Source organism: Aeromicrobium sp. EU05-FHT14F07 (genome assembly GCF_058790455.1).
Map to the genome: position 1 here is coordinate 111,902 of NZ_JBYTCR010000005.1, position 54,121 is coordinate 166,022.

Below are 54,121 nucleotides of genomic sequence, written 5' to 3' on the forward strand. Positions count from 1 at the left end.
ACGGGTCGTCCTACCGTCCGATGCTGGGCGGGCTGGCGTCGGTGCTCGACGGCGCCCGCTCCGTCTCCAGCAAGGACGTGTGGGTGCTGAAGGACGCTCCCGACCAGCCCGACCAGGGTCTGGCCGAGGTGCTGGCGGTGACGTCGTCGAGCAGCGTCACCCCGCTCGTGCCGCGCGTGCTCGAGGACCTCTTCTGGTTCGGCCGGTACGCCGAGCGCGCCGAGGACACGCTGCGCCTCGTGCTCGTCGCCCACGCCCTCGCCGAGGACTTCCAGGCGCGTCCCTACAGCGCCGGCGGCGTGGCCCTGCGGGTGCTGCGCGGTGCGCTGCTGCACCAGGTGCCGGGTCCCTTCGACGCCGCCGACGGAGAGAGCGTGGACGCCGACCTGCGCTCCGTGCTGCTCGACGCCGGGCGGGCTGCGTCGGTCGCCCACTCGTTCGCCGCGCTCCGGGGAGCCGCCGAGGGCGTGCGCGACCAGCTGTCGGTCGACGTGTTCCGCGCGTTCGGCGCCACCGAGCGCGCAGCCGCGCTCCTGAGCACGAACGACCACAGCCTCCAGGTCACCGAGAGCGCCGAGCGCATGCTCACCGGGCTGCTGGCGCTGCACGGCGCGACGGCCAGCATGGTGCACGACGAGGGCTGGGAGACGCTCGAGGCCGGACGCGCGCTCGAGCGCTGCCTGCAGGTCGTCGCCCTCCTGCGACGCTCGGTCACGGTCCGACGCGGCATCGACGTCGACCGGCACCTGCACCAGGGGGTGCTGACCGCCACGGAGAGCGCCATCACCCACCGACGCCGGTACCGCGGGTTCGTCCGCGTCACCAGCCTGGTCGAGCTGCTCCTCGCCGACCCGGCGAACCCGAGGTCGCTGCGCTTCAACCTCGAGACGCTCCGCCGTCACGTCGCGGCCCTGCCCGCCTCGACGGGCGCCAGCCGCCCGGAGCGGCTCCTCGACGACCTCGTCGACGAGGTCGACGGCATCCACGTGGCCGAGCTGGTCCCGATCGAGGGCGAGTCGCGCCCGAACCTCGAGCGCCACCTGGACAGCCTGACCATCCACCTCGTGCGGGTCGCCGAGGCGTTCGCCGGGACCCACCTGGCCACGGCACCGGCCCCTCGGGCGTTCGGGCTCTCCGGACGGGGGACGCGATGAGGCTCGACGTCACCCACCGCACCACCTACACGTACGACGACGACGTGACCGGCAGCTACGGTGTCGCCTACCTGACGCCCCGCGACCTGCCCTGGCAGCGCGTCGTCGCCCACGAGGTCGAGGTCGCGCCGGAGCCGCTCGACCGCTCGAGCGACGTCGACCACTACGGCAACACCGCCACCTACTTCCAGCTCGACACGCCGCACCGCACGCTCGACGTCGTGGCGCACAGCGTGGTGGAGGTCGACGAGCCGGTGCTCGACCCGGTGACGCTGGGCGTGCCGTGGGAGCAGGCGCGTCCGGCCGCCCGACCCGACGTGCCCGACGCCTGGAGCGCGCTCGACCTCGCCCTGGCGTCGCCGTCGGTCGACCAGCCCGCGGCCGCCCACGCCTACGCGGCGCGGTCGCTCACCCCCGGGCGGCCGCTGGGCGAGGCGGTGCTGGAGGTGATGCACCGGGTGCACGCCGACTTCGCCTACGAGCAGGGCGCCACGACGGTGACCTCGACGATCGCCGACGTCCTCGAGGCACGGGCCGGGGTGTGCCAGGACTTCGCCCAGCTCACCCTCTCCTGCCTGCGGTCGCACGGTCTCGCCGTCCGGTACGTGAGCGGCTACCTCGCCACCGAGCCACCGCCCGGGAAGGAGCGCGTCGTCGGTGCCGACGCGACCCACGCCTGGGCGGCCGTGTGGGTGCCGGGAGGCGGCTGGCTCGCCCTCGACCCCACCAACGACCAGCCCGCGAACGAGCGCTACGTGACGGTCGCGTGGGGTCGCGAGTACTCCGACGTGCCCCCCTTGAAGGGCGTGATCTTCACCGAGGCGAAGACGTCGACGCTCGCGGTCGCGGTCGACGTCGTGCCGGTCTGAGAGATCCCCTCCGGATGGGGATGCGGGCCCGCGAAAGCGCGGGAGGATAGGCACGTGAAGGCCTTCTCCTGCCGCGTGTGCGGCAACGCCCTGTACTTCGAGAACTCCCTGTGCGTCTCCTGCGGGACGGCACTCGGGTACTCCCGCGCCGAGCACGAGATCGTGCCGGTCGACGAGGACGGTCGCTACGTCGACCGCGAGGGTCTGATCTGGCACGTGTGCGCCAACCTCAACCTGTCGGGCTGCACCTGGCTGGCGACGGTCGAGGGCGGCCAGTGCTTCAGCTGCGACCTCACCCGCACCCGTCCGGCCGACGACGACCTCGAGGGCCTGTCGCAGTACCCCGTGGCCGAGGCGGCCAAGCGTCGTCTCGTCGTCGAGCTCGACGCGCGCGGCCTGCCGATCACGACACGCGACGAGGACCCCGAGCAGGGCCTGTGCTTCGACATGCTCTCGAGCGTGGAGGAGAACGTCGTCATCGGTCACGCCGACGGCGTCATCACCATCGACCTCGCCGAGGGCGACGACGCGCACCGCGTGAAGGTCCAGTCCGAGCTCGACGAGCCGTACCGCACCATGCTAGGCCACCTGCGCCACGAGGTGGGGCACTACTTCGAGTCGGTGCTGGTGCGCGGCGACGAGCGCATGGGCGCCTGCCGGGAGCTGTTCGGCGACGAGTCGAAGGACTACCAGGCCGAGATCGACCGGCACTACAGCGAGGGCCCGCCGGAGGACTGGCAGGAGTCCTACATCAGCACCTACGCCACGATGCACCCGTTCGAGGACTTCGCGGAGACCTTCGCGCACTGGATGCACATCAGCGACACCGTGGAGACCGCCCGTGCCTACGGCCTCACCACCGTCGACCCGAGCGCGTTCACGCTGTTCAGCGACCTCGTGACCGGTGTCTGGATCCCGCTCTCGACGGCCCTCAACCAGATCAACCGCGCGATGGGCGCCGACGACCTCTACCCGTTCGTCATCCCGCCGCCGGTGCTCGACAAGCTCGACTTCGTCGCCGCCCTGGCGCGCGACCCACACCCCGTCCCCGCGTGAGTCGGCCCGGCCCGACCCGCGCGTTTCGACAGCGCTGGGGTCGGGCTGGGAGGATGGTGCGGTGAGCGAGCCCATCAAGACCCTGCCGCTCGTCCTCGAGCCCCCGCGCGGTCGCGGGAAGCCCCCGCGTCACCTCGCGGACTTCTCCGCCGACGAGCGCAAGGCCGCGGCCGAGGAGCTCGGCCTGCCCGCCTTCCGGGTGAAGCAGGTCGCGCACCACTACTTCGCGCGCCTGCAGCGCGACCCCGCGGGCATGACGGACCTTCCGGCCGCCCAGCGCGACGCGATCGCCGAGGCCCTGCTGCCGCCGCTGCTGTCGACCGTCAAGGTGCAGGAGGCCGACCAGGGGACGACGCTCAAGACGCTGTGGCGGCTGTTCGACGGCGCGCTCGTGGAGTCGGTGCTCATGCGCTACTCCGAGCGCGCGACGGTGTGCGTGTCGAGCCAGGCCGGCTGCGGCATGGCGTGCCCGTTCTGCGCCACCGGCCAGGGCGGTCTGCAGCGCAACATGAGCACGGCCGAGATCGTCGACCAGGTCGTCGACGCGGCTGCCGCCATGGCGCACGGACGCGTCGCGGGTGGTCCGGGTCGGCTGTCCAACGTCGTGTTCATGGGCATGGGCGAGCCGCTCGCGAACTACAAGGCGGTGGTGGGCGCCGTGCGTCGCATGACCTCGCCCGCGCCCGACGGTCTCGGCATGTCGGCCCGCAACATCACGGTGAGCACCGTCGGGCTCGCGCCGCGCATGCGTCAGCTGGCCGACGAGGGCGTGCCGGTCACGCTCGCGCTGTCGCTGCACGCCCCCGACGACGAGCTGCGTGACGAGCTCGTGCCGATCAACACGCGGCACAGCGTCGAGGAGGCCGTCTCGGCCGCGAAGCACTTCTTCGACGTCACGGGTCGGCGGGTCTCCATCGAGTACGCGATGATGCGCGACATCAACGACCAGGCCTGGCGTGCCGACCTGCTGGCCGAGCTGCTGCTCGCGCACGGCGAGGGTCGCGGCTGGGTGCACGTCAACCTCATCCCGCTCAACGAGGTGCCCGGGTCCCGCTTCACGCGCTCCCGCGACGAGGACATGGACGAGTTCGTCCGCCGGCTCGTCGCGCGCGGTATCAGCACCACCATCCGGGACACCCGCGGCGACGAGATCGACGCCGCCTGCGGCCAGCTGGCCGCGTCCGACGCGTGAGCAGACCCGCACTGCTCGCGACCGACCTCGACGGCACCCTCCTGCGCAGCGACGGCACCCTGTCGGACCGCACGCGTGCCGCCGTCGCCGCGGCCGAGGAGGCCGGCGTGGAGGTCGTGTTCGTGACCGCCAGACCGCCGCGGTGGCTCGACGAGCTCGCCGACGCGGTGGGCGGTCACGGTGTCGCCCTGTGTGGCAACGGGGCCTTCGTGCTCGACGTCAGTCGGCGCGAGGTCGTGGAGTCCCACCCGTTCGCGCCGGCCGACCTGCGGATCCTGCTGGCCGACCTGCGGGCGGCCGTGCCGGGCATCGGCTTCGCCGTCGAGTGCGCGGACGGCATGCGACGCGACGAGCACTTCCTCGACGCGCACCGGGACGACGCCGTGGGCCACGACCTCGAGGCCGTCGGTGCCGGCAAGCTGCTGGCCCGTGCCCCTGACGTCGAGCAAGACGAATTCCTGGCGCGGGTGTCCGAGGTGGTGGGGGACCGCGCTGAGCTGGGCTTCTCCGGCGCCGTCGGCCTGGCCGAGCTGACGCCGCGCGGCGTCACGAAGGCGTCGGGCCTGCAGACGTGGTGCACCGCGCGCGGCATCGCGGCCCGCGACGTGTGGGCGTGCGGCGACATGCCCAACGACCTGCCGATGCTCACCTGGGCCGGTCGCGCGCTCGCCGTGGCCAACGCGCATCCCGACGTCCTCGCCATCGCCGACGAGGTCATCGGATCCAACGACGACGACGGGGTCGCGCAGGTGCTGGAGCGGTTGACCGTCGTCTGACCGGACCCGATCCCGGGCCGGAGGTTGGTGTCGGAGGGCGTCCCTAGGTTGGAGACATGGACGGGAACGGCAACGCGGGTGCGCTTCAGGGGCTGACGTCCCTGGCGCGTGAGCGGGCGCGGGCGGAGGCGGCTGAGCTGGTCGCGATGCTGCGGTTCCGCGATGCCGAACTGGTGCGCATCGCCGGTATCGAGTCGCCGATGGTGCGGCTCGTGGAGCGTTCGGCGATCGCGCTGGAGATCGGTCAGGCGATGGGGCTGTCTGAGGGTCAGGTGACCGCGCGTCTGGCCGCCGCCGACAGGCTGCGCGAACGGACCCCGTACACCTGGCGGGCCTTCCGCGACGGTCGTCTCGACTGGGCGCGGGCCCGCGAGGTGTCATCGACGTCGCTGCTGTTGATGCACGAGTCGTCCCACCGACGCCTCGACGAGGCGGTCGTCGGGTACGCGGCGACGCACACCGTGGCGGAGCTGCGCGCGTGGTTGAGGCGGTTCGTCGCCCGGGTCGAGGCCGAGGAGGCAGCCCAGCGGGCCGAGGCCGCCCGCCGCCAGCGCGACGTGCAGGTCACCCACGTCGACGACGCCATGGCCTGGGTCAACGCGTTCGTCCCCTCCCACCAGGCCGCCGCCATCGACGCGCGCCTGCGCCGCACCCCACGCCCCGACGGCGAGACCGCACCCGCGGGCAGGTCCGCGCCGACGCGTTCGTCGACCTCCTCCTCGCCGACGACCAGCCGTCCGCCGGCCGTGCCCGCACCGACGTCGGCGTGGTCATCGACGCCGAGGTCCTGGCCGGCGCCGAGCCCGGACCGGCCGTCTCCGACGACGGCACCTGGACCGTCCCCGCCGAGTGGGTGCTCGAGCACCTCGACGCCGACGACACCTTCTTTCACCGGCTGCTCGTCGACCCCATCACCAGGGACGTCCTGGCGCACGAGTACGTGGGCCGGTTCGCGCCCGACGTGCTCGCGACCGCCATCAGCTTCCGCGACGGCGTCTGCCAGGCCCCCGGCTGCCTGAGACCAGCCCGCGCTTGCGACCTCGATCATCGAGAACCCCACCCCAGAGGCCCCACCAAGGGACCGAACCTCTGGGCACTGCACCGCCGACACCACGCCATGAAGAGTCACCGCACCCTGCGCTGGATCCTGCCCTCCGGCCGCACCGTCGACGCCGAACCTGCCGTGCACGGCCTGTCGCCCGACGTCGGGTCCGACGTCGAGCACCGCATCGCCCGGCTGCTCAACGACCCTCACTCGGGAGAGTCGACGACCAGCTGGGGAAAGTAGCTCGCGTACCGGGCGCGGTCCCGGGTCAGGAGCCGGTAGCCCGACAGCGCCGCGTGAGCGCCGATGTAGAAGTCCGGCAACGGCGATCGTCGAGCGCCGCCTCGACGGCGGTAGGCCACGAAGGCCTTGCCTGCCAAGAAGCCCGCTCGGTACGGCAGAGGTTCGCGGGCGTAGAGATCCGCAGGGAGGAAGCGGTCGAGGTCCTCGACGCGGTCGAACCCCACCGACACCTCGGCGTAGACGAGGGGATTGATCACCACAGACCCACGATCGAGTGCGGTCGCGAGCGCCCGCGTCGACCAGGCGGCCCAGGTGTCGTCGTCCGTCGCTACGTCGAGCAGCACGTTCGTGTCGACGAGCGTCCTCGTCGGCTCACTCACCGCGGAGCAGCTCCATCAGCTCGTCGGTGCTCAAGTTGGTCGAGGCAGCACCCCGCAGCCGCTCGACCGCTCGCTCGCCGCGCGTGGCGGCAGGCCCACGGTGCACGATCTGCAGCCGACCATCGCGCTCGACCACGTCCACCTCATCACCCTCAGCGAACCCGTGCTTGTGGCGCAGGGCGGCAGGGATCGTCACCTGTCCCTTGGCGTTGAGTCGCATGCCTCAAGGATACGTATCGGACGTGGTACGTGGTAGGGCTGCACAGCCCAGTACGCTGACCGCGTCCGACCCGACGGAGGAGACCCATGCTCGGTGTGAGCCGCGACGGCGACGTCGTCGTCCTGGAGCTGCAGCGCGAGGAGCGCCGCAACGCCCTCAACCTCGACCTGTGCCGCGCGATCGACGAAGCCGCGCGCGACGCAGTCGGCGACGGACCGGCGAACGGGGGAGCGCGGGCCATCGTCATCACGGGTCAGGGCACCGCGTTCTGCTCCGGAGCCGACCTCGGCGGCGTCTACGGCAACGAGTTCCTCGAGGCGCTGTACGGCATGCTGCACGGCCTCACCCGGCTGCCCGTCCCGATCGTCGCCGCCGTCAACGGCCCCGCCATCGGCGCCGGAACCCAGCTGGCCATCGCCTGCGACCTGCGCGTCGCCGACGAGCGCGCGAAGTTCGGCGTCCCCACCGCACGCAACGGCATGGCCGTCGACGCGTGGACGATCCGGACGCTCGCCGACCTGTCGGGTACCGGTCCTGCCCGTCGCATGATGCTGGCCGGTGAGCTCATCGACCGCGCCGAGGCGCTCGGCCACGGGCTCGTCGACAAGGCCGGCACGCTCGACGACGCCCTCGCCTGGGCGCACGAGATCGCCACCCTGGCCCCGCTCACGCTCGCCTACAACAAGCGCGTCCTGAACGACCTCGACGACGACACCGCCATCGAGCAGGGGTTCCGCGACGTCTGGGCCAGCGAGGACGTGCGCGAGGCGGCTGCCGCGCGCACCGAGAAGCGCACGCCCGTCTTCCGGGGGCGCTGATGGCCAGCCTCGGCTTCGACCTGCTCGACCGGCACGTCATCGGCGGCGGCGCGGACGACGCCGCGACCGCCCGACTCACCTACGCCCGGCTGCTCGAGCGCGCCTCGTTCCTCGCGTCGGGGCTCCGGATGCTCGGCGTGCAGCCCGGCGACCGCGTCGGCGTCCAGGTCGAGGGTGACGACCGGGTGGTCACCGTCTGCGCCTGCATCCGGATCGGGGCGGTCCCGGTGAGCGAGGGCGACGTCGTCGTCGCGATCGGCGACGACGGCCCCGAGGTCCGCTCGTCCGAGGGCGTGCACCCGCTCGACCTGGTGCGCCAGGCCGGCGGCGGCGACCCGGCCGCCGCGCTCGCGTCGGACCCCGACGACTACCGCGCCGCCGTCCTCGCGCACGCGGCCGACGTCGTCGAGCCGCTCCTCGCGCGCCGCCCCGTCGGCTAGGAGCCCTCGGGCTCGAGACCCGCCCAGGCCGCCAGACGGTCCCATGCGCGACGCCGCAGTGCCGGGTCGTCCCGCGACCAGGGCAGGTAGCGGGGCGAGCGTCGGCGGCGGTCGCACCAGAACCCGTCGGGACCGGTCACCGACGTCGGCGTCCCGACGAGCCACACCATCGTGTCGGCTCCCTGCTCGGCCGTGCGCAGCACGGGCGAGACGACCTTCGCGAAGCCCGGCAGCGAGTCGGTGATCCCGGGCGTCTCGGCCCAGCCGGGGTGCATCGCGTGGCTCGCCAGGTGCGGGTGGCGCTCCGCGAGCAGCTCGGCGACCACGACCTGCAGCCGCTTCGTGCGCGCGTAGGCGCGGACCCCGTCGTAGTCGTCGTCGCGGTACTGGAGATCCTCGACCAGGGCGGACGTGAGCGGTGCCGTGTACATGCCGCCGGAGGACACCCACACCACGCGGCCGTCGTCGGCCGCCTCGAGCAGCGGGCGGAGGAGCTCGGTCAGCAGCAGCGGACCCAGCACGTGCGTGGCCAGCGTCAGCTCGTGCCCCTGCGCCGACTCCGTGCGCTCCTTCGGCATCACGCCTGCGTCGTGGACGATCGCGTGCAGGGCGCCGAGGTCCGACGTGAGCCGCTGGGCGTAGCGCCGGACGTCGTCGAGGTCGCTGACGTCGCACGCCTCCTCGCGCAGGTCCGCCGACGGCACGGTGCGGCGGATCTCGCGGGCGGCGTCGGCCAGCCGGTCGGCCTTGCGCCCGACCAGGTGCACCGTGGCCCCCAGGGCGGCGATGCCGGTGGCTGCCGCCGCGCCCAGCCCACCGCTGGCGCCGGTGACCACGACGTGCCGTCCGCGCAGGGCGTGAGGCTCCGGGTCGGCGGGCCACCAGCGTCGGCGCAGTGCCGGGCCGATGCTGGAGTAGCCGGGGAGGACCGTCTTGTCGAGGACGGTGTCAGCGAGGCGCGCGAGCGTGGAGGCCATACGCCCACGCTAGGCAGCCGCGCGCCCGCGGGCACGTCGAGCGGCGGTGGCGTGGGCTACAGGAGCCCCGCCTCGTGCATGGTGATGGCGACCTGCACGCGGTTGACCGCCTCGAGCTTGGTGAAGAGGTGCGAGATGTGGGCCTTGACGGTCGCCAGGCTCAGGTGCAGCTCGGCCGCGATCTCGGCGTTCGACGCACCGCGTCCGATCGCCAGCGCCACGTCGCGCTCACGGTCGGTCAACGACGCCACCCGCCGCGTCGCGTCGGCCTCGCGCCCGCCGCCGGAGCCGTCGGTGACCTGTGCGATGAGTCGCCGGGTGATGGCGGGGGAGAGGGCCGGCTCGCCGCTCAGCACGGTGCCGATGGACTCCACGATCTGCGCGGGCGGCGTGTCCTTCAGCAGGAACCCGTGCGCCCCCGCGGCGAGCGCCCGCACGACGTAGTCGTCGGCGTCGAAGGTCGTGAGCACGAGCACGTGCGGAGGCGACGGCAGCGCGGTGATGGCGGCCGTCGCCTCGATGCCGTCCATGACCGGCATGCGCAGGTCCATCAGCACCACGTCGACGTCGTGGGAGCGGACGGCGGCCAGCGCCTCGCGCCCGTCGGACGCCTCGGCCACGACCTCGAGGTCGTCGGCGCCGCCGAGCATGAGCGAGAGGCCGGCCCGGACGAGAGCGTCGTCGTCGACCAGGAGGAGCCGGGTCGGGCGCTGGGAGGTCACGCGGCCCACGGTATCCGCGCCTCCAGGACGTACTGCCGGTCGGCCGACACGCGGTGCGACAGGCTGCCGCGCGCCAGCTCGACGCGCTCACGGAGCCCGACGAGTCCCAGGCCCGACCCGGGCACCGGCGCCGTCGGGGTGCCGAGCGGGAGGGGGTTGACGACCCGCACGTCCACCGACGACTCGCCGACGTCGACGGTCACCTCCACCGGCGTGCCGGCGGCGTGCTTGCGCGCGTTCGTCAGCCCCTCCTGCACGACGCGGTAGACGGTGCGACCGGCCGCGCCCGACACGTCCTCCAGCGCGCCCCGCAGGTCCAGGACCACGCGCATACCGGCGGCGCGCGACTCGCCGACCAGGTCGACCACGTCGCCCGCCGTCGGCTGCGGCAGCTCCGGCGCGGCGTCCCCGGGCCCCTCGCGCAGCACGCCGAGCACGCCGCGCAGCTCCGTCATCGCCTGGTGCGCGGTCTCCTGGATGGTCAGCGCGGTCGCGTGCACCTGCTCCCGCCCGAGGTCCTGACGGTAGGCGAGTGCGCCCGCGTGCATCGTGACGAGCGAGATGCGGTGGGCGAGCACGTCGTGCATCTCCCGGGCGATGCGGGTCCGCTCCGCGCTGCGCGCCTGCGCGACCTTGGCCGCCTGCTCGGCCTCCGCGCTCTCGGCGCGGGAGCGCAGGGTGGCGAGGAGCTCGCGACGTGACCCGACGTACAGGCCCACCGAGACGAGCAGGCCGACCACCACGACGACGACCGCGGCGTCGACCCGAGGATCCTCGCCGGGCAGCGGGTTGATGGCGACGACGAAGGGGATGGTCAGCAGGCAGACCAGCGTCACCGGCACGAGCTCGCGCCAGCGTCGGCGCGTGGCGAGGGAGACCAGGGCGAGGCACGCCGCGCCGCCGGAGCTGAACGACCCGATGCTCACCACGTTCGTGACCAGCGCGACGGTGACCGGGAACCGGCGACGCCAGACCATGGCGAGCACGGTGGAGACCACGCCGACGGCCACGTCGAGGACGAACCACAACGGCGCGTGCTGTAGCTGCCAGACGCCGAGCTCGGTCCACGTGAGCGCCGTGACGGCGAGGACGAGCAGCAGACGCCACGTGTGTCCCCACCAGGTCAGCGGGGGAGCGGTTCCGGTCACCGACGACACGCTACCCAGCCGGGCGGACACGGGACCACGACCGAGGGACCGGGACGACTCATACTTTCGGCGCGTCGATCATGGCTGCGCGACGGATGCGCCACGAGGTCGGCGTCGGCGAGAGTGGGACCATGATCCAGGTCCAGAACCTCACGAAGACGTACGCCGGCTTCACGGCCGTCGACGACGTCAGCTTCACGTGCCGTCCCGGTGCCGTGACCGGCTTCCTCGGGCCGAACGGTGCCGGCAAGTCGACCACGATGCGCATCATCGCCGGCCTGACGCCCCCGTCGAAGGGCTCAGCCACGGTCGGCGGCGTGGACTACCGCGACATCCCGAACCCCGGCACGCAGGTGGGCGTCCTGCTCGACGCCTCGGCTCAGCACGCCGGTCGCACGGGCCGCGAGATCCTCACGATCGGCGCGCGCACCATGGGACTGCCCCAGAGCCGCGTCGACGAGATGCTCGCGCTCGTCAGCCTGTCCGACAAGGAGTCCCGGCGCCGCGTCCGCAACTACTCGCTCGGCATGCGCCAGCGGCTGGGCATCGCGCACGCCCTGCTCGGCGAGCCGAAGATCCTCATGCTCGACGAGCCCGCCAACGGCCTCGACCCGGCCGGCATCCACTGGATGCGCGGCCTGCTCCGCGGGTACGCGGACCGCGGCGGCACCGTGCTGCTGTCGTCGCACCTGCTGCACGAGGTCCAGATCATCGCCGACGAGCTGATCGTCATCGGCAACGGGAAGATCGTCGCGCAGGGCACGAAGGAGGAGCTGCTGCAGGCGGCCGGCACGTACGTCCGCGGCCTGGAGCCGCGCGCTCTCGAGCAGGCGCTCACCGGCGCCGGCATCACCGTCACGCCGAGCGGAGAGGGCCTCACCACCGAGGCCGCGCCCGAGGTCGTCGGCAAGGCGGCGGCCGCTGCGGGCGTCGCCCTCGTCGAGCTGCGCCAGGCCGACGGTGCAGGCCTGGAGGAGATGTTCCTCCAGCTCACCGCCACCACCCAGCGCGACGCCGTCCCCACCGAAGGAGCCCAGGCATGAGCACCACCACCGCGCCCGCGGTCAGCATCGACACCGACCGTCCGGGCATCCCCCTCACGCGTCTCGTGGGCGTGGAGGTCCGCAAGTCCTTCGACACCCGGGCGGGACGCTGGCTGAGCATCTCCATCCTCGGCCTCTGCGCCGTGGTCATGCTCGTCATCGCCTTCCTCGTCACCGACAGCGGCGAGTTCCAGGACTTCCCGTTCTTCATCCAGGCCATGGGCGGCACGCTCGGCTACTTCCTGCCGATCATCGCGATCATGCTGGTGACCTCGGAGTGGGGCCAGCGGACCGGGCTGGTCACCTTCACGCTGGAGCCGCGACGTCCCCGCGTGGTGGTCGCGAAGCTGCTGGCCGGACTGATCATCTCCATCGGCGTGATGCTGCTGTCGGCCGCGCTCGCGGCGATCGGCACCTTCCTCGCCTCGAGCGTCCGCGGCGTCGACGTGTCGTGGTCGATCTCGGGCCACGAGATCTTCAACTTCGCGGTGAGCAACCTCATCGGCGTGCTCATCGGGTTCGCGGTCGCCATGCTGCTCATGAACACGGCCGCGGCCATCGTCGGCTACTTCGTGTACACGCTCGTGCTGCCGATCGTCGTCGGCATCGTCGGTGGGCTCGTCGAGTGGTTCGGCGACCTCGCCCCCTGGATCGAGCTGAACACCGCCCTCGTGCCGCTGTTCACCGGCGACTTCGACCCGACCGGGGAGGAGTGGGCGCGCATCGCGACGGCGGGCACGATCTGGCTGGTGCTGCCGCTCGGCTTCGGCGTCTACCGGCTGCTGCGCTCCGAGGTGAAGTGACCCCGGAGCGGTGAGACCTCCGGCGCCCGGGCGGGACACCCGGTGCCGGTGAGGGAGAATGGCGACATGCGCAAGCGTGTCGCCATTCTCGGTTCCACCGGTTCCATCGGCACCCAGGCCCTGGAGGTGGTGGAGGCGGCGCCCGAGCGGTTCGACGTCGTCGCGCTCGCGGCCGGCGGGTCCGACCCGGCCCTGCTGGCCGCGCAGGCCATCCGGCACGAGGCCGAGGTGGTTGCCGTCGCCCGCGCCACGTCGGCGCAGGACGTCCAGCTCGCGCTCTACGCCGAGGCGAAGCGCCGTGGCTGGTCGGAGGGCGACCACCGTGTGCCCCGCCTGCTCGCCGGTCCCGACGCCGCCACCGAGGTGGCGCGGACCGACGTCGACGTGGTGCTCAACGGGATGACCGGTGCCGTCGGCCTCGAGCCGACGCTCGCGGCGCTCGACGCGGGCACGACCCTCGCGCTGGCCAACAAGGAGTCGCTGATCGTCGGCGGCGAGCTGGTCACGTCCCGCGTGCGCCCGGGGCAGCTCGTCCCGGTCGACTCCGAGCACTCCGCGATCGCGCAGGCGCTGCGGGGCGAGCGCGTCGAGGACGTCCGGCGGCTGCTCGTCACCGCGAGCGGCGGTCCGTTCCGCGGACGCAGCCGCGCCGAGCTCGCCGACGTGACGCCCGAGCAGGCGATGGCGCACCCGACCTGGGACATGGGTCCGGTGATCACCATCAACTCCGCGACCCTCGTCAACAAGGGACTCGAGGTGATCGAGGCGCACCTGCTGTTCGGCATCGACTTCGACCGCATCGACGTGGTCGTGCACCCGTCGTCGGTCGTGCACTCGATGGTCGAGTACGTCGACGGCTCGACGATGGTGCAGGCCTCGCCGCCGGACATGCGGCTCCCGATCGCCCTGGGGCTGGCGTGGCCCGAGCGCGTGCCGGGCTCGGCGCGTGGCTGCGACTGGACGTCGCCGACGTCCTGGGAGTTCTTCCCGCTCGACGAGACCGCGTTCCCCGCGGTGTCGCTGGCGCGGCGCGCCGGCTCCTTCGGTCGCACCGCCCCGGCCGTCCTCAACGCCGCGAACGAGGTCTGCGTCGACGCGTTCGTCGCCGGCGACTTGGGGTTCCTTGGCATCGTGGACACGGTGGGCGCGGTCCTCGACGAGCACCTGCGCGACCCGGACGCCGCCCACGCCGACCTGACCCTCGAGCGTGTGCTCGAGGCCGACACCCTCGCCCGCGAGCGGGCGAGGGCCCTGGTGGAGGAAGCGTCCATGAGTGCATCCAGCGGACCTCGCGCGTGACCGCGCTCATCTACACGCTCGGCGTCGTCGTCTTCGTCGTGGGCGTCGTCGCGTCGATCGCGCTGCACGAGCTCGGGCACCTGCTGCCGGCGAAGCGGTTCGGGATCAAGGTCACCCAGTACTTCGTGGGCTTCGGCACCACGCTCTGGTCGGTCAAGCGGGGCGAGACGGAGTACGGCATCAAGTCGATCCCGCTGGGCGGCTACGTGAAGCTCGTCGGCATGCTCCCGCCGGAGCGGCGTGACGGCGTCGCGGCCGACCCGCACGAGGTCCGCGCCACGAACACCGGACTCTTCACCCAGCTCGTCAGCGACGCGCGCCACGCGGAGCACGAGCTCATCGACGACGACGACCTCGACCGGCTCTTCTACCGCAAGCCCTGGTGGCAGAAGCTGATCGTCATGGCCGGCGGCCCGCTCGTCAACGTCGCCATCGCCGTCGTGCTGTTCGCCGTCGTGCTCATGGGCTTCGGTGCGCTCACCCCGACGACGACGGTGCAGGCGGTGTCCGACTGCGCCATCACCGACGCCGAGGCCGGACGTGCCTGCACCGACGCCGACCCGGTGACGCCGGCCAAGCAGGCCGGCCTGCAGCCGGGCGACCGGTTCGTGTCCTTCAACGGCGAGCGGATCACCTCCTGGGAGCAGCTGTCGGGCCTGATCCGCGCGAACGGTGACCGCGAGGCACGCCTCGTCGTGGAGCGCGACGGCCGCGAGGTGTCCGCCGACGTGCCGACCGCGGTGCTCGCCCGCACCTCGCTCGACGACCCCCGGCGGACCGAGAAGGTCGGCTTCCTGGGGGTGACGCCGACGGAGACGATGCAGCGCCAGGGTCCGGGCGCCGTCGTCGACGTCATGGGGGAGCAGGTCGCGGCCACGGCCAGCGCCATCGCCCACCTCCCGGTGCGCATGGTCGAGGTCACCAAGGCCGCCTTCGGTGCGGAGCGGCCCGCCGACGGCCCGATCAGCGTGGTGGGCGCGAGCCGGGTCGCGGGCGAGCTCGTCACGGTCGACGAGCCCAGCTGGGCGGAGCGGGCGCAGCGGCTGCTGGCGCTCCTGGCGTCCCTGAACCTGTTCCTCGCGCTGTTCAACTTCATCCCGCTGCTGCCCCTCGACGGCGGCCACATCGCGGGCGCCCTCTGGGAGGCCGTGCGCCGCGGGTGGGCGCGTCTGCGCCGCCGCCCGGACCCCGGATACGTCGACGTGGCGAGGATGCTGCCCGTCGCCTACGTGGTGGGTGGCATCCTGATGCTCATGAGCGTCATCCTGATCTACGCCGACATCGTGAACCCGGTGAGCATCTCGTGAGCGCCGGGTCCGTCCCGGTCTCGCTCGGGATGCCGGAGGCGCCGCCGCCGGTCCTCAGCCCGCGGCGCAGGAGCCGCAAGATCAAGGTCGGCACGGTCGACGTCGGTGGCGACGCCCCCGTCTCGGTGCAGTCCATGACCACGACGCTGACCTCCGACGTCAACTCCACGCTCCAGCAGATCGCCGAGCTCACCGCGGCCGGGTGCGACATCGTGCGCGTCGCGTGCCCGAGCCAGGACGACGCCGACGCGCTGCCCGCGATCGCGCGCAAGAGCCAGATCCCCGTCATCGCCGACATCCACTTCCAGCCCAAGTACGTGTTCGCCGCCATCGACGCGGGCTGCGCGGCTGTGCGCGTGAACCCGGGCAACATCCGCAAGTTCGACGACCAGGTCGGCGCGATCGCCCGCGCGGCGAAGGACGCCGGCGTCTCGCTGCGCATCGGCGTCAACGCCGGCAGCCTCGACAAGCGGCTGCTGGAGAAGTACGGCAAGGCCACGCCCGAGGCGCTGGTCGAGTCGGCCGTGTGGGAGGCGTCGCTGTTCGAGGAGCACGACTTCCACGACTTCAAGATCTCGGTCAAGCACAACGACCCGGTCGTCATGGCGCAGGCCTACGAGATGCTCGCCGCGCGGGGCGACTGGCCGCTCCACCTGGGCGTGACCGAGGCCGGCCCGGCCTTCCAGGGCACCATCAAGAGCGCGACGGCCTTCGGCTACCTCCTGGGCCAGGGCATCGGCGACACCATCCGCGTCTCGCTGTCCGCGCCGCCGGTGGAGGAGGTCAAGGTCGGCATCCAGATCCTGCAGTCGCTCAACCTGCGACCGCGCAAGCTCGAGATCGTCTCCTGCCCGTCCTGCGGTCGGGCCCAGGTCGACGTCTACACGCTCGCCGAGCAGGTGACCGCCGGGCTCGACGGGCTCGAGGTGCCGCTGCGCGTCGCCGTCATGGGCTGCGTGGTCAACGGTCCCGGCGAGGCGCGCGAGGCCGACCTCGGGGTGGCGTCCGGCAACGGGAAGGGCCAGATCTTCGTCAAGGGAGAGGTCATCAAGACCGTGCCGGAGAGCAAGATCGTCGAGACGCTCATCGAGGAGGCTCTGCGCATCGCCGAGGACATGGAGCCGGAGGACGGCGCCGCCGCCTCCGTGACGGTCTCGGGCTGACCGTCCGCCGTCCGTCCCAGGTCTCGCCCGTCGAGGGGCGACGGCCGGTCCGCTGGCCTAGGCTGTCGGCAGCCGGGCGAGCGGCCTGCGGAGCGAGGAGCACACGATGATCGAGCTGGTGCCGGTCGCGACCGACGCCGACGTGCGTCGCGACCAGCAGATCCGCCTGCTCGGACCGGACGACCGCGGGGCGCTCGAGGCGTTGATGGCCCGCGACGAGCGGGCGAACCTCTTCGTGCGCCACCGGGTGGCCGAGACCGGGCTGCGCAGCCTCATGCTGGGCGGCACGATGCTCGGCTGCTTCCGCGACGGTCGCCTCGTCGCCGCCTGCCACTGCGGCGCCAACCTCGTGCCCGTCGAGGCCGACGCCGCGGCCGTCGACGGCTTCGCCCGACAGCTGCTGCTCACCGGCGTCGCCCCCGGCATGCGACGCAGCGCGTCCCTGGTCGGACGCCAGGCCGCGGTCATGCGGCTCTGGTCGAGGCTCGAGCAGGACTGGGGGCCCGCACGGTCGGTGCGAGCCGACCAGCCGTTCCTGGCCATCGACGACGAGCCGGCCGTCGCGCCGGACCCGCGCCTGCGTCGCGTGATGATCGACGAGGTCGACGCGCTGTACCCGGCGTCCGTGGCGATGTTCCGCGAGGAGGTCGGCATCGACCCCGAGGCGGGAGGCAGCGCCGGCTACCGCGCCCGCGTGGCGCAGCTCGTCGCCCGGGGCTGGGCCTTCGCGATCTTCGAGGACGGCGAGGTGGTCTTCAAGACCGAGGTCGGTGCCGCGGCCGACGGGGTGTGCCAGCTGCAGGGGGTCTGGGTGCACCCCGACCACCGCGGCCGCGGGATCGCGGCACCTGCCCTCGCCGGTGTCGTGCGGCTGGTGCAGCGCGACGTCGCGCGCGACGTGACGCTCTACGTCAACGACTTCAACGCGGCGGCTCGGGCCACCTACGCACGCGTGGGCCTGCGCCAGGTCGACACGTTCGCGTCGATCCTGCTGTAGGCACGCCGGCGGTGTCAGACGCCCGCCGTGCTCCAGTGCGTGAGGACCGGGGGAGCGGCCAGCAACGCCCCGAGGGCGGGCCGGTTGCCGTCCCCGGCGCGCCAGGCGCGGTACGCCGCGTCGTGCTCGAGGCTCTCCCAGCGCTCGAACGCCGTCACGCGGGTCGGGTCGGCGACGTCGGTCAGGACCTCGACGCCGAGGTTGCCGGCGAAGGCGCGGGTCTCGGCGAGGACCTCCTCGAGCACGGCGGGTGCGGCCTCGACCTGGTCCGGTCGGAGACGGAGCTCGAGGGTGGCGACGATGGACACGGGTGCCTCCTGCAGGGCGCGGGGTGGGGACGTCCCATCCTGCCACCGTCCCGTGCGGCTCGGCGGGGGTCGCCTAGGGTGCGGACATGGAACGTGACGTGAAGGCCCTGGCCGCCCTGCTCGCCGCCGCCGGCGTCGCGCACGTCGTGAGGCCGGAGCCGTTCGAGCAGATGGTGCCGCGCGCGCTGCCGCGTCGACGCGAGCTCGTGCACGCCTCGGGGGTCGTGGAGGTGGCCTGCGCGGCGATGCTCCTGCACCCGCGCACGCGGCGCGCCGGCGGGCTGGCCGCGGCCGGACTCCTCGTCGGAGTGTTCCCGGCCAACCTGCAGATGACGGCCGACGTGCTGCGCAGCCGCCGCGCGTCGCCGGTGCTCAAGGCCGGGGTCGTGGGCCGGCTGCCGCTGCAGGTGCCGCTGGTGCGCACGGCCCTCAAGGCCTCGCGCGGCGCTCGATAGGGTCGGCGCATGCGCATGTCCCAGCTGTTCCTGCGAACCCTCCGCGACGACCCGGCGGACGCGGAGGTCCCGAGCCACAAGCTGCTCGTCCGGGCCGGCTACGTGCGGCGCGTGGCCCCGGGCATCTACTCCTGGCTCCCGCTGGGGCTCAAGGTGCTCGCGAAGGTCGAGGAGATCGTCCGCGAGGAGATGGAGGCGATCGGCTCGCAGGAGGTGCGCTTCCCGGCCCTGCTGCCGCGTGAGCCCTACGAGGCGACGAACCGCTGGACCGAGTACGGCCCGAACCTGTTCCGCCTGCACGACCGCCGCGGGAACGACATGCTGCTCGGTCCGACCCACGAGGAGATGTTCGCCCTGCTCGTGAAGGACCTCTACGGCTCCTATAAGGACCTGCCGCTGAGCCTGTACCAGATCCAGACCAAGTACCGCGACGAGTCGCGCCCCCGCGCCGGCATCCTGCGCGGACGTGAGTTCGTCATGAAGGACTCCTACTCCTTCGACGTGACCGACGAGGGGCTCGAGCGCAGCTACCAGGCGCACCGCGAGGCCTACGTCCGCATCTTCGACCGGCTCGGTCTCGACTACGTGGTCGTGCAGGCCGACTCCGGCGCCATGGGCGGGTCGGCGAGCGAGGAGTTCCTCGCCGTCGCCGAGATCGGTGAGGACACGTTCGTCCGCTCGCCCGGCGGCTACGCGGCCAACGTCGAGGCCGTCGTCACGGTCGCGCCCGACCCGCAGCCCTTCGACGGCCTGCCGGCCGCGCACGCTGAGCAGACGCCCGACACGCCCACCATCGACACGCTCGTGGCGCATCTGAACGAGCGCTTCCCGCGCGAGGACCGTCCGTGGACCGGTGCCGACACGCTCAAGAACGTCCTCGTGGTGCTGCGCCACCCCGACGGCTCCCGCGAGCCTCTCGCGATCGGCGTCCCCGGTGACCGCGAGGTCGACCCGAAGCGGCTCGAGACGCAGGTCGCGCCCGCCGACGTCGAACCGTTCACCGAGGAGGACTTCGCGGCCCACCCGGCGCTGAAGAAGGGCTACATCGGTCCCGGCGTGCTGGGGGCGGAGTCCGAGACCGGCATCCGCTACCTCGTCGACCCCCGCGTGGTCGACGGCACGCGGTGGGTCACCGGCGCGAACGTCGTCGGCTCGCACGTGATCGACCTGGTGGCCGGCCGCGACTTCACCGCCGACGGCACGATCGAGGCCGCCGAGGTGCGTGCCGGCGATCCCGCCCCCGACGGCTCGGGGCCGCTTCAGCTGGCCCGCGGCATCGAGATGGGTCACATCTTCCAGCTCGGTCGCAAGTACGCGGAGGCGCTCGACCTCAAGGTGCTCGACGAGAACGGCAAGCTCGTCACCGTCACGATGGGCTCCTACGGCGTCGGCATCTCCCGCGCGGTGGCCGCCGTCGTCGAGGGCTCGCACGACGAGCTGGGCATCGTGTGGCCGCGCGAGCTCGCGCCCTTCGACGTCCACGTCGTCGTCGCCGGCAAGCAGCCCGAGCTGTTCGAGGCGGCCGACCGGCTCGTCGCCGAGCTGGAGGCCGCAGGCCTCGACGTGCTCTACGACGACCGCCCGAAGGTCTCGCCCGGCGTCAAGTTCAAGGACGCGGAGCTCCTGGGCATGCCGACGACCGTCGTCGTGGGCAAGGGGCTGGCCGACGGTCTGGTGGAGGTCAAGGACCGGGCCAGCGGCACGCGCCGCGACGTGGCGGTCGCCGACGTCATCACCGAGGTCCGCGGCGTCTGCCGCTGATCTTGACGCTGACCCCGGGGCTCAACTGCGGTCGAGCCCGGGGAACGCGCTCGGCGCCGCGCCCCAGCTCGTCGCCTCCAGCGCCGACGCCCGCAGCGACTGCACGGCCTCGCGGCGGTCCTCCGCGCTGCCCAGCGCCACGAGCGGCACGGTGGCGCGACACATCCGCTCGGCCAGGTCGGCGAGTCGTCCTCGGGCCTGGTCGACGGAGCGCGGTGGCACGCCGTAGGCCGCCTGGGGACCCACGGGCGTCGCGCCGGCGGCAGCCACGCGTGCGACCAGGGCGTCGCGGGCTCGCTCGTGGCGGCCGAGCGCTGCCCGCGCGGCGTCCGCGAGGTCGCCGAACCGGCCCGCGCTGAGCGAGGTCAGCCAGACTGCCTCGTGCTCGAGCGCGAGACGGCGCTGCAGGGGGCCGACGGGGGACGGTCCGGCCACGTCATGCACCTCCCGCCCGGCGACCCAGCGTGCGGGCGACCTGCGACTGCCCGGCGGCGAGCGACGCCAGCACCCGGGCGAGGTCGGGCGAGACGGCCGCGAGGGCGTCGGTCTGTCGACGGCTGGCGGTGCGGTTGAGGTCGGCCACGACCGTGGCGACGTCGGACGACGTGGTCGAGGGCGACGGAGCCCCGTCCGGCGCACCGCCCAGACCCTGGAGCTGGGTCCTCAGCACCGTCACGAGGTCGTCGGTCTCGACGTCGCGCAGGCCCTCGACGGAGGTGGCCAGCGCGGCCTGGTCGGCCGCGGCGCGCTCCAGCAGACGGCTGTCCGCGGCGTCCGGCATCGGGCGCGGTCGCGCCCCGAGCGCACGCAGCACGTCGTCGTCGCGACCCGCGACGTGCAGGCCCGCGCCGGCCGCCACGACGGCGACCCCGCCTCCCACGACGACGCGACGGCTGACCATCCCGTCAGGCTAATGGGTGCCCGCTAGAGTGAGGGCGCGCGGTCGCCCAGCGGCACCGCGCACCGGACGTGCCGACAACAGAACACAGGAGGCTCCACGACATGGCGGACCCGCAGGCCGACACCGTGAGGGACGAGGTCGCCGGACCCCTCGCCGCCCTCGGACTCGACCTCGAGGCGGTCGAGCTGTCCCGCTCCGGGTCCAAGCGCCTCCTGAGGATCGCCGTCGACGCCGACGGCGGCGTCCCGCTCGACCTCGTCACCGAGGCCACCCGGGTCGTCTCCGCCGCGCTCGATGACGGCACGTCGATGGGGGAGCAGCCGTACACGCTGGAGGTCACCTCCCGGGGACTCGACCGCCCGTTGACCGAGCCCCGCCACTGGCGGCGCAACGTGGGCCGGCTCGTCGCGGTGACGCTGCACGACGGACCCGCGGTCACCGGACGCGTGGTCGGCAGCGACGACACCGGCGTCGAGATCACGGTGAAGGGCCAGCAGCGCCGCCTCGCCTACGCCGACGTCGCGCGCGCCCTCGTCACCCCTGAGCTCGGCGCCGCCAAGGCGCCCACCACCGGTCGGTCCAAGCAGCAGAAGCCGTCGGCCAAGGGCCGCGGCTCCGCGCCCCGCGCCGGCCGGCCCGACGACCACCACCGTGAGAAGGACGCCTGATGGACATCGACATGAGCGCGCTGCGCGCCCTCGAGCGGGAGAAGGACATCTCCCTCGACGTCGTCGTGGAGGCCATCGAGACAGCGCTGCTGTCGGCCTACCAGAAGACGCCGTACTCTCACCCGCACGCGCGGGTGGTGCTGGACCGCGAGACCGGCCGCGTGACGGTCTGGGCGAAGGAGCGGCTGGCCCCGGAGCCGGCCGCCGCGAACGAGGAGGACGAGGTCGAGCCGGGCGAGGAGACGCCCGCCGCGCCGCCGGCACCGCGCTTCTCGGAGGAGTTCGACGACACGCCGGAGGACTTCGGCCGCTTCGCCGCCACCGTCGCGCGCCAGCTGATCATGCAGCGTCTGCGCCAGGCCGAGGACGAGCAGAAGTTCGGCGAGTTCTCCGGCAAGGTCGGCGACATCGTCTCCGGCGTGATCCAGCAGGGCGCGCGCCCCGGTGACGTCATGATCGACCTGGGTCGGGTCGAGGCGCTGCTGCCGTCCGCCGAGCGGGTCGCCGAGGAGAAGTACGCCCACGGCGAGCGCATCAAGGCCTACGTGTACGAGGTCGAGAAGGGCATGCGTGGCCCGCGGGTCAAGGTCTCGCGCACCCACCCCAACCTCGTGCGACTGCTCTTCGCCCTCGAGGTCCCGGAGATCGCCGACGGGTCGGTCGAGATCATGGCCGTCGCGCGGGAGGCCGGTCACCGCACCAAGATCGCCGTGCGCGCCACCAAGCCCGGCGTCAACGCCAAGGGCGCCTGCATCGGGCCCATGGGCCAGCGCGTGCGCAACGTCATGCACGAGCTGCACGGCGAGAAGATCGACATCGTCGACCACAGCGACGACCCGCTCGAGTTCATCGGCCACGCGCTCTCCCCGTCGCGGGTCAAGAAGGTGACGATGGTCGACGAGCAGACGCGGGCCGCCCGCGTGGTCGTGCCCGACTTCCAGCTGTCGCTCGCGATCGGCAAGGAGGGCCAGAACGCCCGCCTGGCCGCCAAGCTCACCGGCTGGCGCATCGACATCCGCTCCGACACCGAGGTGCCGCAGGACGACGACGGCGCGCGGCCCGAGCGCAGGACGTGACCACGGACGGGGTAGACTCGACCACGGTCACTCGCACGTGCATCGGCTGCCGCTCGCGCGACGACGTGACCGCTCTGGTCCGGCTCGTCGCAGTGCCGGGGGAGGCGGGTACCACCGTGACCCCCGACCCGCGGCGGACGATGCCGGGGCGAGGGGCGCACCTGCACCCCGACCCTCGGTGCCTGGAGCTGGCACGACGCCGACGGGCGTTCGGCCGGGCCCTCCGCGTGGAGGGACCACTCGACCTGACGCTGCTCGACGACGTGACCGGCCCGCGGGAGTGACCAGGGCGCACCAACCCATCCACGGGGCCACCGGCCCCACGACCCGAAAACGGAGCAACCGCTCATGAGCTCTCGATGAGAACGTTCCGATGAGCCTGCACGTCAACTAGGGTCCTCGCTCCTTCGGGGTGCGGGCCCCCACGAAGGAGAACAGTGGCTGTCAGAGTCCACGAGCTCGCACGAGAGCTCGGAGTCCAGAGCAAGGACATCCTGTCCACGTTGAAGGACATGGGTGAGTACGTGAAGTCCGCGTCGTCCACCGTCGAGGCGCCGGTCGTCCGCCGCCTCAAGGAGGAGCACGGCGACGCGCTGCTCGCCAAGGGTGCGAAGAAGGGTGCCAAGAAGGCGCCCGCCGCCCCTGCCCCCAAGGCCCCGGCCGCCGAGGCTCCCGCCCCGGCTGCACCGCAGGCCCCCGCCGCGTCGCAGACGTCCAGCGCACCGTCGCCGGCGTCCGCGGCTCCGACGCCCGGTCCCGCCGCGCCCAAGGCCACGCCGACCCCCGGTCCGCGCCCCGGGCCGCGACGTCCCGCCGAGCCCGAGGCTCCGGCTGCCGCGGCCTCCGCGCCGGCCGCCCAGCCCGGTCCGAAGCCGGCCCCCGGCCCGCGTCCGGGCCCGCGTCCCGGTGGCGCACGCCCCGGCAACAACCCGTACTCCTCCCGCCAGGGGATGCAGCAGGAGCGCGCCCCGCGTCCGCCCGCTGCCCGTGAGGGTGGCGCCGGCGGCACCGGTGGCGCGGCTCCCGCGCCCGGTGGCCGTCCCGGTATGCCGCGTCCCAACCCGGCGATGATGCCCAAGCAGTCCGGCCTCGCCAGCGCGCGTCCCGGACCCGGTCGTGGCGGCCCCGGTGGCCGTCCCGGCGGTGCACGTCCCGGCGGTGGCGCCGGCGGCGGTCGTCCCGGCGGCGGAGGCGGCGGCGGGTTCGCCGGTCGTCCCGGTGGCGGCGCCCCGGGCGGCGGAGGCGGCTTCGGCGGCCCCGGCGGTCGTCCCGGCGGCAACCGTCCCGGTGGTCGTGGCGGCACGCAGGGCGCGTTCGGTCGCCCCGGTGGCCCCGCGCGTCGTGGTCGCAAGAGCAAGCGCGCGAAGCGGCAGGAGTTCGACCAGATGCAGGCGCCCGCCATCGGCGGCGTCCGCGTCCGCAAGGGCGACGGCCAGACCGTCCGTCTGGCACGCGGTGCCTCGCTGACCGACTTCGCCGAGAAGATCGGCGTCGACGCGGCGTCGCTCGTGCAGGTGCTGTTCCACCTGGGCGAGATGGTCACCGCGACGCAGTCCGTCAACGACGAGACCCTGCAGCTGCTCGGCGAGGAGCTGAACTACGACGTCCAGGTCGTCTCGCCCGAGGACGAGGACCGTGAGCTGCTGGAGTCGTTCTCCCTGGAGTTCGGCGAGGACACGGGCGACGAGGACGACCTCGCGGCCCGTCCGCCGGTCGTCACCGTCATGGGTCACGTCGACCACGGCAAGACGAAGCTCCTCGACGCGCTGCGCAACAGCAACGTGGTCGCCAAGGAGGCCGGTGGCATCACGCAGACCATCGGCGCCTACCAGGTGACGACCGAGGTCGACGGCAACGAGCGTGCGATCACGTTCATCGACACCCCGGGCCACGAGGCGTTCACCGCCATGCGTGCCCGTGGTGCCCAGGCCACCGACATCGCGATCCTGGTGGTCGCGGCCGACGACGGCGTCATGCCGCAGACGGTCGAGGCGCTCAACCACGCGAAGGCGGCCGGCGTGCCGATCGTCGTCGCGGTCAACAAGGTCGACAAGCCCGACGCCGACCCGACCAAGGCGCGCGGCCAGCTCACCGAGTACGGCCTCGTGCCCGAGGAGTACGGCGGCGACGCGATGTTCGTCGACGTCTCCGCCAAGGCGGGCACCGGCCTGGACGAGCTCCTCGAGGCCGTCATCCTCACGGCCGACGCCTCGCTCGATCTCCGCGCCAACCCGGAGCAGAACGCCGAGGGCCTCGCCATCGAGGCGCACCTGGACCGCGGTCGCGGCCCGGTCGCCACGGTGCTGGTCCAGCGCGGCACGCTGCGGGTCGGCGACTCGATCGTGGCCGGTCCGGCCTTCGGTCGCGTGCGCGCCATGCTCGACGAGTACGGTGCCAACATCACCGAGGCGACGCCGTCGCGTCCCGCCCTGGTGCTCGGCCTCACGGCCGTGCCCGGTGCCGGCGACAACTTCATGGTCGTCGACGACGACCGCATCGCCCGTCAGATCGCCGAGAAGCGCGAGGCCCGGGAGCGCAACGCCGCCCTGGCCAAGCGCACGGGTCGCCGGACCCTCGAGGACTTCATGTCCTCGATGGAGAAGGGCGAGACCGACGAGCTGCTGCTCATCCTCAAGGGTGACGGCTCCGGCTCGGTCGAGGCGCTGGAGGACTCGCTGGCTCAGATCGACGTGGGCGAGGAGGTCAACCTGCGGGTCATCGACCGTGGCGTGGGTGCGATCACCGAGACCGACGTCAACCTGGCGGCGGCCTCCAACGCGGTCATCATCGGCTTCAACGTCCGCCCGCAGGGCAAGGCGACGGAGCTGGCCGACCGCGAGGGTGTCGAGATCAAGTACTACTCGGTCATCTACCAGGCGATCGACGAGATCGAGGCGGCCCTCAAGGGCATGCTCAAGCCGGAGTTCGAGGAGCACCAGCTGGGCACGGCGCAGATCCGCGAGATCTTCCGCTCGTCCAAGATCGGCAACATCGCCGGCTGCATGGTCACGAGCGGCACGCTGCGGCGCAACGCCAAGGCGCGTCTGCTCCGCGACGGCTCCGTCGTGGCCGACAACCTCGAGCTCGCGAGCCTGCGCCGCGAGAAGGACGACGTGTCCGAGGTCCGCGAGGGCTTCGAGTGCGGTCTCGTCCTCAAGGGGTACGGCGACATCAAGATCGACGACGTCGTCGAGATGTTCGAGCTGCGCGAGAAGCCGCGTAGCTGAGTCAGCGGTCCGCCACGGGCCCGGGAGCGATCCTGGGCCCGTGGCGGCGACCCAGCAGGAGGAACCATGGCCGGACAGCGCACCCAGCAGCTCGCCGACCGCATCAAGGTGATCATCGCCCAGATGCTCGAGCGGCGGGTCAAGGACCCACGGCTCGGCTTCGTCACGATCACCGACGTGCGGCTCACGGGCGACCACCAGAACGCCTCGGTGTTCTACACCGTCATGGGCGACGAGCGCGCCGCCGCCGACACCGCTGCCGCCCTGCGCAGCGCCACCGGCCTGCTGCGCAGCGAGGTCGGCAAGCAGCTCGGCACCCGCCACACGCCGACCCTCGAGTTCTTCCTCGACGCGGTGCCGGAGACGGCGCGGCAGATCGAGGACCTGCTCGCGAAGGCGCGCGAGATCGACGAGCGCGTGGCGGCCGCGTCGGCCGGCGCGGAGTACGCGGGCGACCCGGACCCCTACAAGCAGCCCCGTGCCGACGAGGACGACGACGTCGACGAGGACGACCCCCGCGCATGAGCGAGACCCCCGTCGGGCTGGTCGTCGTGGACAAGCCCGCCGGGTGGACGTCGCACGACGTCGTCGCCCGCACCCGTCGGCTGGCCGGCACGCGCAAGGTCGGTCACGCCGGCACGCTCGACCCGATGGCGACCGGTGTGCTGCTCCTCGGGGTCGGTCGGGCGACCCGTCTCCTCGGCCACCTGCAGCTGGCCGACAAGGAGTACCTGGCCACGATGCGGCTCGGCCAGACCACCGTCACGGACGACGCGGAGGGCGACCTCCTGGAGCGCCACGACGCCTCGGACGTGACGGCCGACGCCGTGCGCGCCGCGGTGCTCCCGCTCACGGGAGACATCGAGCAGGTGCCGACGGCGGTGTCGGCGATCAAGGTCGACGGGAAGCGCTCGTACGCCCGGGTCCGGGCCGGCGAGGACGTGCAGCTCCCGGCCCGACCGGTCACCGTGTCGACGTTCGAGGTCTCCGACGTCCGGCACCGGCAGGTCGACGGCCTGGGGGTCGTCGACGTCGACGCCCGGGTGGTGTGCAGCAGCGGGACCTACGTGCGGGCCCTGGCGCGTGACCTCGGCGCGTCCCTGGGCGTCGGCGGGCACCTCACGATGCTGCGCCGCACCCGTGTGGGCGGATTCGGCCTCGACGTCGCCCGCACGCTCGACGAGCTCGAGCGCTCCTGGCAGCACGTCGCGCTCGACGACGCAGCCCGCGCGGCGTTCCCCACGCTCGACCTCGACGAGGCCGCAGCCGATGCGGTGCGCTTCGGTCGGGCCCTCCCGGACGTCGAGCTCGGTCCTCCTGGTCCCGTGGCCCTCTTCGCTCCCGACGGCACCTTCCTGGCGCTCTACGAGCAGCGCGACGGGTCCGCCCGCCCCGTCGCGGTCTTCGTCTGACGACGACCGGGGACCGCGTCGTCGTGCCCTAGGGTGACGACGTGGCCCGACTCTCGACCGAACGCCTGATCTGGCGTCCCCTGCAGACCTGGTTCCTCTCCGTCGTCGGCATCGTCGCGGGTCTCATGGTCACGACCAAGGTCCGCAAGATCCTGCGTGGCTCCAGCGAGACGAGCTTCCCGACCGTGCCGCCGCGGACGGTCCCCGTCGGCAGCGAGAACAGCGCCACCACGTACACGTACGGCGAGGACCTCTACGACGACATGCTGTCGGCCATCCGCGGCGCCACGACCCGGATCCTCTTCGAGACCTTCATCCTCAAGGGCGACGAGGTGGGTGAGGCGTTCAAGCGCGAGCTCGTCGCGGCCGCCGACCGTGGGGTCGACGTGCGGGTGATCTACGACGGGTTCGCGAACCTCGTCGTCCCGCGCTCGTTCCTGACGTTCCCCCCGAGCGTGCACGTGCTGCGCTACCCGGTGCTGAAGACCGGGCTGCAGCCCTTCAACCCTCGACGGTGGGGTCGCGACCACCGCAAGATCCTCGTCGTCGACGACACGGTCGGCTTCGTCGGCGGGTACAACGTCGGCTCGCTGTACGCCACGCAGTGGCGCGACACGCACCTGCGGGTCGAGGGGTCGGCGGTCTGGGACCTCGACAACGCCTTCATCGACTTCTGGAACGACCTGCACCCGGTGCCGATCGAGCCGCTGGGGGAGGCCAGCTGGGAGCCGAGCGTGCGCGCCCACCGCAACGTGCCCCGCCAGCTCGTGTTCCCGATCCGCGGCATGTACCTCGAGGCGATCGACCGCGCCCGGCACCACATCCACATCACCGCCGCCTACTTCATCCCCGACCACGACATCCTGCAGGCCCTCAAGGACGCCCGGTCGCGCGGCGTGGAGGTGACGATCATCGTCCCCGAGGTCAGCAACCACGTCGTCGCCGACTGGCTGTCGCGGGGGTTCTACGGCGAGCTGCTGCGCCACGGCGTGCGGATCCAGCTCTACCAGGACGCGATGGTGCACGCGAAGACCGCGACGATCGACGGGCAGTGGTCGACCGTGGGCACCGCCAACATCGACCGGCTGAGCCTCACCGGCAACTACGAGATCAACCTCGAGGTCGTCGACCCCGCGCTCGCCGCCCACCTCGAGACCGTGTTCGAGACGGACCTCGCGAACTGTCGCGAGCTGACGCTCGAGCACTGGCAGTCGCGGCCCATCGTGGCGCGCGCCTGCGAGCTGCTGCTGACACCGCTGCGCCCGCTGCTCTGAGGTGGATGAGAGGCCTCTCATCGACGTCTCACGGCAGGCTCACGACCCGCGACCAACCTGGGGTCATCGCATCGACCTCAGGAGGACCCATGAAGACCACCGCCCGTACCGCCATCGCCGCCGTCGCCGGCACCCTCGCGCTCGGCACCGCCGGCTTCGCGCTCTCCAGCGCCCACGCCGACGGCGACCGCGACCCGGTGCTCAAGCGCGACGACTCGACCACGTCGTGGGTCGTCACCGCCGACGACACCGACGACGATGACGACCGCGACGACGACCTGAGCACGAACGTCACCCGTCAGACGGCCAACACCGCGAACACGGCCCAGACCCGCAACACGGCCCAGACCCGCAATACGGCACCGACCGCCAACACGGCCAAGACCGTCCAGTCGGCGCCGACGAAGAACACCGCGAAGACCGTCCAGTCCGCGCCGACGAAGAACACGGCTCCGACGAGCGGCACCGACCGCTGATGTCCGACGACGCGTGGGGCCTGGCCGGGGGCGACGAGATCGCCCCCGGCCTGACGGCCGTCAAGGACCTGGGCGGCGGCACCGTCTACGAGGCATGGCTGGCCTTCGACGAGCGGCTGCACGCTCCGGTGGTCGTCAAGGTGCTCCGCCCGGGGCACGTCGACGACCCGGTCTCGCGGGCCGGCCTCGACCGCGAGGTGGCACTGCTCGCACGGCTGGCGCACCCCGGCCTCACCCGGGTCTTCTCCTACGACGACGAGTCAGCGCGGCCGTACTTCGTGCTCGAGCACGTCGACGGCCCCAACCTGTCGCGGCTGATCTCCCGGCACGGTGCCGTGCCGGAGCACCAGCTGCTCCCGCTGGCCCTCGAGCTCGCGTCGGTCCTGCACTACCTGCACGGCGAGGGGGTCGTGCACCTCGACGTCAAGCCGAGCAACATCATCATGGGCGCGCCCGCCCAGCTCATCGACCTCTCCGTCGCGCTCGACGTCGACGAGGCCGCCGCCCTCGACCACGCGGTCGGCAGCGACGAGTACATGGCACCCGAGCAGTGCGTGCCGGGGGAGCGCGGTCCGGTCGGCCCGGCCGCCGACGTGTGGGGCCTCGGCGCCACCCTGTTCCGCGCCGCCGCCGGCTTCCGTGCCTTCGACCGCGAGCCGCGCTGGGCGCAGCTGCACGACGAGCCGAAGCCGCTCCCCGGCTTCGTCCACCGGGGCGCTGCCGATCTCATCGGGCGCTGCCTCGACCCCGACCCGGCGGCCCGTCCCACGCCACGCGACATCGCGGTCGAGCTCGAGCCGATGATCGCCGGCCTGCCGTCAGCCCGTCTCTCGGGGTTCACGCTGCGGCGTTGACCTCGCGTCAGTCCACCCGGTACCCGAGCCCCCGCACCGTGGTGACGAGCCCGGCGCCGAGCTTCCTGCGCAGGTACCCCACGTACACGTCCACGACGTTGGAGCCGGGGTCGAAGTCGTAGCCCCACACGTGGGAGAGCAGCTGCTCGCGCGACAGCACCTGCCCACGGTGCGACATCAGCACCTCGGCGAGCGACAGCTCGCGGGCCGACAGCTCGACCTCCCGATCCGCGACGTACGCGCGACGTCGCCGCAGGTCGAGGCGGACGTCACCCGCGACCAGCTCGTCGTCGGGGGGCGCGGAGGCGGGCGTGCGCAGACGCAGGCGGACACGCGCGAGCAGCTCCGCGAAGCGGAAGGGCTTGCTCATGTAGTCGGCCGCCCCACCCTCGAGCGCCTGGACCGTGTCGGTCACCGAGTCGCGCGCCGTCAGCACGATCACCGGCAGCTCGGGCCGCTCCGCCTGCACCCGCTCGAGGATGGTGAAGCCGTCGAGCCCGGGCAGGCCGATGTCGAGCACCATCAGGTCGAACGGACCGGTCAGCGCGTAGTCGAGGCCGCTCACGCCGTCCGCGACGACGGTCGGCGTGAAGCCCTCGGCCTTCAGGCCCTTCGCGACGAACGACGCGATCCGCTGCTCGTCCTCGACCACGAGAATCCGGTTCACCACAGTCCTCCTGTCGGGATCACGAGCCGGAACGTCGCGCCCGACGTCGCCCCGGGCGGGTCGAGCACGACGCGACCCTCGTGCGCCTCCATGATCGCCGAGACGATCGACAAGCCCAGCCCGAAGCCCGCCTGCTCGCCGTCGCCCTGGGCGAAGCGCTCGAAGATCGTCTCACGCAGCGCCGACGGCACCCCGGCTCCCGTGTCGCGCACCCACAGCTCGACGTTCCCGTCGTGCACGCGCGACCCGACGCCGACCTCCGCTCCGGGCTCCGTGTGCCGGACGGCGTTGTCGGCCAGCTGGAGCAGCGCCTGCGTCAGTCGCTGCGGGTCGACCTCGACGTGGGTGCGAGCCACCGCGTCGAGCACCCAGGCCCGGTCGGCCAGCCCTCGCGCACGCTCCAGGGCGCCGAGCGTGAGCGCCTCGACGTCGGTGCGCTCCGGGCGCACGAAGTCCGGACGCTCCGCCTTCGCGAGCAGGAGGAGGTCGTGGACGAGCCGGGTCATCCGGTCGATCTCGTCGAGCAGCAGCGTGCGCGTCGTGCGGACGTCGTCGGGGTCGGAGGGGTCGAGCACCTCCAGGTGGCCCTGCAGCACGGTGAGGGGCGTGCGCAGCTCGTGCGCCGCGTCGTCGAGCAGGCGACGTTGGCTCGCGAACGCCTCCTCGAGCCGGTCGAGCATGTCGTTGAAGGTGCGCTGCAGCTCGGTGAGGTCGTCGTTCCCGGTCACCTCCAGGCGACCGCCGAGGTCGCCCTCGCTGATCCCCTGGGCGGTCTCGCGCAGACGGCGTACGGGGGAGAGCAGACGCCCGGCCAGCCACGACGCCACGGCGGAGATGAGGATGACGGAGAGCGCGCTGAGCAGCGCGTAGGTGACCATCAGCTCACGCAGCTGCGCGCGCGACCCGTCGACGTCGTGGGTCACGACGAACGCGGCCCGCCGGTCGCCCTGCTGGACCGGCTGCACCGCCACCCGGAAGGTCCGGCCGGCGACCTGGAGGTCCCCGACGCCGCCGCGGCGCACCAGGCGGTCGACCAGCGCAGGGAAACGGGGCGACGTGCGCAGCACCCGCTGGCCCTCGCCGACGAACGTCGGGGTGCCGGACACGGGGAAGTGCCACAGGTTCTCGTCGGTGTCGGGCACGTTGCGCGAGAGGAAGAACGCGATCAGCCGGTCGGGGCTGGTGAAGGGCCGGCCCGTCTCGGGGTCGACGCCCTCCGCCTGGAGGCGACGCAGCTCCCCGACCTCCTGACCGAGGCTCGCGTCGATCACCCGGTCGATGCGCTGGGACTCCAGCACGAACAGCGTGGCCCCGACCGCGACGAGCGCCGCCGCCGTCAGCAGGGCGACGGCGGCGGTCAGACGCTGGCGGACGGAGAAGCGCGCCGGTCCGCTCCCGCGCGGTTCAGTCGTCGTCATCGTCGTCGCGGTCGTCGTCTCGGTCGTCGATGGGCCGCGGCGTCTGCGGGACGCGCTCGTAGTCGTCATCATCGTCATCGTCGTCATCGTCGTCGCGGTCGTCCGTCGGCGTGGGCGACGGCGAGACCGTCGGTCGCGGCGTCTCGGTGGACGTCGGCACGGTCACGGGCGAGTAGTCGACCCGCGGCGCGTCCTCCTGGGCCACCACCCGCGCCACGACGACGCCGAGCAGCACGAGGCCGACGCCCACGACGAGCGGCAGGAGGAAGCGGGTTCGCGTCATGGCGACACTGTGCCGCACGCTCGCGCACGCCACGATGAGACGTCGATGAGAGTCCTCTCATCCGACGTTCCCGAGCGGGTGTGGCACAGTTCAGGGGTGGGCACCTGGACAGACCGCGGCGGCGCCTCGACCGCCCCCCTGGGTACCGCGACCGCGGTCACCATCGGCACCTTCGACGGCGTTCACCGGGGGCACCAGGCCCTGCTGCGACGTACCCGCGAGGTCGCGGGCGACCTGCCCGTCGTCGCCGTCACGTTCGACCCGCACCCGGTGGCGGTCTTCGCCCCCGACCGCGTCCCGCCCCGGCTCACGTCGCTGCAGCGCCGGATCGAGCTGCTGCACGAGCCGGCGCCCGGGGTCCGTGGCGCCGACCACGTGCGGGTGCTCGACTTCGACCGCTCGATGGCGGCGTGGTCACCGGAGGAGTTCGTGGAGCGTGTGGTCGTCGAGGAGCTCGGCGCGCGGCACGTCGTCGTCGGCGAGAACTTCACCTTCGGAGCGAGGGCGTCGGGGACGACTGACACCCTGCGCGAGCTGTGCGCACGGCACGGGTGCGACGCCAGCGCGTTCACGCTCGTCGGCGACGGTCACGGGGCCGACGGCGTCCCGTGGTCGTCCACGCGGGTCCGCACGCTCGTCGGCGAGGCCCGCCTCGAGGAGGCCGCCGAGCTGCTCGGCCGCCCGCACGAGGTCGACGGCGTCGTGACCCCCGGGGACCAGCGCGGACGCGACCTCGGGTTCCCCACCGCGAACGTGCCCGTGCAGGCCGACTACTGCGTGCCGCCCGACGGCGTCTACGCCGGTCGCCTCCTCACCGGCGACGCCGACTACCCCGCCGCGATCTCCGTGGGGACCAACCCGACCTTCGCCGGGACCGAGCGCAGGGTGGAGTCCTACGTCATGGACCACGGGCACGACCTCGACCTCTACGGCCGCCCCGTGCGGGTGCAGCTCGTCGCCCACCTGCGGCCGATGGTCGCCTACCGCGGCGTCGACGCGCTGGTCGAGCAGATGCACGTCGACGTCGAGCAGGCGCGCGCCGCGCTCGCCTGAGGCCGCACGCCGTCGAGCACGGCGAGGCGATTCGTCGGAACGACCGGCGCGCTGATAACCTGGACGACGGCGTACGAACGCCCACGGTCCGTAGAGCCCCGGTGGACATGCCCGGGCGCGCCGTGCAACGACCTCCCAGGAGAAGAATGTCGAAGAAGACCGCTGCCCCCACCGTCGCCGGTACCCCGCGTGACGAGATCATCAGCCAGTACGCCCGCAGCGAGGGCGACACCGGCTCCCCGGAGGTCCAGGTCGCGCTGCTCACGCAGCGCATCTCGCACCTGACGGACCACCTCAAGGAGCACAAGCACGACCACCACAGCCGTCGTGGCCTGCTGCTGCTCGTCGGTCGCCGTCGTCGCCTGCTGAACTACCTGCAGAACACCGACATCGAGCGCTACCGCTCGCTGATCGAGCGTCTCGGTCTGCGTCGCTGACCTCGTTCAGGCGGTCACCCCCCGGGTGGCCGCCTGAACTGCATCCGGGGCCACGCGCCCCGACAACTGAACACGACACATCCACGGACGAGAGCCGCCACGTCGGGTCCGGTCCTCGGTAGTGGCCCTCGGGACGGCGGACGCCGGGCCGCGGGCCTCGATCGAAGACCGACCACCTTCACGGCAGGTCCGGGTCTCGTCCCACCGCGCGACGCACGTCGCGAGAAGGGACTCCCATGTCCGACACCATCCACGCCATCGAGACCGTCATCGACAACGGTCAGTACGGCACCCGCACCATCCGCTTCGAGACGGGCCAGCTCGCCCGCCAGGCCGCCGGCTCCGTCTCCGCGTTCCTCGACGACGACACGATGCTGCTCTCGGCCACCACCGCCGGCAAGCAGCCCAAGGACCACTTCGACTTCTTCCCGCTGACGGTGGACGTCGAGGAGCGCATGTACGCCGCGGGTCGCATCCCCGGCTCGTTCTTCCGTCGCGAGGGCCGCCCGGGCGAGGACGCGATCCTCACCTGTCGTCTCATCGACCGCCCGCTGCGCCCGACCTTCAAGAAGGGTCTGCGCAACGAGGTCCAGGTCGTCATCACGGTGCTGGCGCTCAACCCCGACACGCCCTACGACGTGCTCGCCATCAACGCCGCCTCGGCGTCGACGCAGATCTCCGGCCTGCCGTTCTCCGGCCCCATCGGTGCCACGCGCGTCGCGCTCATCGACGGCCAGTGGGTCGCGTTCCCGACGCACAGCCAGCTCGAGGACGCCGTGTTCGACATGGTCGTCGCGGGTCGCATCGCCACGCAGGCCGACGGCTCGACCGACGTCGCGATCATGATGGTCGAGGCCGAGTCCACCGAGTCCACCTGGGACCTCGTGCAGTCCGGCGTCCAGGCGCCGACCGAGGAGGTCGTCGCCGGCGGCCTCGAGGCGTCGAAGACCTTCATCCGTCAGCTCTGCGAGGCCCAGCAGCAGCTCGCCGAGGCCGCCGCGAAGCCCGTCCAGGACTTCCCGGTCTTCCTCGACTTCCAGGACGACGTCTACGACGCCGTCGCCGCCGTCGCGTCCGGCCCGCTGGCCGAGGCCCTCACGATCGTCTCCAAGGCTGACCGCGAGGAGCGTGAGAGCGCGATCAAGGCCGACGTGCTCGACCAGCTCGGTGAGCAGTTCGCGGGCCGCGAGAAGGAGGTCGGTGCCGCGCTGCGCGCCGTCACCAAGAGCCTCGTGCGCCAGCGCGTGCTGCGCGACAAGGTGCGCATCGACGGTCGTGGCCTCGCCGACATCCGCGAGCTCTCCGCCGAGGTCGGCGTCGTCCCGCGCGTGCACGGCTCGGCCCTGTTCCAGCGCGGTGAGACCCAGATCCTGGGCATCACCACGCTGAACATGCTCGACCTGGTCCAGAAGCTCGACACCCTGAGCCCCGAGACCACGCGTCGCTACATGCACAACTACAACTTCCCGCCGTTCTCGACGGGTGAGACGGGCCGCGTCGGCTCGCCGAAGCGTCGCGAGATCGGTCACGGCGCGCTCGCCGGCCGTGCGCTGCTGCCGGTGCTCCCGACCACCGAGGAGTTCCCGTACGCGATCCGCCAGGTCTCGGAGGCGCTGAGCTCCAACGGCTCGACGTCGATGGGCTCGGTCTGCGCCTCGACGCTCGGCCTGCTCAACGCCGGTGTGCCGCTGCGCGCCCCGGTCGCCGGCATCGCGATGGGCCTCATCTCCGGCGAGGTCGACGGCGCCACCCAGTACGTCACCCTCACCGACATCCTCGGTGCGGAGGACGCCTACGGCGACATGGACTTCAAGGTCGCCGGCACGCCGGACTTCATCACCGCCCTGCAGCTGGACACCAAGCTCGACGGCATCCCCGCCGACGTGCTGGCCGGTGCCCTCACCCAGGCCAAGGGTGCGCGTCTGACGATCCTCGACGTCATGTCCGAGGCGATCGACACGCCCGACGAGATGAGCCAGTTCGCGCCGCGCATCATCACGGTGAAGGTGCCGGTCGACAAGATCGGCGAGGTCATCGGCCCCAAGGGCAAGATGATCAACCAGATCCAGGCCGACACCGGTGCCAAGATCTCGATCGAGGACGACGGCACGGTGTACATCGCGGGCGAGGGTGGCGGCTCGGCCGACGCCGCACGCGACGCGATCAACGCGATCGCGAACCCGACGATGCCCGAGGTCGGCGAGCGCTACCTCGGCACCGTGGTCAAGACGGTCGACTTCGGCGCATTCGTCGCGCTGTCGCCCGGCAAGGACGGCCTGCTGCACATCAGCAAGCTGCGCGACCTCAACGGCGGCCAGCGGGTCAGCAGCGTCGACGACGTGCTGACCGTCGGCCAGAAGGTCCAGGTCGAGATCGCCGAGCTCGGCGACCGCGGCAAGATCTCGCTGATCCCGGTCGTGGCCGACGCGGCTGCCGAGGAGGCCCCCGAGGCCGCCGAGGCCGGCGCCGACGCCTGATCCACGCACGGCCGACGAGGCCCCTGCCCCTCGGGGTGGGGGCCTCGTCGCGTCCGGGCCCCGGGCGCTCGTGAGACGATCCGGAGGGTGAGCGACTTCCGTGAACGTGCCGCGACCCTGGACGCCGCAGACCCGCTCGCCGCTTGGCGGCAGCAGTTCCAGCTCGACGCCGACGTCGTCGCCTACCTCGACGGCAACTCGCTCGGACGTCTGCCGCTGCGCACCCGCGAGCGGCTGGCGACGTTCGTGCGCGAGGAGTGGGGTGCCCGCCTGATCCGCGGGTGGTCCGAGGGGTGGGTCGAGCTCCCGGTCGTCGTGGGCGACGAGGTCGGCGCGCTGCTCGGGGCCGCGCCAGGCCAGACGGTGGTCGGCGACTCGACCTCGATCGGCATCGCCAAGGCGCTGCACGCCGCCGCCTCGCTGGCGCCCGGGCGCACCCGGCTCGTCGTCGATGCCGGCGACTTCCCGACCGACCGCTACCTCGCCGCGGAGGTCGCCCGGCAGCGCGGCCTCGAGCTCGTCGTCGTGCACCGCGACGCCGACGGGGACGTCGCCGGCCCCTTGGCCGACGTGCTCGACGAGCGGACGGCCGTCGTGCTGCTGAGCCACGTCGACTACCGGACGGGCGTGCTGCTCGACCTGCCGGCGCTGACGACGCAGGTGCACGCGGCGGGTGCGCTCGTGGTGTGGGACCTCTGCCACTCGGCGGGCGTGGTGCCGACGTCGCTGGACGCCGCCGACGTCGACCTCGCGGTCGGGTGCACCTACAAGTACCTCAACGGAGGTCCGGGGGCGCCGGCGTTCCTGTATGCCGCGGCCCGGCACCTGCCGCACCTCGAGCAGCCGCTGCCCGGGTGGTGGAGCGCCGATGACCTGTTCGCGATGGCCGAGGAGTACCGCCCCGCCACCGACGCACGGCGGCTGCTCTCCGGCACCCCGAACGTGGCTGGTCTCGTGGCCGTGCGCGAGGGCGTGGCGATGGTCGCGGAGGCCGGGGTCGCTACCGCGCGGACGAAGTCCGAGCTGCTGACCGGCTTCGCGGTCGACGCCCTCGACGCCCTCGCCGAGAAGGGCGTCGAGCTGCAGCTGGTCACGCCGCGCGATCCCACCCGACGGGGAAGCCACGTCACCGTCCGGGTGCCCGACGCCCGGGCGCTCACGGAGCGGCTCACCGACCGCGGCGTCGTCCCCGACTTCCGCGAGCCCGACCTCCTGCGCCTGGGCCTCGCACCGCTCACGACGTCCTTCGCCGAGCTCCACGCCGGGCTCTCGGTCCTGGCCGAGGAGCTCGCTCACTAGGCTGGGCGCATGACGACTCGCGTAGCCGTGCTGGGCGCCCAGGGGCGCATGGGATCGACGTCGGTGACGGCGCTGGAGGCGGCCGAGGGCCTCGAGGTCGTCGCCCGGGTCGACGTGGGCGACGCGCTGGAGCAGGTCACGGAGCACCGGGCCGACGTCGCGCTCGTCTTCACGACTCCCGACGTCGCGCTCGACCAGGTGCTGTGGTGCGTGGAGCAGGGGGTGCACGTCGTCGTCGGCACCTCCGGCTTCGACGGCGACCGGCTGCGGTCGGTGCAGGACGCGGTCGAGCAGCGCTCCGGAGCGAGCGTGCTGGTGGTCCCGAACTTCTCGATCGGCGCGGTGCTCCTCATGCGCTTCGCCGCGACCGCCGCTCCCTTCTTCGAGTCCGTCGAGATCATCGAGATGCACCACCCCGCGAAGGTCGACGCGCCGTCGGGCACGGCCGTGCGCACCGCCGAGCTGGTGGCTGCGGCGCGCGCCGAGGCCGGCTCGGCCGCGGTGCCCGACGCGACCACCACCGACCCCGACGGGGCCCGCGGCGCGAAGGTCGACGGCATCACCGTGCACGCCGTGCGCTCGCGCGGCTTCGTCGCGTCGCAGGAGGTGCTCCTCGGTGGGGAGGGAGAGGTCCTGTCGCTGCGCCACGACTCCTCGACCCGTGAGTCGTTCATGCCCGGCGTCGTCGCGGCCGTCCGGCACGTGGCGGACCGGCCCGGTGTCACCGTGGGGCTCGACGCGGTGCTCGGACTCGACTGAGCGCCGTCGCCGCCCGGCTCAGAGCCGCAGCAGCGCCGCCGTGAGGGCCGCGGCGACGACCATCGGCAGGAACGGCACGCGCAGCGCCAGGAGCACGGCCGCCACCCCCAGGCCCGCGAGCCGCGCGTCGACCGCGAGCCGGGGCCCGTCGGCCAGCACCTGCACGGCCACCAGGGCGCCGAGCAGCCCCACGGGGATCAGACCGACCGCACGCTGCGTCGTCGCGTGCTCGAGCACGCGGTCGGGGACGGACAGTCCGGCGACCTTCAGCACGTAGCAGCCGACGCACGTGAGGACGATGCCCACCCACAGAGCGCTCACCTCCGCGCCCCGACGAGCAGGCCGACGGCCACCGCGACCGCCCCGCCGCCGATGATCGGCAGCCCGGCGGGCGTGACCGGCACCAGGCCGGCGGCCACGGCGGCGCCGCAGAGCGCGACGAGGCGGGGGAGAGGTCCGTCCAGACGCGGCCAGAGCAGGCCCAGGAACGCGGCGCCGACGGCGGCGTCGAGGCCGTAGGCGCGCGGATCGCCGATCGCGGTCCCGGCGAGGGCACCCAGCAGCGTGGACAGGTTCCAGAGCACGAAGACCGACGTGCCCGTCCACCAGAACCCCAGCCGTCCGAGGGCGGGGTCGCGCTGGGCGAGGGCGACGGCGGTCGACTCGTCGATCACGAGGTGCGCACCGAGCGCCCGTCGCACCCCGCGGAGGCGCAGCACCGACGCGATGCTCAGGCCGTAGAACAGGTTGCGTGACCCGAGCAGCACCGACGTCACCGCCCCGGTGACCGGCGCTCCTCCCGCCGCCACGACGCCGATGAAGGCGAACTGCGACGCACCCGTGAACGCGAGCAGGGACAGCACGCAGGTCTGCAGCACGTCGAGCCCCGACGTGGTGCCCAGCGCGCCGAACGAGACGCCGTAGGCGCCGGTCGCCACGCCGACCCCGAGGGAGTCCGCAACGACACGACGCCGAGCCGCCGGCCCCGCAGCGTCCGCGTCGCTCATGCCTCGACGAGGGACGTGACGAGCCGGACCTGCTTGACCGTGCGACCACCCGACTCGTCGGCGAGCTCGCGGTGTGCCCCGTCGGCCGTCCAGCCGGTACCGACGACGAACGCGCGCAGCCGGTCGTCGGTGGTCGGCACCCACCAGCGTGCCCGCGCGAAGCCGTCCGCCCGCAGGGTGTCGACCGCTGCCTGGAGCAGTCGCGAGCCGTGCCCCGCGTCGCGGTGCCCGGGGTCGACGAGCAGCTCGCCGACCTCGCCGTCGGCGACCCGGTCGGCGTCCGGGTCGTGGCACGGGTGCACGAACACGACTCCGCGCACCGACGCCTGCTCGAGGGCCACCAGCACGCGGGCCCGCGCGTCGGGCGGGGAGGTCAGCAGCCGGGCCCAGGCCGGCGCGAGGTCGACGTCGGGGACGTCGCCGAGGGCAGCACCCCACGCGGAGCGCTGCATCCTGGCGATGGCCGGTGCGTCGTCCGGCCAGGCCAGCCGGACGCTGACGTCGGCGCCGCTCACCGCGCGGCACAGCTCGGGTGCAGGACCGCGACCAGGGCGCCGTCGCGGTGCACGAGCACGCGCTCGTGGGGCTGGACGGTGATGTTCACGATGGTCCTCTCGGGTGGTCGGGGCGGGGGCCGACCAGGGGAGTCGAACCCCACCCGCGGGGACGGTGACGACCGCCGGGCCACTGATCCCGCTCGGCGCCCAGTATGGACCGGACGTCGCTCGGGCTCCAAGCCCTCTCACCAGGACCGGAAGCTCTCGACCAGCCTCGAGTCGGCGCCCTGGGCGTCCAGCATGGCGGCCGTCATGGACAGGTTCCGCAGTCCCGGCCAGGTCTCCCAGCCGAGCAGGAAGAGACCGGGGACGCCGACGAGCAGGATCGTCCACCCTCCCCAGGAGCCGATGAACGCGACCAGGATGGACACCAGCACGACGGTCTCGCAGAAGACGAGCTTGCGGACCGTCTGGGCGGCGAAGACGCCGACGGCGCGTCGCTGGTTCTCGGCGGGGTCCGCCTCGGGGTCCAGCGGCGACGACTGCAGCCACACGCGCTCGGACAGCACCGCTGCGGCGACCAGTCCGAGCGCGAGCACGCCGAGCAGCCACCACGGCGGCAGGTCCGCGTCGGTGCCGCCCAGCGCCAGGAAGATCAGCGTCACGAAGGCGGCGGTCAGGACGATCTGCAGGAGGGCGAAACGGCGGACCTCCTGGGGCGAGGCCTCGTACTCGGCGAGGGGCACGCCCAGAGTCTCGCACGACCGGGACGGTCGTGGGGGCGAGTATCCTGCGAGTCATGCAGGCCTACCTCGATCTCGTCCGCCGCGTCCTCGACGAGGGGGTCGAGAAGGGCGACCGCACCGGCACCGGCACGCTCAGCGTGTTCGGCCACCAGATGCGCTTCGACCTCTCCGAGGGGTTCCCGCTCGTCACCACGAAGAAGATCCACCTCCGGTCGGTCGTCGGCGAGCTGCTGTGGTTCGTCCGCGGCGACACCAACACCGCGTGGCTGCGGGAGCACGGCATCACGATCTGGGACGAGTGGGCCGACGAAGACGGCGACCTCGGTCCGGTCTACGGGCACCAGTGGCGGAGCTGGCCGACGCCGTCCGGTGCGACCATCGACCAGCTCGCGCAGGTCGTCGAGGCGCTGAAGGCCGACCCCGACTCCCGGCGGCACATCGTCAGCGCCTGGAACGTCGCCGATCTGCCCGACATGGCGCTCGCGCCGTGCCACGCCTTCTTCCAGTTCTACGTGGCCCCGGCCGACGACGGCGGACCCGGTCGGCTGTCCTGCCAGCTCTACCAGCGCTCGGCCGACGTCTTCCTCGGTGTCCCGTTCAACATCGCCTCCTACGCACTGCTCACGCACATGGTGGCGCAGGTCGCGGGTCTGCGCGTCGGCGACTTCGTGCACACGTTCGGCGACGCCCACCTGTACCTCAACCACCTCGACCAGGCGCGGCTGCAGCTGGAGCGCGACCCGCGGCCGCTGCCGGAGCTCTGGCTCGACCCGTCGGTCACCAGCATCGATGGCTTCGACTTCGACGCGATCAAGGTCACCGGCTACGACCCGCACCCGGGCATCAAGGCGCCGATCGCGGTATGAGCCTCACGCTCGTCGTCGCGATGGGCGCGAACCGGGTCATCGGGGTCGACGGCGCGCTGCCGTGGCGCCTTCCCGAGGACCTCGCCCACTTCAAGCGCCTCACGCTCGGCCACCCGATGGTCATGGGGCGGACCACCTACGAGTCCATCGGTCGACCCCTCCCTGGTCGTACCACCGTGGTCCTGACCCGCGACCCGGACTGGTCTGCCGGGCCCCACGGCGACGACGTGCTCGTCGCCGCGTCGCTCGAGGAGGCGTTGGGCACGGCGCAGGAGCTCGACGAGGAGGTGTTCCTCGTGGGCGGGGCGCAGGTGTACGCGCAGGCGCTGGAGCAGGGACTCGTCGACGCCATGGTCGTGACCCGCGTGGCAGCCTCGCCGGACGGCGACGCCTTCTTCCCGCGGCTGGACTGGGAGGCGTGGGACGAGGTCGGACGGGTGCCGTACGTCGGTCCGGAGCCCGAGCGCGTGCCGTTCGACGTGGTCACGTACGTGCAAGCATCTTGACACAGTTAAGTTAACCGCCTCATGATGCTGGGGTGACGTACGACCCCCGACAGCCGGCCTACCGGCTGCACACGCTCGTCGCCGCCCTCGACGCGGCGGCCGACGAGATGCTGCGCGCGGCCCACGGCACGAGCTACGCCCGCTTCCTCACGCTCGTCACGGTGCAGGCGCTCGGCACGCCGACACAGGCCGAGCTCGCCGCCGTCCAGGAGGTCTCGGCCCCTGCGGCGAGCCGTATGGTCCGCGCCCTCTCCGAGGCCGGGCTGCTGACGGCCGCGCGAACGCCGGGCACGGGGAATCGCAGCGCGCTCACGCTGACCGAGGCGGGGGAGCGGCTCGTCGCCGACGGCGGGGCGCTGCTGGAGGACGCGTTCGGGCGGCTCCTGGAGGCGACGGACGTCACGGCCGACCAGGTCCGCGCCGTCACCGACCCGCTGCTCGAGATCCTCCGACCGGAGACACCATGACGCCGCTCGTCGCCACGCACGCCTTCGCCGCCCTGCTCGCCCTGGTCGTCGGGTTCTGGCAGCTCTTCCTGGGGCCGCGCGGCACGCGAGGTCACCGGCTGGCCGGACGGGTGTGGGTGGTCGCGATCCTGTACGTCGCGGTCACGTCGTTCTGGATCCAGGAGATCCGACCCGGGCACTTCAGCGTGCTGCACGCCCTGTCGGTGGTCACGCTGGTCACCGTGCCCCTCGGGATCGTCGGCGCTCGACAGGGTCGGATCCGTGACCACCGGGCTGCGATGACCGGCAACTGGATCGGTCTGGTCGGCGCCGGCGCGGCGGCGTCGCTCGTGCCGCAGCGGGCCATCCCGCAGCTGGTCGTGGACGACCCGCTGGCGGCGACCCTCGCCGGGGCGCTCGTGCTGCTGACCGCCGTCGCGGTGGTGGGGGCGGGTCGTGCGCTTGACGCCGCGGTCGACCGAGCCCGCCCTCAGGACAGCACGGCCAGCTGACGGCTCTGGGCCACGAGCCGGCCCTGCTCGTCCCACAGCTCCACGTCCTCGTCGTGGTAGCCCTGCTGGACGTGGCGCGTGGTGACGTGCAGCAGCGCCCAGGCGCTGTCGGGCCGACGTCGCAGATGGACGGTGAGCTGGACCGTGGCGGACGCGAGGTGGCCGAGCTCGGCCGTGACCGGCGGGTACCCGTCGACGATCGCGGCCGCCGCGAGGGCGTCGACCCGACGGCCGTCCTTCGGTCGGATCCAGACGGTCGCCTCCGCGACACCGGACGGCTCGCCGCGCAGCCACCCCGGCACCTCGGGAGCACGGGACTCGTAGCGCTCGACGATGGGCACCGCGCCCGTCGGGATGAACGGCGACAGGTCGGTGCTGGCGTCTGGTCCGGGCACTGCGGGGGCGTCGTGGGGAAGGTGCTCGACGGTGCCGGCCGCGTCCCAGTCGTGCAGGGAGATCACGGCGTGGGCGACCGCGCGGCCTCCCTGCTGCAGGACGGCCTGGTGCACCGAGACGCGGCGGCCGACCCGCAGGGTGGTCACCTCGACGGAGCCCGGTCCGGGGGTCGGCGGCTTGAAGTAGCTCACCGAGACGGTGAGCAGGTCGGGGTGGTCGGGTGCGCTCGTGCGGGCCTCGTCGAGCACCGCACGCGCGAGGATGGCGAGCACGTACCCGCCGTTCGCGGTGCCGTTGGGCGTGTTCCAGTCCGCGGTGAGGGTCAGGTGGCGGTGCCCGTCGTCGCCCACGGTGGAGGCGACGGCACGGTCGAGCTCGTGCGACGTCATGCGCCGACGGTAGCGGCCCCGGGGGGTGCCGGGCCGTGGGCGGCAAGGGGTACGGCAGGGGTGCCGGGCCGTGGGCGGCAAGGGGTACGGCGGGGGTGCCGGGCCGTGGGCGGCGAATGACGCAGGTGCGGCGGGGCTGCTGGGGTCGGTCAGCGGTAACCTCGGTCCATGACCTCCCCGCTCGCCAGCGAGGCCGCACCGTTCGGCCGCGTCCTGACCGCCATGGTCACGCCGTTCACCCCCGACGGGGCCCTCGACGTGGAGGCGGCGCAGAAGCTCGCGACGCACCTGGTCGACCACGGCCACGACGGCCTCGTCGTGAGTGGCACGACCGGCGAGTCGCCGACGACGACGGGGGAGGAGGACGCGCGTCTGCTGGCGGCGGTCCTCGAGGCGGTCGGCGACCGCGCCACGATCGTGGCCGGGGTCGGCACGAACGACACCCGGCACAGCGTCGAGCTGGCGCAGGGGGCGCGCAAGGTGGGCGCCCATGGTCTGCTGCTCGTCACGCCGTACTACAGCAAGCCGCCGCAGTCCGGCATCGTCGAGCACGTGCGCCAGGTGACGCGTGCGGGCGAGGACCTCCCGGTGCTCCTGTACGACATCCCGGGGCGCACGGGGGTGCAGATCGCCGAGAGCACGTACGCCGAGCTGGTCACGGACCCGCTCGTCGTCGCGGTCAAGGACGCCGTGGGCGACCTGGAGCGCGGCGCCTGGCTGCAGAGCCAGCTGGGCCTGCGGATCTACTCCGGTGACGACTCGCTCAACCTCGCCTGGCTCGCCGTGGGCGCGGCCGGCATCGTCAGCGTCGTCGGCCACGTCGCGGGCGATCAGTACGCGCAGATGGTCCGCGCGGTCGACGCGGGTGACCTGGTCACCGCGCGCGCCGTCAACGAGCGTCTGGTGCCAGCGGTCCGCGCCATCATGACGCACACCCAGGGCGCCATCACGGCCAAGGCCGCCCTTCAGCTCCTGGGGGTCCTCGAGCACCGCACGGTGCGACCCCCGCTCCTTCCCGCCACCGACGAGGAGGTCGCGCTGGTGCGCGACGGCCTCGCGGCTTCACACCTCCTGGAGGACATTTCGTGAGTCACATGCACACCGAGCTCGGCCCGCCCCCCGCTCTCGACCCCGAGGGCCTGCGCGTCATCCCGCTCGGTGGCCTCGGAGAGATCGGTCGCAACATGACCGTCTTCGAGTTCGGCGGCAAGCTCCTGGTCGTCGACTGTGGGGTGCTGTTCCCCGAGGAGCACCACCCGGGCGTCGACCTCATCCTTCCCGACTTCGGTCCCATCCGTGACCGGCTCGACGACATCGTGGCCGTGGTGCTCACGCACGGGCACGAGGACCACATCGGCGGCGTGCCGTACCTGCTGCGCGAGCGCGGCAACATCCCGGTGGTCGGCTCGAAGCTGACGCTCGCGCTGGTCGAGCCGAAGCTGCGCGAGCACCGGCTGCGCGACGTGCCGCAGCACGTGGTCGCGGAGAACGACGTCCTGAACCTGGGGCCGTTCGAGCTGGAGTTCGTCGCGGTCAACCACTCCATCCCCGACGCGCTCGCCGTGGCGGTCAAGACGCCCGCGGGCGTCGCGCTGCACACCGGCGACTTCAAGATGGATCAGCTGCCGCTCGACGGCCGCATCACCGACCTGCGGGCCTTCGCCCGCCTCGGCGAGGCCGGCGTCGACCTCTTCCTCACCGACTCGACCAACGCCGACGTCCCGGGGTTCACGGTCGCCGAGCGCAACATCACCCCGGCGATCGACGCGGTGTTCGCGTCGAGCCGGCAGCGGATCATCGTCGCCTCCTTCGCCTCGCACGTGCACCGCGTGCAGCAGGTGCTCGACGCCGCGGCGAAGCACGGCCGCAAGGTCGCGTACGTGGGCCGGTCGATGGTCCGCAACATGCAGATCGCGCGCGACCTCGGCTACCTGCACGTGCCCGACGGCGTCGTCGTCGACAAGATCGACGCCGCGCCGCCGGAGAAGATGGTGCTCATGTCCACGGGCTCGCAGGGCGAGCCCATGGCGGCGCTGTCGCGCATCGCGAACCGCAGCCACCAGCAGGTGAGCCTGGAGCCCGGCGACACGGTGCTGCTGGCGTCGTCGCTGATCCCGGGCAACGAGAACGCGGTCTACCGCGTGATCGACGGTCTGACGAAGCTGGGCGCGCGGGTCGTGCACAAGGGCAACGCGCTCGTGCACGTCTCGGGGCACGCGTCCGCCGGCGAGCTCCTCTACTGCTACAACATCGTCAAGCCGTCGAACGTGCTGCCGGTGCACGGCGAGATCCGTCACCTGCACGCCAACGGTGCGCTCGCCACGCAGACCGGTGTGCCGAACGTCCTTCTCGCCGAGGACGGCTACGTGATCGACCTCGTCGACGGCCACGCGTCGATCGTCGGCGCGGTCGAGTGCGGCTACGTGTACGTCGACGGCTCCTCGGTCGGCGAGATCACCGACAGCGAGCTGAAGGACCGCCGGATTCTGCGCGACGAGGGCTTCATCTCCGTCGTCATCGTGGTCGACTCGACCAACGGCAAGATCGTCAGCGGCCCGGAGATCCAGGCGCGCGGACTCGCCGAGGACCCGTCGGTGTTCGACGAGGTCACCCCTCGCATCGTCGACGCCATCGAGCAGTCGCTGCGCGACGGCACCCACGACACCAAGCAGCTCCAGCAGGTCGTGCGGCGTGTCCTCGGCTCCTTCGCGGGCCGCAAGCTGAGGCGCCGTCCGATGATCATCCCCATCGTCCTCGAGGCCTGACGAAGGTCCCGCGGACTGTTACGCGCCCGAAACGCGAGGGCGCTGGGCGCGAAACACAGGCTGCCTAACCTCATGGTTAAGAGTTCGGCGCGGGGCCGAACCGTGGTGGGACACCGGTTGCGGCCGGCGGCGACGTTACGCACGTCGCTGCCGGCCGTGCACCGGTTCCGGCAGTGAGGGGGAGTCGCCCGTGGTGATTCGACGTTCCGACGAGGCGCTCCTGGCCTGTTCCTCCGGCCATGCGGGGGTCGCCGAGCGCGCGGCGCTGCAGGCGCTGATCAGCGCCGTGCGTCGTGACGCCCCGTCGGTGGACGTGCGTGACACGCCCGTCGAGATCATGAGCCACGACGAGACCTACCCGCCCGTGCGTGTGGCGGTGCCGCTGACGCTCGTGCCGCACAGCGAGGTGGCCACGGCGCTCGAGCTGGCCCGCGGGCACGACCCGGACCTGGTCGTCGCCCCGGCACTCGGCCCGGACTGGACGCTGGCCGAGCTGGCCGTGCAGCGACTCATCGAGGCCGGTGCCCGCAAGGACGACACGATCGTGCTGGGCGTCTCCGGCTCGGAGAACGACGGGGCGATCAGCGGCTACTCGCGCATGGCGCGTCTGGTGAGCGCCGTCTGGGGCGGTCCGGTGCACGTCGGGTCGATCGGCGGCAAGGACACGCCGCTGTCCGACGCCGTCGACATCGCCCGCGCCTACGGGCGCCGGGTCGTGGTGGCCTCCTACGTGCTCACACCCGGGCGCGACGCCGACCAGCTGCGTCAGAGCGGCGCCGACCTGGTGACGGCCCCCGTGCTCGACGGCGGCATCCCGGACCGTCGCGTCGTCGACCTCGTCCTCACGCGGTTCCACCAGGCCCTCGGCCTCGGCGTCCCGGCCCTCTGACACGAACGCACGTGCCACGCCCCTCGGCGTGGGAGCCGCTCGACCCTCGACCTGTGGTTTAGGCTCTCGCCATGGCGACCCGCACGTCTTCCCCGCCGCGCAAGCGGCCGTCCGGCAGCCAGGCCCGCAAGAAGCCTGCCTCCAGCACCGCGAAGCGCAAGCCCGCGGCACGCAAGCCTGCCCCGCGCACGGGCCCCGGTCCGGTCGCGGTCGTCGTCGGGGGCGTCGCACGTGCCCTGACGGCCCTCTGGCTCGGCGTCGCCGGCGCGGTCGGTGCCGTCGCCCGCAGCATCGGACACTCCGCGGCCGAGCTCGAGCCCGAGCAGCGGCGTGACGGTGTCGGCTTCGGCATCGTCGCGCTCGCGATCGTCGTGGCCGCGTCGGTCTGGTGGCAGGTGCCCGGCGCCGTCGCCGACGGCGTCCGCGCCGCGACCACAGGCTCGGTGGGTCTGCTCGCGTGGGCGGTGCCCATCGTGCTCGCCGTCATCGCGTGGCGCACCCTGCGTCACCCCGACCGCAACGGTCCCGTCGGGCGGCAGGTGATCGGCTGGTCCGCCATGAGCGGCGGCGTGCTCGGCCTCGTCCACCTCGCGCACGGCGTGCCTCGCCCCGACGACATGCCCGCCGTCCGCGACGCCGGGGGAGCGGTCGGATTCCTCTTCTCGGCCATCCCCGTCGACCTCCTGCGCTCGCCGTTCACGGTCGCGCCCATCCTGGTGCTCCTGGTCCTCTTCGGTCTGCTGGTCGTGACGGCCACCCCGCTGCACGCGGTGCCCACCCGGCTCCGCGAGGCCCGCGACAAGGCCCTCGGCCGCTCGGCCGAGCCGGCGGAGCCGACCGACGCGCCGCGCAGGCGTCACCCGCGCACGGTGCCGGACGAGCCCTACGAGAACCCGCTCGTCGACGGACCCGACGAGGACCGTCAGGTGTCGGCCCGGCAGCGACGCAGGGCCGAGAAGGCCGCCGAGGCCGAGGCCGAGGCAGCCGCAGCAGCCGCCGCGTCGGCGCCCGACGCACCGATCGCCGAGACCGAGGACCCCGCCGACGTCGTCCTTCCGCCCCTCGAGCCGCTCCCGGCTCGCGCCGAGCAGCTGTCGCTGTCCGGCGACGTCGTGTACGCGCTGCCCGACTCCACCGTCCTGCGCGAGGGCAGCCCGCACAAGGCACGGTCGGCCGCCTCCGACGAGGTCGTGGAGCGGCTCACCGAGGTGCTGGAGCAGTTCCAGATCGACGCGCAGGTCACGGGGTACACCCGCGGGCCGACGGTCACGCGCTACGAGGTGGAGCTCGGTCCGGCCGTCAAGGTCGAGAAGGTCACCGCGCTCAGCAAGAACATCTCCTACGCGGTCGCGTCCAACGAGGTCCGCATCCTCAGCCCGATCCCCGGCAAGTCGGCGATCGGCGTCGAGATCCCGAACGTCGACAAGGAGATGGTCTCCCTCGGCGACGTGCTGCGCTCGGCCAAGGCGCGCGGTGACCACCACCCGATGGTCATCGGCCTCGGCAAGGACGTCGAGGGCGGGTTCGTCGTCGCGAACCTGGCGAAGATGCCGCACCTGCTCGTGGCCGGCGCCACCGGGTCCGGCAAGTCGAGCTTCGTGAACTCGATGATCGCGTCGCTGCTCATGCGCTCCACGCCCGACGAGGTGCGGATGATCATGGTCGACCCCAAGCGGGTCGAGCTGACCGCCTACGAGGGCATCCCGCACCTCATCACGCCGATCATCACCAACCCGAAGAAGGCGGCCGAGGCGCTGCAGTGGGTCGTGCGCGAGATGGACATGCGCTACGACGACCTCGCCAACTTCGGCTTCCGGCACGTCGACGACTTCAACAAGGCGGTCCGTGCGGGGTCGCTCCAGGCGCCGCCCGGCAGCGAGCGCGTCCTCACGCCCTACCCGTACCTGCTGGTCGTCGTCGACGAGCTCGCGGACCTCATGATGGTCGCTCCGCGCGACGTCGAGGACTCCGTCGTGCGCATCACGCAGCTCGCCCGTGCGGCGGGCATCCACCTGGTGCTCGCCACGCAGCGACCCAGCGTCGACGTCGTCACCGGCCTGATCAAGGCCAACGTGCCGAGCCGCCTGGCGTTCGCCACGAGCTCGCTCGCCGACAGCCGGGTCATCCTCGACCAGCCCGGAGCCGAGAAGCTGGTCGGCCAGGGTGACGGTCTCTTCCTGCCGATGGGCGCGAACAAGGCCATGCGCATGCAGGGTGCCTGGATCACCGAGGCGGAGATCGCGGAGGTGGTGAAGCACTGCAAGGAGCAGCTGCAGCCCAGCTACCGCGAGGACGTCACCGCCCCGGCGCAGGCCGCGCGCGACCTCGACGACGACATCGGCGACGACCTCGACCTCGTGCTGCAGGCCGTCGAGCTGGTCGTCACCACGCAGTTCGGCTCGACGTCGATGCTGCAGCGCAAGCTGCGGGTCGGCTTCGCGAAGGCCGGACGCCTCATGGACATCATGGAGAGCCGCGGCGTCGTCGGGCCCAGCGAGGGCTCCAAGGCGCGCGACGTGCTCGTGAAGCCCGACGACCTCGACGACGTCCTGGCGTCGATCAGCGCAGGATGAGGTGATGGCCGTGAGCACCGAGCGTCTCGAGCCGCTCCAGGACGAGGTCGTCGACGACCCGCCGTTCGAGATCCGACGTCGCGCGCTGCTCTACCTGGTGGTCGGGCTCGCCGCACTGGCCGTGGGTGCGGGCTTCGGCTTCCTCGCCTGGGAGCGCGACGACACCGCCCTCTGGGTCCCGGGCGGTGTCCTGCTCTTCCTCGCGCTCACGGTGCTGCAGGGGGTGCGCGACGCTCGCACGCCGCTGTTCGTGGCCGACGCGCACGGGGTGCGGATGCGCGACGGTGACGGCTGGGTGGGTCTGCTGTGGAGCGAGATGGCCGACATCCGGGTCGAGCCGCGCGACGGTCTGCTCGACCCCCGGGTGAAGGTGATCAGCCCCGACGGTCGACGCATCCACACCGCGCCGCTGGGTCTCGGGACCACGGTCTCGGTCGAGGAGGCTCGCGAGGAGATCGCCCGTCGACGCGGTGGGGCATACTGAACCGTCCGTCCCGCGAGCGAGAGGCACCCATGGAGCCGGCCCACGCCAGCCACCAGCAGGACCCCCAGCACGTCCCGAGCAACCTGAACATCGCCAACGCCCTCACGGTCGTACGCATCCTGGGTGTGCCGCTGTTCGGCTGGCTGCTGCTCACGCAGGACGGCCAGGACGTCTCGACGCGCGTCTGGGCCTGGGTCGCGTTCGCCCTGCTGATGGTCACCGACCGGATCGACGGCGACCTCGCCCGCAAGCACAACCTGGTCACCAACTTCGGCAAGCTGGCCGACCCGATCGCCGACAAGGCCCTCACCGGCATGGCGTTCGTCGGTCTGTCGATCATCGGCGTCCTGTGGTGGTGGGTGACCGTCGTCCTGCTCGTGCGCGAGTGGGGGATCACCCTCATGCGGTTCGTGGTGAAGAAGTACGGCGTCATGCCCGCGAGCCAGGGCGGCAAGATCAAGACGACGCTCCAGGCGCTCGCGATCGGCGGCTACGTCCTGCCGTTCGAGCTCTGGGACAACACGGCGAGCGACGTGCTGCGCTGGGTCACGCACCTCCTCATGGCCGCCGCCCTCGTCATCACGGTCGTCACGGCCGTCCAGTACGTCCGTGACGCGATCGTCCTGCGACGGGACGCGAAGAGCGCGGCGTGACGCCGCTGCCGGCCGCGGTCGAGGTCGTCCGGCTCCTGCGCGAGCGGGGCGAGACGATCGCCTGCGCGGAGTCCCTCACCGGGGGCCTGCTGTGCGCGGCCCTGGTCGACGTGCCGGGCGCGTCCGACGTCGTCGTCGGCGGAGTCGTGTCGTACGCGACGCGGGTCAAGCGCGACGTGCTCGGCGTCGACGCCGGGCTCCTGGCCGAGCGCGGTGCCGTCGACCCGGGCACGGCCGTGCAGATGGCCGACCACGTCCGGCGCCTGCTCGACGCGGACTGGGGCCTCTCGACGACGGGCGTGGCCGGCCCAGGACTGAGCGAGGACAAGCCGGCAGGAACGGTCTTCGTCGGTCTCGACGGGCCCGGCCACCGCCTGCAGTCCGAGCCGCTGCACCTCGACGGTGACCGCGACGCCGTCCGTCGGGGGACGGTCGGTGCGGCGTTGTCGTCCTTGGTCGCTAGGCTCTGTGAGTAGGACGGGTCTCGAGGCCGGGGAATCACCTCCGGACGAGCGACGTTGATCCTGACGTGACCCACGCGGAGGAGGTGGACCATGACCGCCATGAGGCAGCTGGTCGGTGAGGTGCTGCGCGCCCGCCGGGTCGCCCAGGGGCTCACGCTGCGCGACGTGTCCGCCAAGGCGCGGGTCTCGCTCGGCTACATCTCCGAGGTGGAGCGCGGGCAGAAGGAGCCCAGCTCGGAGCTGCTCGCAGCCCTCGCCGCCGCGCTCGACGTCCCGCTGAGCAAGGTCCTGCTCGACGTCAGCACGCTGCTGGCCATCGAGGAGGCCACCGACCTGGCGAGCGTCTCGTCGATCGCCCCCGGCGAGGTGTCGGCCTCCGCGGCCTGAGCCGCCGACCGACCACCCCGCCGGGCCGGCTCGTCACGTGTGCCGGTCCGCGTTCGCCTCGACGATCGCCCGGATCCAGTCGGACAGTCCCGGCGCCAGGGCCTCGTACCGTGCTCTGAACCGCTCGTCACTGGTCGTGAACGTGACGACGCCTCGCTGCAGTGCGTGGTCGGCCTCGTAGAACCGGTTCAGCTCGGCTCGATGGTCCTCCGCGAGCGCGTCGGCCCGCTCGGAGCCGGGCTGCACCCCGGCCGTGAAGGCCTCGACGAGCCGTCGCTCCAGCGCGTCGGTGCGCTCCTTGACCTCCTGCCAGTCCTCCTTCGTCCAGGACCGCGTGCGCTCCTGGCTCTGCGCCCACGCCGGGGTCTCGCCCCAACGCTCCTGCGCCTCGTCCCGGTACGCGGGGTCCCACGACTCCCCGAAGACCTCCAGCTGCTCCTCGGGCGTCAACCTGATCCCTGACATGTGTGCCTCCAGCTCTCGTTCGATGGCCGCCACGAGCCCCTGCATCCGGGTGAGCTGCTCGCTGAGCAGCCGGTGCTGGTCTCGCAGGTGGTCGGCCGGGTCGGTGTCACCGTCCAGGAGGGCGGTGACGTCGTCGAGCCCGAACCCGAGGTCGCGGTAGTAGAGGATGCGGGTGAGCCGCTCCACGTCGTCGGCGTCGTACAGGCGGTAGCCCGCCGCACTCCGCTCGCTCGGCTCGAGCAAGCCGATCTCGCCGTAGTGGTGCAACGTCCGCACCGTCACGCCGGCGAGTCGGGCCAGCCGGCCGACCGTGTAGAGGCCGTCCTCCATCGTTCTCCTCCTCGTCCTCGGGATGGGTTCGTCGACCACCCTGCAGCCTCACGCCGCGTGAGGGTCAAGCCTGGCATCCGTGGCACCGACCCCGCCTGCCATGCTGGCGGGCAGGACGCACGACGAACAGGGGGCAGCATGGGTGCGACGACAGGTTCCGCGGTGGTCTCGCGGTGAACCCGTCCGACTGGGGTCTGCGCCCGCTGGTGCTCGGCGACGTCGACGCCGTGCACGCCGTGTACTCCGATCCCGAGACCTGGCGGCACTTCCCGGAGGGCGTCTTCACCGACCGTGGGCGCAGCGTCGCCCTGGCGGAGCGGGCCGAGCGCGACTGGCAGGAGAGCGGCCTGGGGGAGTGGGCCGTCACCGTGCGCGGTGACGTCGTCGGGACCGGTGGGGTGACGCCCCGCGGCGGCTGGTGGAACCTGGGCTTCCGGCTCGCCCCCAGCGTCTGGGGCCACGGCCTCGGCACGTGGGTCGCGAGCGTCGCCGTGGGGGCTGCGCACCGCACGCAGCCCGACTGGCCCGTCGTCGCGCGCTCGATGGAGACGAACCCGGCGTCGGGGCGCGTGAGCGAGCAGGCCGGCCTCGAGCGGGTCCACGTCGAGCCGTGGGCCGACGGCCCGGCCCGCATCATCCACGCCGACCGTCCGCTCGACCGTCGGCTGCTCGCGGAGATCGTCGCGCTGGGTTGACGGCTGGGTTGACGGCTGGGCTGACGGCCCCCAGGCAGGTGGCAGGTGTCGCGTGGCATGCTGGCCGCGATGAGGCACAGCGAGTTCTGGGAGCGGATGACCCTCCACCTCGGCCCGGGGTACGCCCGGGTCTGGGCCGCCACGCAGGTCATGGCCGAGCTCGACGGCCGCACGGCCAGCGAGGCCCTCGAGGCCGGCGTCGACCCCAAGGTGGTGTGGCGAGCCGTCCACGCCAGCCTGGAGCTTCCGGCCCGCGAGCGCTGAGGCGGCTGCTCTCACGGGCGCCGCACAGGAAGGACACGGCGGGCGCCGAAGCTGCCCGACCATCGTGGAGGTCCACGGGCCGAGCGGTCCGACGAAGGAGCCACGATGAGCACCACGGACACGATCCGCCGCCACGACGTCGACGACACCGTCGAGCACCCGACCGCGCCGCAGACGGTCGTGCTCGCGCAGCACGACGATGAGCAGGCCGAGCCGAGGTCCGGGCGCCCACGCCGCCGGCCTGCCGCCGTCGCCGCCGGCGCGGTGGTGCTCGCCGCCGCCCTGTTCGGCGGCGGCTTCGCCACCGGCCACGCCGTCGCCGACCAGGGC

Annotated in this window: 63 protein-coding genes (2 of these 63 cut by a window edge); 46 read left to right on the forward strand and 17 right to left on the reverse strand. The window is 72.7% G+C overall.

From position 1 onward, the window contains the following. The 7 genes from AC3WRM_RS06840 to AC3WRM_RS06870 form a co-directional block, all read left to right on the forward strand. Positions 1-1,154 carry the final stretch of a circularly permuted type 2 ATP-grasp protein gene (locus tag AC3WRM_RS06840; RefSeq protein ID WP_492247763.1) on the forward strand. 1,315 nt of this gene lie to the left of the window's left edge, so 1,154 of the gene's 2,469 nt are visible here — the last part of the coding sequence; its start codon lies off the left edge, out of view; the stop codon is at positions 1,152-1,154. Next, complete coding sequence (locus tag AC3WRM_RS06845; protein ID WP_492247764.1) at positions 1,151-2,023, forward strand: transglutaminase family protein; 873 nt, start codon at positions 1,151-1,153, stop codon at positions 2,021-2,023. The genes AC3WRM_RS06840 and AC3WRM_RS06845 overlap by 4 nt, the downstream gene beginning before the upstream one ends. Before the next feature lie 54 nt (positions 2,024-2,077). Continuing rightward, positions 2,078-3,079, forward strand: a complete 1,002-nt coding sequence (locus AC3WRM_RS06850) for a zinc-binding metallopeptidase family protein (RefSeq protein ID WP_492247765.1) — start codon at positions 2,078-2,080, stop codon at positions 3,077-3,079. A gap of 61 nt (positions 3,080-3,140) precedes the next feature. Further along, positions 3,141-4,271, forward strand: coding sequence for a dual-specificity RNA methyltransferase RlmN (gene rlmN, locus AC3WRM_RS06855; RefSeq protein ID WP_492247766.1), 1,131 nt, complete (start codon positions 3,141-3,143; stop codon positions 4,269-4,271). Beyond that, positions 4,268-5,047 carry an HAD family hydrolase gene (locus AC3WRM_RS06860; protein ID WP_492247767.1) on the forward strand — a complete coding sequence of 260 codons (780 nt, stop codon included), beginning with the start codon at positions 4,268-4,270 and terminating at the stop codon, positions 5,045-5,047. Before rlmN ends, AC3WRM_RS06860 begins: the two co-directional genes overlap by 4 nt. 200 nt (positions 5,048-5,247) lie before the next feature. After that, positions 5,248-6,066 carry a DUF222 domain-containing protein gene (locus AC3WRM_RS06865; protein ID WP_492247831.1) on the forward strand — a complete coding sequence of 273 codons (819 nt, stop codon included), beginning with the start codon at positions 5,248-5,250 and terminating at the stop codon, positions 6,064-6,066. Between the two features lie 98 nt (positions 6,067-6,164). Continuing rightward, positions 6,165-6,335, forward strand: coding sequence for a hypothetical protein (locus tag AC3WRM_RS06870; protein WP_492247768.1), 171 nt, complete (start codon positions 6,165-6,167; stop codon positions 6,333-6,335). Here the strand turns inward: AC3WRM_RS06870 and AC3WRM_RS06875 are convergent. Further along, complete coding sequence (locus AC3WRM_RS06875; RefSeq protein ID WP_492247769.1) at positions 6,299-6,715, reverse strand: type II toxin-antitoxin system VapC family toxin; 417 nt, start codon at positions 6,713-6,715, stop codon at positions 6,299-6,301. The two genes, AC3WRM_RS06870 and AC3WRM_RS06875, sit on opposite strands and share 37 nt — an antisense overlap. After that, entirely contained in the window at positions 6,708-6,935 is a 228-nt protein-coding gene (locus AC3WRM_RS06880; RefSeq protein ID WP_492247770.1) for an AbrB/MazE/SpoVT family DNA-binding domain-containing protein, read from the reverse strand. Before AC3WRM_RS06880 ends, AC3WRM_RS06875 begins: the two co-directional genes overlap by 8 nt. Before the next feature lie 86 nt (positions 6,936-7,021). Between AC3WRM_RS06880 and AC3WRM_RS06885 the strand changes: the two genes are divergently transcribed. Next, complete coding sequence (locus AC3WRM_RS06885) at positions 7,022-7,753, forward strand: enoyl-CoA hydratase (RefSeq protein WP_492247771.1); 732 nt, start codon at positions 7,022-7,024, stop codon at positions 7,751-7,753. Beyond that, a complete protein-coding gene (locus AC3WRM_RS06890) occupies positions 7,753-8,193 on the forward strand; it encodes an AMP-binding protein (protein WP_492247772.1) in 441 nt (146 codons plus the stop codon). Before AC3WRM_RS06885 ends, AC3WRM_RS06890 begins: the two co-directional genes overlap by 1 nt. On the opposite strand, the gene AC3WRM_RS06895 is transcribed toward AC3WRM_RS06890, so the two are convergent. Genes AC3WRM_RS06895 through AC3WRM_RS06905 form a run of 3 tightly spaced genes read right to left on the reverse strand, consistent with a single transcriptional unit; the run spans position 8,190 to position 11,040 of the window. Further along, positions 8,190-9,170: an SDR family NAD(P)-dependent oxidoreductase gene (locus tag AC3WRM_RS06895; RefSeq protein WP_492247773.1), complete on the reverse strand. Its 981-nt coding sequence runs from the start codon at positions 9,168-9,170 to the stop codon at positions 8,190-8,192. The genes AC3WRM_RS06890 and AC3WRM_RS06895 overlap by 4 nt on opposite strands. 56 nt (positions 9,171-9,226) lie before the next feature. Next, positions 9,227-9,892 carry a response regulator gene (locus AC3WRM_RS06900; protein ID WP_492247774.1) on the reverse strand — a complete coding sequence of 222 codons (666 nt, stop codon included), beginning with the start codon at positions 9,890-9,892 and terminating at the stop codon, positions 9,227-9,229. Further along, a complete protein-coding gene (locus AC3WRM_RS06905) occupies positions 9,889-11,040 on the reverse strand; it encodes a sensor histidine kinase (protein WP_492247775.1) in 1,152 nt (383 codons plus the stop codon). Before AC3WRM_RS06905 ends, AC3WRM_RS06900 begins: the two co-directional genes overlap by 4 nt. A 131-nt stretch (positions 11,041-11,171) precedes the next feature. Here AC3WRM_RS06905 and AC3WRM_RS06910 point away from each other — a divergent pair, with 131 nt between their 5' ends. From AC3WRM_RS06910 to AC3WRM_RS06935, 6 genes are all read left to right on the forward strand, one after another. Then, entirely contained in the window at positions 11,172-12,083 is a 912-nt protein-coding gene (locus AC3WRM_RS06910) for an ABC transporter ATP-binding protein (protein ID WP_492247776.1), read from the forward strand. Beyond that, complete coding sequence (locus AC3WRM_RS06915) at positions 12,080-12,886, forward strand: ABC transporter permease (RefSeq protein ID WP_492247777.1); 807 nt, start codon at positions 12,080-12,082, stop codon at positions 12,884-12,886. The genes AC3WRM_RS06910 and AC3WRM_RS06915 overlap by 4 nt, the downstream gene beginning before the upstream one ends. A gap of 66 nt (positions 12,887-12,952) precedes the next feature. Next, positions 12,953-14,185: a 1-deoxy-D-xylulose-5-phosphate reductoisomerase gene (gene dxr / locus AC3WRM_RS06920; protein ID WP_492247778.1), complete on the forward strand. Its 1,233-nt coding sequence runs from the start codon at positions 12,953-12,955 to the stop codon at positions 14,183-14,185. After that, entirely contained in the window at positions 14,182-15,492 is a 1,311-nt protein-coding gene (locus AC3WRM_RS06925) for a M50 family metallopeptidase (protein ID WP_492247779.1), read from the forward strand. Before dxr ends, AC3WRM_RS06925 begins: the two co-directional genes overlap by 4 nt. 29 nt (positions 15,493-15,521) lie before the next feature. Then, positions 15,522-16,655: a flavodoxin-dependent (E)-4-hydroxy-3-methylbut-2-enyl-diphosphate synthase gene (gene ispG / locus AC3WRM_RS06930; protein ID WP_492247832.1), complete on the forward strand. Its 1,134-nt coding sequence runs from the start codon at positions 15,522-15,524 to the stop codon at positions 16,653-16,655. A 106-nt stretch (positions 16,656-16,761) separates the two neighbouring features. Beyond that, on the forward strand, positions 16,762-17,652 hold the full coding sequence (locus AC3WRM_RS06935; protein ID WP_492247780.1) for a GNAT family N-acetyltransferase: 891 nt from the start codon (positions 16,762-16,764) through the stop codon (positions 17,650-17,652). Positions 17,653-17,666: 14 nt separating this feature from the next. On the opposite strand, the gene AC3WRM_RS06940 is transcribed toward AC3WRM_RS06935, so the two are convergent. After that, positions 17,667-17,960, reverse strand: coding sequence for a putative quinol monooxygenase (locus tag AC3WRM_RS06940; protein ID WP_492247781.1), 294 nt, complete (start codon positions 17,958-17,960; stop codon positions 17,667-17,669). 86 nt (positions 17,961-18,046) lie between these two features. Between AC3WRM_RS06940 and AC3WRM_RS06945 the strand changes: the two genes are divergently transcribed. Further along, a complete protein-coding gene (locus AC3WRM_RS06945; protein WP_492247782.1) occupies positions 18,047-18,415 on the forward strand; it encodes a DoxX family protein in 369 nt (122 codons plus the stop codon). A 15-nt stretch (positions 18,416-18,430) separates the two neighbouring features. Further along, entirely contained in the window at positions 18,431-20,176 is a 1,746-nt protein-coding gene (locus AC3WRM_RS06950; protein ID WP_492247833.1) for a proline--tRNA ligase, read from the forward strand. 21 nt (positions 20,177-20,197) lie between these two features. On the opposite strand, the gene AC3WRM_RS06955 is transcribed toward AC3WRM_RS06950, so the two are convergent. Both AC3WRM_RS06955 and AC3WRM_RS06960 read right to left on the reverse strand, forming a co-directional pair. Beyond that, a complete protein-coding gene (locus AC3WRM_RS06955; protein WP_492247783.1) occupies positions 20,198-20,611 on the reverse strand; it encodes a DUF4439 domain-containing protein in 414 nt (137 codons plus the stop codon). 1 nt (position 20,612) lies between these two features. Continuing rightward, positions 20,613-21,077, reverse strand: coding sequence for a hypothetical protein (locus tag AC3WRM_RS06960; protein WP_492247784.1), 465 nt, complete (start codon positions 21,075-21,077; stop codon positions 20,613-20,615). A gap of 101 nt (positions 21,078-21,178) precedes the next feature. On the opposite strand from AC3WRM_RS06960, the gene rimP reads away from it, so the two are divergent. The 9 genes from rimP to AC3WRM_RS07005 all read left to right on the forward strand — a co-directional run bounded on the left by rimP (position 21,179) and on the right by AC3WRM_RS07005 (position 30,064). Further along, entirely contained in the window at positions 21,179-21,745 is a 567-nt protein-coding gene (rimP, locus tag AC3WRM_RS06965) for a ribosome maturation factor RimP (protein ID WP_492247785.1), read from the forward strand. Next, positions 21,745-22,821: a transcription termination factor NusA gene (gene nusA / locus AC3WRM_RS06970; protein ID WP_492247786.1), complete on the forward strand. Its 1,077-nt coding sequence runs from the start codon at positions 21,745-21,747 to the stop codon at positions 22,819-22,821. Before rimP ends, nusA begins: the two co-directional genes overlap by 1 nt. Further along, a complete protein-coding gene (locus AC3WRM_RS06975; protein ID WP_492247787.1) occupies positions 22,818-23,105 on the forward strand; it encodes a YlxR family protein in 288 nt (95 codons plus the stop codon). Before nusA ends, AC3WRM_RS06975 begins: the two co-directional genes overlap by 4 nt. A gap of 153 nt (positions 23,106-23,258) precedes the next feature. Further along, on the forward strand, positions 23,259-26,048 hold the full coding sequence (gene infB / locus AC3WRM_RS06980) for a translation initiation factor IF-2 (RefSeq protein WP_492247788.1): 2,790 nt from the start codon (positions 23,259-23,261) through the stop codon (positions 26,046-26,048). A gap of 66 nt (positions 26,049-26,114) precedes the next feature. Beyond that, entirely contained in the window at positions 26,115-26,573 is a 459-nt protein-coding gene (gene rbfA / locus AC3WRM_RS06985; RefSeq protein WP_492247789.1) for a 30S ribosome-binding factor RbfA, read from the forward strand. Beyond that, entirely contained in the window at positions 26,570-27,460 is an 891-nt protein-coding gene (truB, locus tag AC3WRM_RS06990) for a tRNA pseudouridine(55) synthase TruB (RefSeq protein ID WP_492247790.1), read from the forward strand. Before rbfA ends, truB begins: the two co-directional genes overlap by 4 nt. Before the next feature lie 41 nt (positions 27,461-27,501). Next, positions 27,502-28,734 (forward strand): phospholipase D-like domain-containing protein, encoded by a 1,233-nt coding sequence (locus AC3WRM_RS06995; RefSeq protein WP_492247791.1) that lies wholly within the window; start codon positions 27,502-27,504, stop codon positions 28,732-28,734. 89 nt (positions 28,735-28,823) lie between these two features. Beyond that, positions 28,824-29,210 (forward strand): hypothetical protein, encoded by a 387-nt coding sequence (locus AC3WRM_RS07000; protein ID WP_492247792.1) that lies wholly within the window; start codon positions 28,824-28,826, stop codon positions 29,208-29,210. Beyond that, on the forward strand, positions 29,210-30,064 hold the full coding sequence (locus AC3WRM_RS07005) for a serine/threonine-protein kinase (protein ID WP_492247793.1): 855 nt from the start codon (positions 29,210-29,212) through the stop codon (positions 30,062-30,064). The genes AC3WRM_RS07000 and AC3WRM_RS07005 overlap by 1 nt, the downstream gene beginning before the upstream one ends. Positions 30,065-30,071: 7 nt before the next feature. Here the strand turns inward: AC3WRM_RS07005 and AC3WRM_RS07010 are convergent, their stop codons facing one another. From AC3WRM_RS07010 to AC3WRM_RS07020, 3 genes are read right to left on the reverse strand one after another with little or no spacing between them, the layout of a single operon-like run. Continuing rightward, the gene (locus AC3WRM_RS07010; RefSeq protein ID WP_492247794.1) at positions 30,072-30,731 is read right to left on the reverse strand and encodes a response regulator transcription factor; all 660 of its coding nucleotides are present in this window, start codon (positions 30,729-30,731) and stop codon (positions 30,072-30,074) included. Next, positions 30,728-32,149 carry a sensor histidine kinase gene (locus AC3WRM_RS07015; protein WP_492247795.1) on the reverse strand — a complete coding sequence of 474 codons (1,422 nt, stop codon included), beginning with the start codon at positions 32,147-32,149 and terminating at the stop codon, positions 30,728-30,730. Before AC3WRM_RS07015 ends, AC3WRM_RS07010 begins: the two co-directional genes overlap by 4 nt. Further along, positions 32,136-32,432 carry a hypothetical protein gene (locus AC3WRM_RS07020; RefSeq protein WP_492247796.1) on the reverse strand — a complete coding sequence of 99 codons (297 nt, stop codon included), beginning with the start codon at positions 32,430-32,432 and terminating at the stop codon, positions 32,136-32,138. Before AC3WRM_RS07020 ends, AC3WRM_RS07015 begins: the two co-directional genes overlap by 14 nt. A 96-nt stretch (positions 32,433-32,528) precedes the next feature. On the opposite strand from AC3WRM_RS07020, the gene AC3WRM_RS07025 reads away from it, so the two are divergent. The 5 genes from AC3WRM_RS07025 (at position 32,529) to dapB (ending at position 38,457) form a co-directional block, all read left to right on the forward strand. Beyond that, entirely contained in the window at positions 32,529-33,485 is a 957-nt protein-coding gene (locus tag AC3WRM_RS07025) for a bifunctional riboflavin kinase/FAD synthetase (protein WP_492247797.1), read from the forward strand. Between the two features lie 146 nt (positions 33,486-33,631). Next, entirely contained in the window at positions 33,632-33,922 is a 291-nt protein-coding gene (gene rpsO / locus AC3WRM_RS07030; protein WP_067856746.1) for a 30S ribosomal protein S15, read from the forward strand. A gap of 236 nt (positions 33,923-34,158) precedes the next feature. Next, positions 34,159-36,399, forward strand: a complete 2,241-nt coding sequence (locus AC3WRM_RS07035) for a polyribonucleotide nucleotidyltransferase (protein WP_492247798.1) — start codon at positions 34,159-34,161, stop codon at positions 36,397-36,399. A gap of 87 nt (positions 36,400-36,486) precedes the next feature. Continuing rightward, complete coding sequence (locus AC3WRM_RS07040) at positions 36,487-37,698, forward strand: kynureninase (RefSeq protein WP_492247799.1); 1,212 nt, start codon at positions 36,487-36,489, stop codon at positions 37,696-37,698. A gap of 9 nt (positions 37,699-37,707) precedes the next feature. Next, positions 37,708-38,457, forward strand: a complete 750-nt coding sequence (gene dapB, locus AC3WRM_RS07045) for a 4-hydroxy-tetrahydrodipicolinate reductase (protein ID WP_492247800.1) — start codon at positions 37,708-37,710, stop codon at positions 38,455-38,457. Between the two features lie 18 nt (positions 38,458-38,475). On the opposite strand, the gene AC3WRM_RS07050 is transcribed toward dapB, so the two are convergent. From AC3WRM_RS07050 to AC3WRM_RS07065, 4 genes are all read right to left on the reverse strand, one after another. After that, on the reverse strand, positions 38,476-38,778 hold the full coding sequence (locus AC3WRM_RS07050; RefSeq protein ID WP_492247801.1) for an AzlD domain-containing protein: 303 nt from the start codon (positions 38,776-38,778) through the stop codon (positions 38,476-38,478). After that, positions 38,775-39,464 carry an AzlC family ABC transporter permease gene (locus tag AC3WRM_RS07055; protein ID WP_492247802.1) on the reverse strand — a complete coding sequence of 230 codons (690 nt, stop codon included), beginning with the start codon at positions 39,462-39,464 and terminating at the stop codon, positions 38,775-38,777. Before AC3WRM_RS07055 ends, AC3WRM_RS07050 begins: the two co-directional genes overlap by 4 nt. Beyond that, entirely contained in the window at positions 39,461-39,979 is a 519-nt protein-coding gene (locus tag AC3WRM_RS07060; RefSeq protein WP_492247803.1) for a GNAT family N-acetyltransferase, read from the reverse strand. The genes AC3WRM_RS07055 and AC3WRM_RS07060 overlap by 4 nt, the downstream gene beginning before the upstream one ends. Before the next feature lie 227 nt (positions 39,980-40,206). Beyond that, the gene (locus AC3WRM_RS07065) at positions 40,207-40,707 is read right to left on the reverse strand and encodes a hypothetical protein (protein WP_492247804.1); all 501 of its coding nucleotides are present in this window, start codon (positions 40,705-40,707) and stop codon (positions 40,207-40,209) included. Between the two features lie 53 nt (positions 40,708-40,760). Here AC3WRM_RS07065 and AC3WRM_RS07070 point away from each other — a divergent pair, with 53 nt between their 5' ends. Genes AC3WRM_RS07070 through AC3WRM_RS07085 form a run of 4 tightly spaced genes read left to right on the forward strand, consistent with a single transcriptional unit; the run spans position 40,761 to position 43,037 of the window. Next, positions 40,761-41,573, forward strand: coding sequence for a thymidylate synthase (locus AC3WRM_RS07070; RefSeq protein ID WP_492247805.1), 813 nt, complete (start codon positions 40,761-40,763; stop codon positions 41,571-41,573). Then, complete coding sequence (locus AC3WRM_RS07075; RefSeq protein WP_492247806.1) at positions 41,570-42,079, forward strand: dihydrofolate reductase; 510 nt, start codon at positions 41,570-41,572, stop codon at positions 42,077-42,079. Before AC3WRM_RS07070 ends, AC3WRM_RS07075 begins: the two co-directional genes overlap by 4 nt. Positions 42,080-42,111: 32 nt before the next feature. After that, the gene (locus tag AC3WRM_RS07080; protein WP_492247807.1) at positions 42,112-42,546 is read left to right on the forward strand and encodes a MarR family winged helix-turn-helix transcriptional regulator; all 435 of its coding nucleotides are present in this window, start codon (positions 42,112-42,114) and stop codon (positions 42,544-42,546) included. Further along, complete coding sequence (locus AC3WRM_RS07085; protein WP_492247808.1) at positions 42,543-43,037, forward strand: DUF2306 domain-containing protein; 495 nt, start codon at positions 42,543-42,545, stop codon at positions 43,035-43,037. Before AC3WRM_RS07080 ends, AC3WRM_RS07085 begins: the two co-directional genes overlap by 4 nt. Here the strand turns inward: AC3WRM_RS07085 and AC3WRM_RS07090 are convergent. Next, on the reverse strand, positions 43,016-43,822 hold the full coding sequence (locus AC3WRM_RS07090; protein WP_492247809.1) for a thioesterase family protein: 807 nt from the start codon (positions 43,820-43,822) through the stop codon (positions 43,016-43,018). The two genes, AC3WRM_RS07085 and AC3WRM_RS07090, sit on opposite strands and share 22 nt — an antisense overlap. Positions 43,823-43,990: 168 nt before the next feature. Here AC3WRM_RS07090 and dapA point away from each other — a divergent pair, with 168 nt between their 5' ends. The 8 genes from dapA to AC3WRM_RS07130 all read left to right on the forward strand — a co-directional run bounded on the left by dapA (position 43,991) and on the right by AC3WRM_RS07130 (position 52,037). Further along, complete coding sequence (gene dapA, locus AC3WRM_RS07095; RefSeq protein ID WP_492247810.1) at positions 43,991-44,911, forward strand: 4-hydroxy-tetrahydrodipicolinate synthase; 921 nt, start codon at positions 43,991-43,993, stop codon at positions 44,909-44,911. After that, positions 44,908-46,587 (forward strand): ribonuclease J, encoded by a 1,680-nt coding sequence (locus AC3WRM_RS07100; RefSeq protein WP_492247811.1) that lies wholly within the window; start codon positions 44,908-44,910, stop codon positions 46,585-46,587. The genes dapA and AC3WRM_RS07100 overlap by 4 nt, the downstream gene beginning before the upstream one ends. Before the next feature lie 190 nt (positions 46,588-46,777). Then, entirely contained in the window at positions 46,778-47,476 is a 699-nt protein-coding gene (locus AC3WRM_RS07105) for a sirohydrochlorin chelatase (protein ID WP_492247812.1), read from the forward strand. A gap of 71 nt (positions 47,477-47,547) precedes the next feature. After that, positions 47,548-50,049 carry an FtsK/SpoIIIE family DNA translocase gene (locus tag AC3WRM_RS07110; RefSeq protein ID WP_492247813.1) on the forward strand — a complete coding sequence of 834 codons (2,502 nt, stop codon included), beginning with the start codon at positions 47,548-47,550 and terminating at the stop codon, positions 50,047-50,049. 4 nt (positions 50,050-50,053) lie between these two features. After that, positions 50,054-50,533: a hypothetical protein gene (locus AC3WRM_RS07115; RefSeq protein ID WP_492247814.1), complete on the forward strand. Its 480-nt coding sequence runs from the start codon at positions 50,054-50,056 to the stop codon at positions 50,531-50,533. A gap of 29 nt (positions 50,534-50,562) precedes the next feature. Continuing rightward, positions 50,563-51,186 (forward strand): CDP-diacylglycerol--glycerol-3-phosphate 3-phosphatidyltransferase, encoded by a 624-nt coding sequence (gene pgsA, locus AC3WRM_RS07120; protein ID WP_492247815.1) that lies wholly within the window; start codon positions 50,563-50,565, stop codon positions 51,184-51,186. Then, on the forward strand, positions 51,183-51,662 hold the full coding sequence (locus AC3WRM_RS07125) for a CinA family protein (protein ID WP_492247816.1): 480 nt from the start codon (positions 51,183-51,185) through the stop codon (positions 51,660-51,662). The genes pgsA and AC3WRM_RS07125 overlap by 4 nt, the downstream gene beginning before the upstream one ends. A gap of 78 nt (positions 51,663-51,740) precedes the next feature. Continuing rightward, positions 51,741-52,037, forward strand: coding sequence for a helix-turn-helix domain-containing protein (locus tag AC3WRM_RS07130; protein ID WP_492247817.1), 297 nt, complete (start codon positions 51,741-51,743; stop codon positions 52,035-52,037). Positions 52,038-52,070: 33 nt separating this feature from the next. On the opposite strand, the gene AC3WRM_RS07135 is transcribed toward AC3WRM_RS07130, so the two are convergent. Then, positions 52,071-52,832, reverse strand: coding sequence for a MerR family transcriptional regulator (locus tag AC3WRM_RS07135; protein ID WP_492247818.1), 762 nt, complete (start codon positions 52,830-52,832; stop codon positions 52,071-52,073). 173 nt (positions 52,833-53,005) lie between these two features. On the opposite strand from AC3WRM_RS07135, the gene AC3WRM_RS07140 reads away from it, so the two are divergent. The 3 genes from AC3WRM_RS07140 to AC3WRM_RS07150 all read left to right on the forward strand — a co-directional run. After that, positions 53,006-53,527, forward strand: a complete 522-nt coding sequence (locus tag AC3WRM_RS07140; protein ID WP_492247819.1) for a GNAT family N-acetyltransferase — start codon at positions 53,006-53,008, stop codon at positions 53,525-53,527. 69 nt (positions 53,528-53,596) lie between these two features. Continuing rightward, the gene (locus AC3WRM_RS07145; protein ID WP_067861477.1) at positions 53,597-53,791 is read left to right on the forward strand and encodes a DUF3046 domain-containing protein; all 195 of its coding nucleotides are present in this window, start codon (positions 53,597-53,599) and stop codon (positions 53,789-53,791) included. Positions 53,792-53,896: 105 nt separating this feature from the next. Then, positions 53,897-54,121, forward strand: the 5' portion of a protein-coding gene (locus AC3WRM_RS07150; RefSeq protein WP_492247820.1) for a hypothetical protein. Its footprint extends 213 nt past the window's final position; the window shows 225 of its 438 coding nt (coding positions 1-225); the start codon lies at positions 53,897-53,899; the stop codon falls past the right edge of the window.

Bases quoted from the DNA above. Each gene is read 5' to 3' on its own strand.
- AC3WRM_RS06845 (WP_492247764.1), top strand. From the start codon at position 1,151: ATGAGGCTCGACGTCACCCACCGCACCACCTACACGTACGACGACGAC.
- AC3WRM_RS06865 (WP_492247831.1), top strand. From the start codon at position 5,248: ATGGTGCGGCTCGTGGAGCGTTCGGCGATCGCGCTGGAGATCGGTCAG.
- AC3WRM_RS06870 (WP_492247768.1), top strand. From the start codon at position 6,165: ATGAAGAGTCACCGCACCCTGCGCTGGATCCTGCCCTCCGGCCGCACC.
- AC3WRM_RS06880 (WP_492247770.1), bottom strand. From the start codon at position 6,935: ATGCGACTCAACGCCAAGGGACAGGTGACGATCCCTGCCGCCCTGCGC.
- AC3WRM_RS06885 (WP_492247771.1), top strand. From the start codon at position 7,022: ATGCTCGGTGTGAGCCGCGACGGCGACGTCGTCGTCCTGGAGCTGCAG.
- AC3WRM_RS06890 (WP_492247772.1), top strand. From the start codon at position 7,753: ATGGCCAGCCTCGGCTTCGACCTGCTCGACCGGCACGTCATCGGCGGC.
- AC3WRM_RS06895 (WP_492247773.1), bottom strand. From the start codon at position 9,170: ATGGCCTCCACGCTCGCGCGCCTCGCTGACACCGTCCTCGACAAGACG.
- AC3WRM_RS06910 (WP_492247776.1), top strand. From the start codon at position 11,172: ATGATCCAGGTCCAGAACCTCACGAAGACGTACGCCGGCTTCACGGCC.
- AC3WRM_RS06915 (WP_492247777.1), top strand. From the start codon at position 12,080: ATGAGCACCACCACCGCGCCCGCGGTCAGCATCGACACCGACCGTCCG.
- dxr (WP_492247778.1), top strand. From the start codon at position 12,953: ATGCGCAAGCGTGTCGCCATTCTCGGTTCCACCGGTTCCATCGGCACC.
- ispG (WP_492247832.1), top strand. From the start codon at position 15,522: ATGCCGGAGGCGCCGCCGCCGGTCCTCAGCCCGCGGCGCAGGAGCCGC.
- AC3WRM_RS06935 (WP_492247780.1), top strand. From the start codon at position 16,762: ATGATCGAGCTGGTGCCGGTCGCGACCGACGCCGACGTGCGTCGCGAC.
- AC3WRM_RS06945 (WP_492247782.1), top strand. From the start codon at position 18,047: ATGGAACGTGACGTGAAGGCCCTGGCCGCCCTGCTCGCCGCCGCCGGC.
- AC3WRM_RS06950 (WP_492247833.1), top strand. From the start codon at position 18,431: ATGTCCCAGCTGTTCCTGCGAACCCTCCGCGACGACCCGGCGGACGCG.
- AC3WRM_RS06960 (WP_492247784.1), bottom strand. From the start codon at position 21,077: ATGGTCAGCCGTCGCGTCGTCGTGGGAGGCGGGGTCGCCGTCGTGGCG.
- rimP (WP_492247785.1), top strand. From the start codon at position 21,179: ATGGCGGACCCGCAGGCCGACACCGTGAGGGACGAGGTCGCCGGACCC.
- nusA (WP_492247786.1), top strand. From the start codon at position 21,745: ATGGACATCGACATGAGCGCGCTGCGCGCCCTCGAGCGGGAGAAGGAC.
- rbfA (WP_492247789.1), top strand. From the start codon at position 26,115: ATGGCCGGACAGCGCACCCAGCAGCTCGCCGACCGCATCAAGGTGATC.
- truB (WP_492247790.1), top strand. From the start codon at position 26,570: ATGAGCGAGACCCCCGTCGGGCTGGTCGTCGTGGACAAGCCCGCCGGG.
- AC3WRM_RS07000 (WP_492247792.1), top strand. From the start codon at position 28,824: ATGAAGACCACCGCCCGTACCGCCATCGCCGCCGTCGCCGGCACCCTC.
- AC3WRM_RS07005 (WP_492247793.1), top strand. From the start codon at position 29,210: ATGTCCGACGACGCGTGGGGCCTGGCCGGGGGCGACGAGATCGCCCCC.
- AC3WRM_RS07015 (WP_492247795.1), bottom strand. From the start codon at position 32,149: ATGACGACGACTGAACCGCGCGGGAGCGGACCGGCGCGCTTCTCCGTC.
- AC3WRM_RS07020 (WP_492247796.1), bottom strand. From the start codon at position 32,432: ATGACGCGAACCCGCTTCCTCCTGCCGCTCGTCGTGGGCGTCGGCCTC.
- rpsO (WP_067856746.1), top strand. From the start codon at position 33,632: ATGTCGAAGAAGACCGCTGCCCCCACCGTCGCCGGTACCCCGCGTGAC.
- AC3WRM_RS07035 (WP_492247798.1), top strand. From the start codon at position 34,159: ATGTCCGACACCATCCACGCCATCGAGACCGTCATCGACAACGGTCAG.
- dapB (WP_492247800.1), top strand. From the start codon at position 37,708: ATGACGACTCGCGTAGCCGTGCTGGGCGCCCAGGGGCGCATGGGATCG.
- AC3WRM_RS07055 (WP_492247802.1), bottom strand. From the start codon at position 39,464: ATGAGCGACGCGGACGCTGCGGGGCCGGCGGCTCGGCGTCGTGTCGTT.
- AC3WRM_RS07070 (WP_492247805.1), top strand. From the start codon at position 40,761: ATGCAGGCCTACCTCGATCTCGTCCGCCGCGTCCTCGACGAGGGGGTC.
- AC3WRM_RS07075 (WP_492247806.1), top strand. From the start codon at position 41,570: ATGAGCCTCACGCTCGTCGTCGCGATGGGCGCGAACCGGGTCATCGGG.
- AC3WRM_RS07085 (WP_492247808.1), top strand. From the start codon at position 42,543: ATGACGCCGCTCGTCGCCACGCACGCCTTCGCCGCCCTGCTCGCCCTG.
- AC3WRM_RS07090 (WP_492247809.1), bottom strand. From the start codon at position 43,822: ATGACGTCGCACGAGCTCGACCGTGCCGTCGCCTCCACCGTGGGCGAC.
- dapA (WP_492247810.1), top strand. From the start codon at position 43,991: ATGACCTCCCCGCTCGCCAGCGAGGCCGCACCGTTCGGCCGCGTCCTG.
- AC3WRM_RS07110 (WP_492247813.1), top strand. From the start codon at position 47,548: ATGGCGACCCGCACGTCTTCCCCGCCGCGCAAGCGGCCGTCCGGCAGC.
- AC3WRM_RS07115 (WP_492247814.1), top strand. From the start codon at position 50,054: ATGGCCGTGAGCACCGAGCGTCTCGAGCCGCTCCAGGACGAGGTCGTC.
- pgsA (WP_492247815.1), top strand. From the start codon at position 50,563: ATGGAGCCGGCCCACGCCAGCCACCAGCAGGACCCCCAGCACGTCCCG.
- AC3WRM_RS07130 (WP_492247817.1), top strand. From the start codon at position 51,741: ATGACCGCCATGAGGCAGCTGGTCGGTGAGGTGCTGCGCGCCCGCCGG.
- AC3WRM_RS07135 (WP_492247818.1), bottom strand. From the start codon at position 52,832: ATGGAGGACGGCCTCTACACGGTCGGCCGGCTGGCCCGACTCGCCGGC.
- AC3WRM_RS07145 (WP_067861477.1), top strand. From the start codon at position 53,597: ATGAGGCACAGCGAGTTCTGGGAGCGGATGACCCTCCACCTCGGCCCG.